Raw genomic sequence first — 46,008 nt, 5'->3', positions numbered from 1 at the left:
GTCCACCCGGGCGGTACCGACAGGCCGCCGACGGTGTTGGCCTCACCGAGCCCCGCTGACGCCAGAGTTCCGAATCCACCCGCCGGGTTCGTGATGACCGGGAATGGCGATGGCGGCACCGCGCCCGCCCCCGGCCAGGACTGCACACCGGCCCACCCGCTGACGATGTCATCGGTGTGGAAACCGGTCAGCGCGCCGGCAATGTTGAAGGGAAGAGTCGTCGCACCGAAGGGGGTTACCACGCCGAGTCCAGCGACGCTGGCGGGCCCGTTCAGAAAGACCGTGATCAGATCGCTCTCCACGCCCAGCACGTCCGTCACCGACGGGTCGACGGCAGTTGGCCCCACTGCGGTTCTGGTCAACATGTTGGGTACCGCCGAGAACGGTTGCTGGGCAACCGCGTTGCGTGTGCTCCCGGCGGCGGTGCCGGTGGCCTGCGCTACGGCTCCGGATTGGTCCGCCCCGGGGTTGGTGGTCTGATCCGGCTGGACGAACGGTGTCAGCGTGGTCGCCGACGCCGTGGAACCCGCGTAGCCGAACATCGCCGCGGTGTCACGCGCCCACATCTCCGCATACTCGGTCTCGGTGGTGGCGATCGCCGGCGTGTTCTGCCCGAGGAAGTTCGTCGCGACGAGGGACGCCAGCAGGGTGCGGTTCGCCGTGATCACCGGCGGCGGCACCGTCTGGGCGAAGGCCGTCTCGTAGGCGAACGCCGCGGCCCGGGCCTTGGTGGCGGTTTCTTCGGCCTGGGCGCCGGTGGTCCGCATCCACTCCAGATAGGGGGCGATCGCCGCGGTCATGGCCGCAGCCGACGGGCCGACCCACGGGCCGGAGGTCAGGGCGGTGATCTCGGCCTGGTAGGAGTCCGCCGTCGACTGCAGCGCGGCGGCCAATTCGTCCCAGGCCATGGCGGCGGCCAGCATTGGTCCCGACCCCGGACCGGCGTACATCCGCGCGGAGTTAACCTCCGGCGGTAGTACTGCGAAGTCCACGTTCTCCTCCGATCGCTCTCATGGCCGCGAGGGCATCGACGGCTCCGGTGCGCGTCGTATGGGGGTAGCCAGCCGAACAGCAAACAAATCGCAATCCTTCGGGCAGTGCCGGTACCGCGAAGAAAGGCGACCTAATGAGACCGTCCCGACTGCTGAGGGATCGGCCTCACACCGTCGCAAGCGCTCCCACCTCAACAAACAGGACGAAATTCTCGCTACAGGTTACTTGCACATGACACAAGGACTCACGAAGGGTTTGGCGCCTGGTCCGAGAAATCACGTCCAGCCGCCTTCAGGCGCCGCACAGCCATGATGGGTTGGGGGTTGTCGATGCCCCTGACTGCCATTGGCGGCACAGCCGGATTCATTCGCTGAACGAGAATGCCGTCCGCCGCCGCGATTCGGTATGCCGGTCCACTGGTTCCATCGGGATGTAGCAATACGACCGTTCCTCAGGAGCGTCGTCGGGATCGTGACCGGGTACGGTCTCTATCGAATTCCGTGGAAGCGTCTGGTTGAGCCGAAGCGGCTGCGGGCAGACTTGTAGCTGTCGTGCAGCGGTCGAGAAGTCAGAGCACCGCCAAGGGCCGCCAGGGGAACCGGCCCTCGAACCGAGGAAAGGGCTTGTTGTGATGAGAATCAGGACTCTGACGGCGGCTGTCGCGGCGTTGGCTGCGCTGGTCGGCGCCGGCGCATGTAGTAACTCCCACACTGACCAGGCAGGCGCCACAAAGGGCGCACCGACTTCAGCGTCGGCCCCCGACGGCCATAAGCAGGCTGATGTCGTGTTCGCGCAGCACATGATTCCGCATCATCAGCAGGCCATTGAGATGAGCGACATTGTGTTGGGCAAGCAAGGCATTGACGCCCGTGTCGTAGATCTAGCGAATCAGATCAAGGCAGCTCAAGGGCCAGAGATTGAACAAATGCAGACTTGGTTGGGTCAGTGGGGGACGCCGAGCCAGACCATGATGCCCACGCGGAGCGCGATGCCGGGTATGAGCGGGATGTCCGACGAGGACATGGCCGCGCTAAAGAACGCCCAGGGCGTGGAGGCCAGCAGGCTGTTCTTGACGCAGATGATCCAACATCATCGGGGCGCGATCGCCATGGCCCAGGACGAGGTCAATTCCGGCGGATATCCTGCGGCGACGGCGATGGCCCGCTCGATCATCGCCAGCCAGCAGCAGGAGATCGACACCATGCAGAAGCTGCTGGCCTCGCTGTAACTGTCAAGACGCCCGCGGGATCACCGGATGCCCGGCTGAAACCGGCGAAGCCGCAAGCTATTACTGACGACGAACCCCGAAGAGAGCGCCATCGCGGCGCCGGCCAGCATCGGATTGAGCAGCCCGGCGGCGGCAAGCGGCAGCGCGGCGACGTTATAGGCGAAGGCCCAGAACAGGTTTCCCTTGATCGTGGCCAACGTCTTGCGCGATAGCCGGATCGCATCCGGCACCGCGCGCAAGTCGCCGCGGACCAGAGTCAGGTCACTGGCCTCGATGGCGACATCGGTGCCGGTACCCATCGCCAGTCCGAGGTCGGCCTGGGCCAGCGCGGCAGCGTCGTTGACGCCGTCGCCGACCATGGCCACCACCTTGCCGTCGGCCTGCAGACGCTTGATGGTATCGACCTTGTCCTGGGGCAGCACCTCCGCGATCACGTGGTCGAGGCCGACCTGACGGGCGACCGTGTCAGCGGCGGCCTGGTTGTCGCCGGTGAGCATGATCGGTGTCAATCCAAGCGCGCGTAGTTGGCTGATGGCCTCGGCCGACGTCGGTTTGACCGCGTCGGCGACCACGAGCACGCCGCGTGGCCTGCCATCCCAGCCGACTGCGACGGCGGTTTTACCTTGCGACTCGGCCGCCCGCATGGACTCAGCGAGCTTCTCCGGCAGGTGCTGCGACCAGTCCGCCAGTAGCCGTTCGCGGCCTACCATCACCGCGTGGCCGTCGACCATACCTTGGACACCGAGCCCCTCGAGGTTGGTGAATTCTTCGACGGCCGGAAGGTCACCGAGCTTCTCGCGTGCGGCTTTGGCGATCGCGGTGGCGATGGGATGCTCGGAGGCAGCTTCCAGCGCGCCGGCCACCCGGAGCACCTGATCGGGTTGTCCGCCGTCGTCGGTGATCACATCGATCAGGGTCATCGCGCCAGCGGTTACCGTGCCGGTCTTGTCGAGGACGATGGTGTCGATGCGTCGCGTCGATTCCAGCACCTCGGGACCCTTGATAAGGATGCCGAGTTGGGCGCCGCGGCCGGTGCCGACCATCAGAGCGGTCGGCGTGGCCAGGCCCAGTGCGCAAGGGCAGGCGATGATCAACACCGCGACGGCGGCCGTGAACGCCGCGCCGATCGACCCGCCGACGACCATCCACAATCCCAGCGTCGCCACCGACAACACGATGACAATCGGCACGAAGATGGCCGAGATCTTGTCGGCGAGCCGCTGCGCGTTCGCCTTTCCGGTTTGCGCCTCCTCGACCAGCCTGGCCATCTGCGCTAGCTGGGTGTCGGAGCCGATCCGGTTGGCCCGCACCACGAGTCGGCCGCCGACATTGACGGTGGCCCCGACCACGTGGTCGTCGGGCCGAACCTCCACCGGCACCGATTCGCCGGTCAGCATCGATGCGTCCACCGCCGAAGCGCCCTCGACGACGACGCCGTCGGTGGCGATTTTCTCCCCTGGCCGCACCACAAACTCGTCGCCGACCGCGAGTTGTTCGATCGGAATGCGTTGCTCCACAACGCCTTTGCGCACCACGACATCCTTGGCGCCGAGGTCGAGCAGCGCGCGTAGCGCGGCGCCGGCCCTCCGCTTGGCTCGGGCCTCGAAGAACCGGCCTGCCAGGATAAAAGTTGTGACACCGGCGGCGGCCTCGAGATAGATGTTCCCGGTACCGTCGGTACGCGTGACGGTCAACTCGAACGCGTGCCTCATGCCAGGCATACCGGCGGTGCCCCAGAACAGCGCATAGACGGACCAGCCCAACGCGGCGAGCGTCCCCATCGAGATCAGCGTGTCCATGGTCGCGGTGCGGTGGCGCAGGTTGGCCCACGCGGCCCGATGGAACGGCCACGCCCCCCACACCACCACCGGAGCGGCAAGCGTCAGCGACAGCCATTGCCAGTTGGCGAACTGGAGCGGCGGGATCATGGCCATCACGATCACCGGCACCGTCAGCACCAGCGAAACCAGGAGCCGCTGCCGTAGCGATGCTGTGGGGTCGCCGTCGGGCTGCCCGTTCAGGTCACCATCGGCCGGCTTCGGCTGGGGAAGCGCCGCCGAGTAGCCGGCGTCCGCGACCGCGGCCACCAGCTGATCGGGCGAGACATCTCCGACGTAGGCCACGCTGGCCCTTTCCGTTGCGTAGTTGACCGTCGCGGTGACGCCGTCAAGCTTGTTGAGCTTCTTCTCAATGCGGGCCGCGCACGACGCGCAGGTCATGCCGTCGATCAGCAGCTCGACGTGGCCGTTGGGTGTTGTCTCGATGACGGGACGCACGATGCTCTCCTTTAGGGGCCCGGCCTGCTAGCGGGCCGGCGGACCGTTCGACGGGGGTCGCACACAGTTGAGGGTTTGCTTCAGCCGGCGAGCTGGTATCCGGCCTCTTCGACGGCGGCCTTGAGCGCGTCGTTGTCGACTGGGTTGTCGCTCTCCACGGTGACCATGCCAGTTGACAAATCGACGTCGACTGCGGTGACGCCGGCGATGCTGCCGACCTCATCGTGTACTGAGGATGCGCAATGGGCGCAGGTCATTCCCGCAACCCTGACTGTGACGGTGCTCATGTCGGCTCCTTTCACGTCGACAGGCGTTTCAATCCACACTATACCCCCATAGGGTATCTGTCCAGGTGTCAACACCCCGAACGAACGCGCTGCCGAGCTCACGGGGACGAAGGTTCATTTGGCATAACCACATTTCGCCGAAAATATTGCCCCGATCGAAAGATGGCACGGACCAACAACGGCTGGTTGACGGCCTCACTGCGAAGCGAAGTGCCCATTTCTCGAGTCGCATCGGGCCGGCATGCAGTCCGGCGGCCGAAGCGACGCGACGCACAGGATTTAGTTCCTGGTCAGGGTGCAGCTCGCGGTCCGCCCAACTGCGTCAGAACGTCTGCAAGGGATGCCCCTCCGAGAAGGTCCGAGACCTCTAGATCGTGATTGAATTCGGCCTTCACACGGCGGCGTAACTCCAGTGCCTGCAGGGAATCCAGGCCGATCGCGACCATGGGGGCGGTGGTGTCAATCGTCTCGGCGCGGTCGACACCGATGGCTTCGGCCAGCAGGTTTACTAACCGTCGGGGTAGACCTGTCTCCTCGACGGGCGCTGGAGCTTCGACGATAGAAGTTGCCGCGGCGGGCGAGGTCAGCTGGGACAACAGCGGGCCGTAGCCGTAGACCTCCAGGACTGATCGTGCGCGAGCGAAATCGAATGCCGCGACGATGGCATTTCCAGGAAGTCGGCGCATTCCCAAAGCGATTGCGCCGGCAGGAGACATCGGGACGACGCCGATGGCAGCCAGCTGCGCCATGCTGGCGTCATCGAGATCAAAATGGACGGTCCACTGTCCCCACTGCACGGACACGCAGTCCAAACCCTCGGCTCGGAGTCGGTGCGCCGTAGCGTCGAGCATCCGATTGGCCGCCGCGTAGACGACCTGTCCCCGGCCGCCGATCGTCGCCCTGGCCGAGGAGCATAGGACTACCCGACAGTTGTCCGTCCTGGGGAACGTCCCTAATATGCGGCAGATGCCAACAACTTTGGCGCGTAACGCCTGGTCGACTTTCTCGGCGGTGATGTCCTGGAATTCGACAGCCGAATACTCTACGGCGGCGTGGATGATCAGATCTGCAGGCACGCTTTGGTTTTCGGCAGCCAGTCGTGAGACCGCTGCTTGGTCGCCCACGTCGCACCTAGTGACATGGATCGGCGTCGCTGCGGCCGAACGAATGCGCTGCAGTCGGTCTGCGACGGCAGCCGTCTCGCCCGATCTGCTTACCAACGTGATTCGCTGCGCGCCGCAGTGCGCGAAGTGCTCGCAGAATTCGAGCCCGAGATTTCCTGTTCCCCCGATGATGAGCACATGCTCAGGGGGTGCTGTGTCGCAGTCGCCGGCGGACGTGTCGCTCTCGGCGATGCGCTTGGCGTAGAGGCCGCCGTTGCGGAATGCCACCTCGGATTCTTCAGCCGTGTGCAGCGCCATGAGGATTGCGTGTGCTGAGTCTGACGCCGTCAGTCCGCGCGGCAGATCGAGGTGCCGGAATCCGATGCCTGGATAGTCGGCGCCTATGCTGCGAAACCCTGCGCTGGCTGCTGCGTGAACCGGATCCGGTGGCGCGTCGTCTGCAACAACCGCCTCACCGCCGACTGTTACGAGCCAGCAGTCGGTGACCGCGTCGTGTATCCCCGGCCACCAGCTGCGGTCGGCAAAGAATGTCGCGACCTCGGCTGCGGCGGCGGCGTCGTCCAGTTCGGGCGATTGCGGAACCAGGATGACGAGCGTATTGAGATCGCCACTGGCGGCGCTGTTTTCGGTGTTGATCATGCGACCCGTGGCGCCGATCTCTTCGGCCACGACGCATAAGGTGGTGGCCAGGTCCCCGCAGGCTCCGGTGTGATCCACGAGTCCGAGGGCGCGCGGCGGCATCAGTGAGCGCTGCGACAGCCGGACCCATTCCTCGACGAGGAGGCGCGCGGGTGTGGTTTCGGCGATCCGATCGCGCGCCGAATCGGCCACTGCGGCAACGGGTGTGACAGCGGATGGTTGACGGGCACGCACGGGCAGAACCTCGTTATAGGGCAGCCACAGCCGGGTCTCGTTCATCCGGGTGTTGGGGAAATCGCGTAACGGCAGCCGGACGTGGCCGTCAGATTCGGTGCGCAGGCACTCCCACGAATAGTCGAGGTCGTGTACTGCCACCTGCGCGAGGCCGCGGGTGAACTCGCCCAAATCGGTGGCGGTTCGTTCCGACGTGCCGACCACCACCGCCTCGCGTTCGTCCGCCTGGACAGCGAGATTCTCGTGAATCGCCAACTGCAGCGTCGGATGTTCGGCCAGTTCGACGAAAGTGTCGATGCCGTGCCGCACCGCGGTCGCAATCGCTTTGTCGAAGCGAACGGTGTTGCGCAGGTTCCAGAACCAATATTCGTCGACCGGCAGCTCAGGCATGATGGGGCCGCCGAGAGTGCCTCCGAGGCAGTCGATGTCGGTGTCGAGGAACTGCGGATTTTGCAGTTGGCGCTGCATGGACGCACGTACCGAAGCGGCGAGCTCATTGATCAAGCTGCTGTGCGCGGGATACTGCACGCGAATGACGCGCGCGAACGTGCCGCGCTCGGTCAACGTGTCCACGATGCCCTGCACCGTCTCTTGATCACCTGAAATGCCCACCATGCTCGGGGAATTCACCACCGAGAGCTGGGCCCAGCCCGAGCAACGCGCGAGTAAGTCCTCGCAGGTGTCACGGTCGGTGGCGACAACGGCCATGGCGTAATCACCGGAGGCGAACTCGTCGGCGGCACGTGCGCGGAGCCCGACGACGAGCGCGGCATCTGCCAAAGTGGTCATCCCGGATACGTAGGCCGCGGCGATCTCGCCTTGGCTGTGCCCGATGGTGACGTGGGGCGCAACGCCGAATGATCGCCACATCGCGGCCAGGCCGGCCATCTGTGTGAACAACGCGGGCTGGACGACGCCCGAACTGTCTTCGGCAGGAAAGTTGTCGTCGAGAAGGTATTTCAGCGGTGACTCGCCGAACTGCGTCTGGAATGCCTCGGCACAGCGATCTGCCTCGATTCGGAATGCCGGTATCGCTTCGTAAAAGAGCCGCCCCATCCCCGGTCGTTGGCCTCCCTGCCCGGGAAAAACATAGGCGAGCCGGCGGGTGCTGGCGGGTGTATTGGTGCGCACCAACGAAGGATGTTCGTGTTCATCGATAACCGCGTGCAGGGCGCTGATCAACTCGTCGCGCTGGGTCACCATGGCTAGGGCTTGGTGCCGGCGCGCGATCCGCGTCCGAAACAGCATTTCGGCGATCCGGTCGGGTGTCACCTCGGGATGGTCTGCGGCATAAGAAAGGAGGGCGACAGCCTCATCCCGCAGTAGTTCGCGCGTTTCGGCCGATAACAGGACGGGAATGGTGTCGTTCGGAAGCCGGTAGGTAAGAGGTGCCACTATTCACTCCAGGGAACTTGCGGGCATCGCGATGATCGCATGCGCGTTGGCGCCACCGGCGCCGAACGATGAGACCGCGCCGTAGCGGACGCCGCCTATGGGCTCCCACTGGTGCAGTTTTGTCGCCAATCGCAGGCCCGTCAGGTCCCAGTCCACCGTCTCGGTGGGGTTGTCCGAGAAGAGCGTTGGTGGGATCTGACCGTGCTGGCCGGCGAGTAACAGTTTGATCAGTCCGAGGATTCCGGATGCCGCTTGTGCGTGCCCGGCGTTCGACTTCAACGAGCCCAGCCGCGCCTTGGATCCCGCCGCGCCGTAGGTCTTGAAAAGGGCCAGCAATTCCACCGGGTCGCCCGCGCGGGTCGCGGTGCCGTGCCCTTCAATCATTCCGACTTCGGCCGGATCGATCCCCGACGCGTCAATTGTCTTGCGGATGAGCTGCTCTTGCGCGCGCACCCGGGGTACGAGGATCGGCTTGCCTTTGCCGTTGTGGTTGGTGCGGACGGCCAGGATGCGTCCATAGATCCGGTGTCCCAGTCGGCGTGCGCGGGATTCAGGTTCGACAACGACCATCCCCGCGCCTTCCCCCCACACGGTGCCGCTGGCGTCCTCCGAGTAGGCGCGGCAATGCCCGTCAGTGGAAAGCGCATTGAGCCTTGCGAATTCGTAGAAAGCTCCCGGTGACCCCATGACGCACGCCGCGCCGGCAAGCGCCCATTCGCATTCGCCCGTCCGCACCGCCGTCGCGGCCAGGTGCAGTGCGGTCAACGACGACGCACACGCCGAATCGATACACATCGATGGCCCGGACAGTCCAAGGCAGTGCGAGATACGCCCGGCGGCCCCCAGCTGGCCTAGGCTGGCGATCCGATGCCCGCTGTGGGCATCGGCTAAGGCCGCACGCGGGCCGTACTCCATCGGGGACATCCCGACGAAACAGCCGACGTCGGCGCCGTCGAGCGCGCCGGGGTTTATCCCCGAATTCTCCAGTGCCTTCCACGCCACACGCATCGCCACCCGTTGCTGGGGCTGCATCACGAGGGCCTCGCGATGCGTGATACCGAAAAAAGGAGGGTCGAATGTTGTTGCGCCGTCCAGGAACCCGCCCGCGTCGAAAACCGGCCCCCAGCCGTCTAGCTCGGATACCGACAGGAGATCGTCGATCGGCCAGCCGCGGTCGCGTGGAAAGGGGGCAATCAGTTCCCTGGCTTCGGCAAGCGCGGACCACAAGGCTGCGGGACTGTCGATTCCCCCGGGCGCCTCGACGGCCATTCCGGAAATGACGATTGGGTCGTCGCTGCTCACGCCGTCTGCTCGCGGTGCGCACTAGACGCCAACAACTCCGCGACGGCGCCTATGTGCGATTCCAGGTAGAAGTGTCCGCCGTCGAACATCGTGACCTTGAGGGTGTCGGTATGTTTGCCCCACCCGTACAGATCGCCCAACGTTATATACGGGTCTTGATTACCGCCCATCGCATGTACCGGAGCCGCTACCTTGATGTCGTCGGCGCAGGAGTAGGCGTCAAAGGCATTGTAGTCGGCTTTAATTACCGGAAGCGCCCGTCTCATGATTTCGCGGTCGGTGAACACATCCGTGCTGGTTCCCTCCAGCGCCGCTAGATGGTTGAGGATCCCCTCGTCATCCTTGGGATGCGGTGGCTTGGCCGCGGCGCGGTAAGGGGCAACCGCCGCGGAGACGTTCAACTGGCGCACATCGATTCCGCTGGCTTCGGCGATACGGACAAACTCGAACGCGACCAACGCCCCCATGCTGTGCCCAAACGTGACGATTGGGATCCCGCGATTGTGCTCTGACGTCCAGAATTCGCCGAACGCTCCAGCGGCGATGTCGGGGAGTGATTGCAACGACGCTTCAGCCGCCCGGTCCTGTCGTCCCGGGTACTGGAAAATAATGACCTTGAATGTCGTGCGCAGTGCTTTCGAAAATTCGCGGTAGGCCGACGCGCCAGCCCCAGCATGCGGAAAAATCAGCAACGGAACGCTTTCGGGCAAATCCGGTTCGTGGAACTGTCTGATCCACCCCAGTGTGCGCGGCATGCAACGCTACCTTTCGCTTCGTGTCGCTGTATGCGCCTCGAGGAGCCCGCGCGGCGGCACAACCACCGCATGCGTCATTAACTTAGCGTAGGCTAACATAAGCTCCTCGCCTTCGGGGGATCGCACCGGCCCGCCGTCCGGGTTTGGGGCGGCGCTTGGTCGGCCCTATCGGTCACGGATCATGAGGGCGGCGCGCTTGTTTGGCAGATCGAGGTCCGTGATGCGCTGAAACCCGGCGTGGTCGAGCACCCGGAGCACCCGCACATTGTCAACGTCGGGCTCGGCGACCACCCGTGCGGCCAGCGGATCCGCCTCCAGTTGCCATGACGAGACCGTGCGTAGCAGGTCCACCGCCAGCCGCCGTCCGCGGCACTCGGGTGGACCCAGCAGCATGTGCACGCCTGCGTCGTGCTCGCGGGCGGGGTAGTAGTCGGACAGCGGATCAAGATCGGCGCGGTAAAGCTCCCAGTAACTCATCGGGACGCTATCCAACAGACCCAGGTACGGAACCGAGTGTGCGCTGGAGTGCTGTTGATGCAGATAGGACGCAATCCGGACGCGGGACCACGGCTTCCGCCAGAATCGCGCCACCTCGGGGTCGTTCATCCAGCAATGCATCAGGTCGAGGTCGCCGTCGGGGTCCAGCCGGCGCAGCGAGAATTCGCCCGCGAACACTTCATGATCAACCGCGGCGCGGCATTGCTGCAGATCTTGCATCTGCACCCGTGTACCTCCCGACCAAAGGGGCCCTGTAGTGCGCGACGAGCACATAAAGCGATGGGCGATCCGATCTCGTCGCCGCGGCAGGCGCACGAGCCCTGTAACTTAGTGAAGGCTAACATAAGCCCGCAGTCGCGGTAGGGTGCCGGCGACGAAGGGATCGTTACTGCGTGTCGTGTCGTTCGGGTTCCGGATCTGGGGTGTAGGACGCCCCATGCTCGGACCGATCCGGCGAACTGAATAACGGGAGTGAGGCGAGCCATGGCCGACGACGTCAAGACTTTGGAGCAACGTCGCCTGGAACTGCTACGTAGGCGCATCGCCGAACGCGGTCTGGCGGCGCGGGAGTCGGTCGAGCTGGTGCGGATCTGTGCGGGAGAACGTTACCGTCTGTCGCCCGGCCAGCGGCGGATGTGGTTCCTGCAGGCCATGGACACAAGCGACGTTACGCTGAACATTTGCGTCGCCTACCGGCTCACGGGCGCCCTGGACGAGGCACGCTTGCGCGCCGCCTTCAATCAGGTCGTTGCCCGGCACGCGATCCTGCGTACCACCTACGCGGTGGACACCGAGGGTGAGCCTTATCAAGTGTTTTCCGATGGCGTTGAGATCGGTTGGCGAACAGATGATTTGACCCATCTTTCAGAGGAGGACCGCGATCGCCGGGTCCAGGCGCTGGCACGAGACGAGTTCGGCCGGTCATTCGACCTCACCGAGGAGCTTACGCTGCGGACAACCCTGATCCGCTCCGGCCCAGACGAATTCGTGCTGTTCTTCGTCGTACACCACATTTGTTGGGATGACGATTCCTGGGCTGTCTTCTTCGGCGAGCTGAGCGCTGCCTATAACGGTCTTCAGTTGAATAGCCGTGCGCCACAGTTCGTTTCGGTCGCGGTGCTAGGTAATGAGGCGGAACCCGCGAGTGCCGACGTCGGTTACTGGGCGGACACTTTGCGGCCGTCACCGGATCCGCTGGAGCTTCCCGGTGCGGCTGCCGTGCATCCGTCCAGGCAGGCCGATCGTCGGGCTCGCGCCCTTCCCGCCGGCTTGTTCGGCAGGGTCGAGGATTTTGCCCGAGACCGCTCCGCTTCACCATTTATGGTGTTGTTGGCGGCCTTTGGCGTGCTGATACGCCGCTATACCGGCGCAGCAGATTTTGTGATCTCCGTGCCGGTCACCGGACGCAGCGCCCCGGCCGAGGGGGCGATCGGGTACTTCGGCAACACGCTGTTGCTGCGGATCGTCGTTCGACCGCACGACACGTTCACCTCGTTCGTCGACGCGGTACGCGAAACCTGTTTTGCCGGGTTCGCCCACCAGTCCGTTGGCATCGATCGAGTGGTGCGCGAAGCCAACCCGGAGCGGGCAATGGGGCACGATGGCATGGACCAGCTGGTCCGCTTGGGTTTCAGCATGCGCAACAGCGCAAGTGGATTGATACTGGACGGTGTCACGGTAGGACAACTCGAATTGGGCGCGGTAGCCGCCCAGCTTCCGTTGGCCTTGACGGTTGTGCTCGACCCAAAGGGAGTATCGGTCGAGCTCGAGCACCAGACCGACGTGTTGAGCTCGGCACTCGTTGATCAGATGCTGACCCATTATCTGCAGCTGTTGAACAACGCCCTGGCCGAACCCGAACGTCGCCTAACCAAATTGGACCTGCTCGGCGCCGGCGAGCGGGAAGCCGTCCTGGCGCAGTCGCACGGGGAAGTTGTCGCCACGCCGGCCACCACGATGGTCGCGATGCTTGAAACAGCCGCGGCCGTCGCTCCCGACGCGGTCGCGCTAGTTTCCGACGCGGGTGAAGTCACCTATGCCGACCTGCATGCTCGCGCGAATCGTTTGGCGCGCTGGCTTATCGGACGAGGCTTCGGTGCCGAGGACGTCATCGGGCTGCGCATGACCACGTCGATAGAGTTCATCGTCGCGCTGCTCGCCGTGCTGAAAGCCGGTGCGGCCTACCTGCCGATCGACCCCGCCTATCCCGACGACCGCATCCAATACCTTGTCACGGATGCCCGACCCCAGACGGTTATCGGGCGACAGGAACTCGACGCCGCCGAAGACGCCGCCGCACAGTTGTCGGACGCCGCGCTCACCGATGCCGACCGGCTACGTCCGTTGCGTCCCGACCACTTGGCTTACGTCATCTACACTTCCGGTTCCACCGGGCGGCCCAAGGGCGTGGCTGTCTCGCACCGCGCGATCGCCGAGCACGTGGATGGTTTCATTGCCGAGTGGAGCGTGACCGGAGAAGACCGGTGGCTGCAATCGTCGTCGGTGAGCTTCGATGCTTCACTGGCAGACATCTTCATCCCGTTGTCGCTTGGCGCACAGCTGATCGTGCCCAGGCCCGAGGCCTTCGGTGACATCGATTACGTTGCCGAGCTGATCAATCGCCGCGGCGTCACCGTGCTCCACATGGTGCCCTCCATGCTGAGCACCCTGCTAATGCTGCCGCAGGCCAGCCAATGGCGGCAGTTGCGTCATGTGCCGGTGGGCGGAGAAGCGCTTCCCACTGAGGTAGCCGACAAATTCGCCAGCTACTTCGACGCGGAGCTACGCAATCACTATGGCCCGACCGAGGCCGTCGTGTGCTCGACACACAAGCGGGTCGCGGGGTCGCAGGGCGCGCGCGTAGTGCCGATCGGCGTGCCGAACCGCAACGTCTACGCCTACGTGCTCGACGAGCAGTTGCAACCGGTGCCCGCGGAGGTCGTCGGTGAGCTGTACCTCGGTGGCATTCAGTTGGCGCGTGGGTATCTCGGTCGTCCCGGGCTGACCGCGCAGCGATTCATCGCCGACCCTTTCAATCCCGGCATGAGGCTGTATCGATCCGGAGACCTGGTCCGCCGCAACATCTCTGGCGACCTGGAATTCGTCGGCCGAGCCGACGAGCAGGTCAAGATTCGTGGCTTCCGCATCGAGCTCGGCGAGGTCGAGTCCGTCATCAAAACGCATCCAGCGGTGCGGCACTGCCTCGTCGCCGTGGAAGACACCGAGGCTGGGCCCATGCTGGCCGCGTACCTGGTGCCAGCGGCTGATGAACACCTCTCCGCCGACTTAGATCTCGATGAGATACGCGCACATGCCGCCTCGGCGCTGCCTGAATACATGGTGCCCAGCGCATTTGCAGTTATCCATGAGATCCCGCTGACTGTGAGCGGCAAACTGGACAAACGGGCACTGCCCGCACCTACGCCTATCGCTGTGCGCCGCTACCGTGAGCCGGCGACCGAGACCGAGCGCCGGATGTGCTCGATTTTCGCCGAACTGTTCGGCTGGGAGCGTGTGGGTGCTGAGGACTCATTCTTCGGGCTGGGTGGCCATTCCCTGCTGGCGGCTCGGCTGGTCGCGCAGATCCGTGCCGAATTCGGCATAGAGCTGACCGTTCGCGCCGTGTTCGATACGCCCACCCCGGCCGGATTGGCGGCTGCGCTGGTCGAGCAGTTCCGTGCCGAGTTCGACATCGACCTTGACGCGATGGACGCCGAGGACACTTTCGACGACGCAACGTCGGCTTGGCAATCGAGCCGCCCAGAACTCGTCGAATCGGTTCGCCCGGAGCGGCTCCCGTTGTCCTACTCGCAGCTCGCCGCGTGGTTCCAGTATCGGATGGAAGGGGCGGGGGACGGCTTTAACATGCCCTTTGCGCTTCGCTTCGACGGTCCCCTGGACATCGTCGCCCTCACCGAGGCGGTCAACGACGTCGTTAAGCGCCACGACGCCCTGCGCACGAACTTCGATGAGCACGAAGGCGTTCCGTATCAAATCGTGCACCCGATCTTGCAGTTGGAACTAAAAGTCCGGGAGGTCACCCCGGACGGCTTCGATGACGCGGTGGCGCAGCAGCGCCGGCACGTGTTTACGCCCGAGTCGGGGCCGTTGATTACGGTCACCCTGTTGGCGCTCGGCACGGATACGCATGTGCTGTTGGTGGTCGTTCACCACATCGTCAGCGATCACGCCTCTCTGGGGATCTTCTTTGACGACCTCGTCACCGCCTACCGCGCGCGGCACCAAGGGCAGGCGCCGCAGTGGACCACATCGCCGATCCAATTCGTGGACTACGCGCTGTGGCAACGAGACGCATTCGCTTCCCTATGGGGACAGGCTGAGCTGGCGTATTGGCGTGACGCCCTCGCTGGGTTGCCCGACGAGGTCTCGGTTGCCCACGATTATTCCCGCCCGCCGGCGCTCGGAAAGCGTGGGGAGGTGGTGACTTTCACCGTGCCCGCCACCCGCCGGGCGTCCTTAACACAGCTCGCCGAGCAAAATGGCGCCAGCGAGTTCATGGTTTACCAGGCCGCCCTGGCGGTAGTGCTGCACAAGCTCGGCGGAGGGACGGACATTCCGCTCGGCAGCCCGGTCGCGTCCCGTGTCGAACCGATCACGGCTAATCTGATCGGCTTGTTCGCCAACGTGGTGGTGCTGCGCAACGATCTGTCCGGTGATCCAAGCCTGCGCACCATGCTCACCCGTAGCCGCCACACGGTGCTCGACGCATTCGCACACCAAGAGCTGCCCATCGAACGTCTGGTTGAGGCTCTCAACCCACCGCGCTCACGGTCCCGAAACCCGCTGTTTCAGAACATGATCCACTTTCGCGGAGAGGATTGGGCGCTGATACCGCGCCCTCTCACCGAGACCGGCGGCACCACGGTCGTACCGCTTCCGATGGACTTCGAGGTCTCACTACTGGATCTGGACGTGGGCATGAGCGTGACGCCGGCCGGTGAACTCGACGTGCGCGTCGTCGCCAATGCCGATCTCTACGAACCTGCGTCGGTTGCCCTTATCGCCGCCGCTCTGAACGCAGCACTCGATGCGTTCGCGACGGCGCCGGACCGTCCCGTGTCCAGCCTGGAGTTGCTTCCCACGGATGATTTGGAGAAACTTTTCGCCCCGCCGGCCCCGCCCATCGCTGCGCCCTCGAAACCGGCCACCGCAGGCTCGGTGGAAACCGAGCGGATCCTCATCACCTTGCTAGAGGAATTGCTCGACGTCACCGGTCTCGATCGCGACGACAACTTCTTCGCGCTCGGCGGTGACAGCATCATCTCCATTAAATGGTCGGCGCAGGCCACCGCGCAGGGACTGGCCTTCACCCCGGGAATGGTGTTCGAGTACATGACCATCGGCGAGCTGGCCGCGGCGGTCGACGCGGCAGCGGGTCAGCCGGCGGCCGAGACGGATTCGCCGCCGAAGCAGGAATATACGCCGATGAGCGCGTCGGGCCTGACCCCCGATGCGTTGGCGCAACTCAACGCATCCTGGCTCAACCAGTCGTGACGGCACCCGTGAGGTATTTGTGACCACAGCTCCGCCGCAGATCGAGGACGTGCTCGCTCTCAGCCCTTTGCAGGAAGGGCTGTTTGCGTTATACCGATTGGCGCAGGACAGTATCGACCTTTACAGCATGCAGTTCGTCGTCGATGTCGACGGACCAGTCGATCTCGAGCTGCTCCGCCGCAGCGCTCAAGCCATGCTGGTCCGACACCCGAATCTGCGCGCCGCCTTCTGGGATCGTGATGTACCGAAGCCCGTGCAGATCGTGCCCATGCAGGCCGAGCTGCCCTGGTCCGAACGGTTCGCACCGCCAACGGAATTCGATGCCATTGCACGATCGGAGCGGCGCCGCCCGTTCGATCTGAGTCGTGGACCGGCATTGCGGGTTGTGGTGCTTGGCACTCCCGGCGAGACCAGGCGCCGGATGATTTTCACCGCCCACCATATTCTGGTTGACGGCTGGTCTCTCGCCGTGTTCTTCACCGAGATGCTCACCGTGTATCGGGCGGGAGGATCGACCGACGGGCTACCGAGCCCGCGCCCCTACCGTGACTACATCGTCTGGCTTGCCCAGCAGGACAGGGCGGCCGCGACCGCTCAGTGGATGACGTATCTGCAGGGTGTGTCCGGCCCGCTCATGGTGGCGGATGGGACCGTCGCCGCGGGCGAGGGCGTGCCGGAAAAGACCGAATTGCTGTTGCCTGCGGCCGATACGGTGCGGCTGCGACAGTGGGCGGGTCGCAACGGTCTTACCCTCAACACCGCGGTGCTATTCGCGTGGGCGGTTGTGCTCAGCAGGCTCACCGACCGTCGCGATGTCGTTTTCGGCACCATCGTGTCCGGCCGGCCGGAAAACCTGCCCGGCGTGGAAACCATGGTCGGACTGTTCATTAACGCCGTGCCGGTGGTGCACCAGGTGAGCACCGCCGACTCGGTGGTGGAGCAATGCGCCCGCTTGCAGCGCGAGTCGTCGGCGATGCGCGACATCGGTTATCTCAGCCTGTCGGAAATCCAGCGTGAGCATGGCCGGGGAACCCTATTTGATTCGCTATTCGTCTTCGAGAACGCACCGATCGAGGACGCCATCCGGACGGTGACCACACCAGACGGAGCCCGGTTCAGTCCGGTAGAGATGGAGAGTCTCACGCACTACCCGTTGACTGTGGTCTCGCACATGCGAGACGACGCGCTGTTGGTACTGGTCGAGGCGATTCCCGAGGCACTTCCGCATCTTCGGCCCTCCCAGATCGGCGAGCGCTTGCTCGCCGTGCTGCGCCAACTCCCCGATATTGGCGACGACACCCCCGACACGCTGGATATCCTCACCACGGCGGAGCGCGCCGAGTTCGAAGGACTTGCGACGCGGCCGCTACCCACTGCGGAGAGCACCTCGGTGTGGGAGACATTCGAGCGGCAGGTCCACGCCACACCGCATGCCGTCGCCCTAACTACCGGCGGTGGTGACTGCTATACCTATGCCGAACTACACGCGCACGCTTGCCGGCTCGCGGGGGAGTTGGCCGAACGGGGCATAGGACCGGAAAAAGTCGTTGCGCTGGTGCTGCCGCGCTCGACGAATTCCATCGTCGCCATCCTGGCCGTACTCGCCGCCGGTGGCGCCTATCTGCCGGTCGATATCACGTTGCCGAACGCTCGTATCGAATCTATTTTGCGGCAAGCAAATCCGGTACTCGCCATCGCCGAAGCCGGCTACACGGAGTTGGTAAGCGGCCGGGTCAACACAGTGGTGATCGACGAACCCGCTGCCGCCGGCCGCATCTCGCAACGCGCAGCCGCCAGCTTGGCGGTTCGCCGGCACCCCGAGCACAGCGCGTACGTCATCTTCACCTCGGGCTCGACCGGTGAACCCAAGGGCGTCATCGGCACCAATGCCGCTTTACTCAGCTATTTCGCTGACCACCGCGACCGTGTCTACCGGGCGGCTTCGGCACGCCTGGGCCGCCCGCTGCGGATCGCCCACGCCTGGTCCCTGAGCTTTGACGCCTCTTGGCAGCCCATGGTGGGCCTACTCGACGGGCATGCGATCCACCTGTTCGACGCCGAGGAGATGCGCGACGCAGACCGGCTGGTGCAAGGGATGGCCGCCAACCAGATCGACATGATCGACACCACCCCGTCGATGTTTCTGCAACTGCGTGCCGCGGGACTTTTGGACCACTCTCTTTCGGTGCTGGCCCTCGGCGGTGAAGCAATCGATACCGCGCTGTGGGAGCAATTGCGCGCTCCGTCGCCAACCGCGGTCTACAACTGCTATGGCCCCACCGAAACGACGGTCGAAGCGGTGGTGGCACCGGTCACGGAATACCAAAAGCCGACGATCGGCACCGCGAACGCTGGAACCGTCGGTTACGTCCTGGATTCGGCGTTGCGGATGGTGCCGGACGGTGTGGTAGGCGAGCTCTATCTGTCCGGGGCGCAGCTGGCCCGTGGCTATGTCGGCAGGTCTGCGATGACCGCGGCTCGCTTCGTGGCGGACCCGCTGCGTCCCGGCCAACGCATGTACCGCACCGGTGACCTGGTACGTCGCCTGCCGCACGGTGGATACTCCTATGTGGGACGCTGCGACTGCCAGGTCAAGATCCGTGGCTACCGCGTGGAGATCGGTGAGATCGAGGCGGCCCTGCGCGGTCAGCCGCAGGTGTGCGATGCCGCGGTTTCCGTTCTGCGTCGCGAGACCGGCGCAATTCTGGTGGGTTTTGTTGTGTGGCAGGAGGATGTGGCTGCCGACCTGATACAGCTGCGTACCGCGCTCACCGAACGGCTGCCGCCTTACATGGTTCCCGCCCGAATCGTGGCGATACCTCAGCTGCCGGTGAATGCGAACGGCAAGCTGGATGGCCGTGCATTGGACCGGCTTGCCGAGGATGCGCTCTTGCGTGTCACTGAAGGCGGGGCGGCATCGGCGTCCACCGACACCGAACGATCGCTGTGCAAAATATTCGAGGAACAGTTCAACGGCGTAGTGCCACACGTCGACGACGACGTCTTCTCGCTCGGGTTAGACAGCATCGTGGCGATTTCGTTGGTCCATAAGGCGCGGCGGCACGGCCTGTCATTGAGTCCCCGGATGCTATTCACCGCACCGACAATTCGCCAACTCGCGGACGCGTTGGACCTAGCAGCCGAATCGGGCACCGCCCTCGAGGCCGTCGAATACGGCGAGGTTCTGCCCCTGCCGATGGTGTCCTGGCTCTACGAGTACGGAAACTACCGCCGGTTCACCCATACCGTTTTGCTGCGATTGCCGTCTGAAATCGACCGCCCCTCAATCGAGTCGATGCTGCAGTTGTTGTTCGACGGGCACGACACTCTGCGATCGATTCTGGTTGAGACCGCCGGGGGACCGCGCCTTGTTACGCGCGAACCCGGCGTCGTCCGTGCCACTGATGTGCTTACCCGCGTTGAGCTACCCAATTCGTCCCGCGAGGAACTAAACACGGCCATAACAGATTCGGCGCGTAAGGTCACCGAGGAGATCGATCCCCATTCGGGTGCCATGGTGCGAGCGGTGTGGTTTTCCGGGGCCGTGCACGGCGAGCTGCTGCTGATCACCGCGCATCATCTTGCGGTAGACGTGGTGTCCTGGCACATCATTCTCGGCGACCTCGCTGGAGCTTGGCGCTCACTGACATCGGGCGAAACGCCAAAGACATTGCCAGAGTTTACTTCTTACCGACGGTGGTCGGAGCTGATGTGGCAGCGGGCCGCTACCGCCGAAGTGCAGGCCCAGCGCGATTACTGGAACGCCCAGGTTCAAGGGCCCGATCCTGCGCTGGGTAGGCGGCATCCTGATGCTACCCGTGACACGTGGTCGACTCTGCGGGTCACACGGGCGCTCATACCGATCGACGTCACTGAGCGCGTGCTCACTGCGCTCACCAGAGATAAGGGCATGGACGAATTCCTGCTGGCCGCGCTCACGATGGCCGTCGCGAGTTGGCGGCGTACTCGTGAACAAGATTCGGCGGCTGGCACGCTCGTCACGATGGAGGTCCATGGGCGCGCTGACGCCATTTTGGACACGGACACCACGAACACGGTCGGTTGGTTCACGACTGCATACCCGGTACGGCTCGGAGTGGGTGTGTCAGGCGTCGACGCCGAGCAGGCAGCAAGCGATCCGGCGGCGGCCCGAGCGCTATTCGATTCGGTGGCTGGCCATTTGAGTGCGATTCCGAATGAAGGCCTGGACTTTGGACTGCTTCGTTATGTGGACCATGTTCCAGAACTGCAGGATGCTGTCGAACCTCAGATCATGTTCAGCTACTTGGGTCGCCTCGACCTCGCCGGTGGAACGGATCAGCCCTGGTCCTTAGTTGCCGGCGACCAAGTCGACGTTTTGCCCGTCGACCCTGAGCCAGATCTGCCACTGCGTTTTGCGCTGTACCTAGCCGCGGCAGTACGGGGAACATCCGAAGGTCCGCAACTGACGGCTAACTGGCTCTGGAGCGATGCCCTGTTCGCGTCCTCCGACATCGACCGGCTAACGCAACTCTGGCAATGGGGCATAGCCGCGCTCGCGGCTGGATTGAATGAAAGCCCGGCGTAGAAAGTGGAAAAGAAATGACCCGCCGGTGAAGCTCAGCGTGGCAGGCCGGAATGCCTGCCCGTCATCGCGCCCCACTGCCTCGACGTCGCAGCATTGACCGACGAGGAGGTTCTCGCCGAGGGCTAGTTCGGGGCGGGTGACCCGACGATGATACTGCCGACGCTGCACTCCTGTAGTTCATCGACACCGGTGGCCGCGACGAAAGCGGCGGTATCACCGAAGCCTTGCGCGCACGCGCCGAGGCCCATCGCGGTCGCGGCCAGGTAGATCGTCTGCATGAGGACGCCGACATCTTTGAGGATGGCGGCATAGGCGATCTGCTCGTAGGTCCACATGATGCGACCGCAACGCGCAGCCATGACGACGAGCACTTGCGGCTCGGCACCTCCGGTGAGAGTTGCTGCGGCCGGTTTCAACAGCTGGGACACGGCCTTCGAATCTGGTCCAGCGACAGGGCGTAGGACATGGTCGAACGAGTCGTAGTGGTACATTGCCGGCTCGAGTCCGGCGACATTGCGCACCACAGGGTAGAGCTCCAGCTCATACAGACTGCCACCAGAAGGGTACGGGCGTGACACGAGTTCCTCCCCGTCAGCGACGAGTTCGGTTCTCCGCGTTCGCGCTGTGCGGTAGAGCAGTTCGGCCAACTGCCCAACAGTAATCGGGCGGGCGTCATCGAATGTCCTTGTGGAAACTCGGTCTTCGAGGACGGCCGTCAAAGTCGGGTCCTGCATTCGTTTGGCCGCCAGATCGGGAACCAGAAGGGCAATAGGCTCACCCGGATAATTCGTCCTGCGCGCGGGCGGCTGTGGGAATCGACCCTTCGCCCACTTGGTCGGGCCGAAACGCTCCCAGGTGACGGTGCGTTGCCCCAGAGTGCTGCGGCGGTGAAACCACAGATCCGGTGCGCTCCAGCTGAGAGCATCGAATCTGCTGTCTTCGGCGCCGAGGTTGGTGAGGATGCCACACCAGTGCAGATCCTCGATGAACCGCGAGGTGACGGCGCTCGGCACGCCTGAGACGTCTGCTGCAGGCCCGTCGAGCAGGACAAGCAGGCGTGAGTCGTGAATGCGCACATCACACCACGCCAGCGGATGCTCAAGGACGAAACCCTCTGAGTCTCGGTGCAGTACAGCAAATTTCGATAGCGCGAAGGACCGTGGCGACATCGGCGCCGGCCGTTTTGCGGGCCGCTCGAACGGCAGGATGGAGTAAAAATCGTTCTTTTCGTCGCGCACAGTGACCGTCAGCCAACCGCTCGTGGCGAGCTGATCTATCAGCGTGCCGACACCGCTTTCGTCTGTCGCCGTGAGTATCTCCGACAGCGTTGCCGGCCCGAGATTCAGCGTTTTGAGTGCCTGTAGCTGGCCAGGGGTCAATCGGGTCAGCTTCTCGCTGCGCGGAGGATTCAGCAGCACCGCTCCAGCGGGCGTGACCAAGCAGGTGACACCGGAACGGAACGCGAATCTCGTTTGGCCGGGGTATCTGACGTCGGGCAATCCGCGAACCCTTCCGCTTCCGAATTAATCCACCATCTCGACGCCCTCAGCGTAAGCGAGGCACAGTTCGTGCGGGTTAGCAGCTCCGGCGCGGGCTCACCAGTAAGCCAGCGGATAGCGTGCACGTGACGGGACCCGTCGCAAAACGAGGAACGCGAATCGCGAAGTGCACAATTGCCACGCGTAACACGGCGCTGCTGTTCGGTCTTCCGTGAGAACGGAAGGGGAGTATGACCATCAAATGGGTCGCTCCGGGCACGGCGGGGCGGCGGGTCGGTTGGGATGGGGCAATACAGTGGCCGCCGAGCCCCGCGCCGAGGTTTCCGCGCCCGCCTGGGGTCTTGATAACATTGCTGTGTTTGCGTATGTGGCCGACCGAGCACCGACAGGGTAGAGACGATGCCAACCTGGCCAATTCCCGAGACCTGGATCCCGCGGGTGGTTCTGCTCGGCTACAGCGGGTTGCTCGCCGCGGTCGCCGGATTCGTCAATTCGGTGGCCCTTTTGGTGTGGGCATTTCCGGTGGGCAACCTCACCGCCTTAACCACCAAGGCGGGTATGCATAGCACGAATCCTCTTATCTACCAGGGCCGGATGATCGCGGCGATCGTGTTCGGATTTCTATTCGGAGCCATTGCGGCGGGTGCGGTGCTGGCGGCCGTACGGACTATTGCTGGCCCTCGTCACGCTGCCGTCCTGCTGGCCGAAGCCGCGCTGCTGCTCGCCGCAGCTGGCGTTGAGCACCCGATCGGCAGAGCGCTCCTCGCCGCGTGCGCATGCGGGCTGCAGAACGGAATGACGTCCAATCTTCCGGGGATGCCGATTCGCACCACGCACTTCACCGGCACGATTACCGACCTCGGTCTGCTCTTGGGCCGCAGCCACCGCCACCGGGTGGACAAGTGGAAGGCCACCGTGCTGACGACGACCGTGGTGCTGTTCGTGGGTGGCGCAGCCGCCGGCGTGCTGCTTGGCAACCGGATTGGTGACCACGCGCTGATTCCCCCCGCCGTCGCCTGCCTAGCTCTGGCCGCGGTCATCATGCTGCAATACCGCCGTCGCGGCGCCCGCGGGGCTCCAGTGGCAGCGGTCGTCGAGCCCGCGTAGCGAGTCATCTCAGCTCGCCGGATCGCTCAGCAGCGACACGTGCACTACTGATGCCGAAAATCCTGTCGCAAGCGGTCATGCGCTGCCTCGCAATGTGCGCCCTGAGTGCCGGACATAGCAAGGGTAAGAACCCTGGTGCGGCTACGGGGGCCGGGCTTTATCCCAGCCACCACGACGAACATGCACGCTGAGGGGCAAAAACCTCCATCATGTTCGACGCCGACCACAGTCGTCCTGGCTGGTAGGCGGGCGACCACCACGCGACCGAGCGCCCCTAAACTGAGGTGGCACTCATTTCCCACGGGTAACGACCGACACCGGGTCGTTTCGCTCGCCCTGCCCCGCGCACATCGGCTGGCCACACCGCTGGACAACCCCGCGTTCGCCTGCCTGACGATACTGTCGTGGGTGTTGGGCTCGGCCGCCACGGTTGCCCGAAGCCGGCGGTGGTCGAGCTGGTCTATGCGGCGGTCGGAAACCGGCGGTGGTCGGCGCGCGCCCAGGGGAAGTGGAGAGCATCATCGGTATCGTGTGCACCACGCGACAGCCCGAGGTGGCGACGGTGGTTATAGAGACCGAGCCGCAACAGGGGTCGGTGCCGATGCGGGCCAAAGCCGCGGTGGATGCGGCCGCGATCATGTCGACGCTCGGCGGCGGGGACATGCTGGCCGCCAGCGATACATCCGCCGGTCCTGCCGCCGAAATGGTCACTGCCCTGGTCACGGCAGTTGCCTGACGAGCGCCCGGCGGCTGTGCCGCCGACAGGTCCGCGAAGCCGCCGCGTCGGCGACCTGGAGCGGAGCATCACCGGCCTGGCCCTGCCGGCGCTCGCGGTGCTCGCCGCCGAACCGCTTTACCTGTTATTCGATACTGCGGTGGTGGGCCACCTGGGTGCGGTGAGCCTGGCCGGGTTGGCCATCGGCGCCGTGGTGCTCGGCCTGGTCGGAGTCCAGTTCCTGTTCTTGTCGTATGGCACGACGTCACGCTCCGCCCGCCACTTCGGCGCCGGCGACCGGGCATCGGCAGTCACGGAGGGAGTGCAGGCCACCTGGTTGGCGCTCGGCCTGGGCGCGCTGATCGTCGTCATGGTGCAGGCCGCCGCGGCGCCGCTGGTGTCGGCGATCGCCGCACGCGGGCAGATCGCCGGCGCGGCGTTGCCGTGGTTGCGGATCGCGATCGTGGCCGCCCCGGCGATCCTGGTGTCGCTGGCAGGTAACGGGTGGATGCGCGGGGTGCAAGACACCGCGCGACCGCTGCGCTATGTGGTCGCCGGTTTCGGGCTGTCGGCACTGCTGTGTCCGTCGCTGGTGTACGGCTGGCTGGGCTTGCCCCGCATGGGCCTGGCGGGCTCGGCGGTGGCCAACCTGGTGGGCCAGTTGCTGACAGCATTGCTGTTCGGGCGCGCGCTGTTGGCCGAGCGGGTGCCGCTGCGGCTCGACCGCACTGTGCTGCGCGCCCAAGTGCTGATGGGCCGCGATCTGATCGTTCGGACCCTGTCGTTCCAGGTTTGTTTCATCTCCGCCGCGGCGGTGGCCGCCCGGTTCGGCACAGCGGCGGTGGCCGCTCACCAGGTGCTGCTGCAGCTGTGGGATTTAGCTGTGCTGGTGCTTGACGCGCTGGCGATCGCGGCGCAGTCGCTGGTGGGCGCGGCATTGGGGGCAGGCCAGACCGTGCGCGCCAAGTCGGTGGCCCGGCATGTGGCGGCGTATTCGCTGGTCGCCGCGACGTTGCTTGCTCTCGTGTTCGGCCTGGGCGCTCCGGTACTGCCCACGTTGTTCACTCACGACCGGTCAGTTCTGGACGCGATCGCTGTGCCGTTGTGGTTCTTGATCGCCCAGCTGCCGATCCAAGGGATCGTATTCAGCCTGGACGGAGTCTTGGTCGGCGCCGGCGACGCCAAGTTCATCCGCAACGCCACGCTGATCAGCGCATCGGCCGGGTTCTTGCCGTTGATCTGGCTGTCGTTGATCTTTGGCTGGGGACTCGCCGGGATCTGGTCGGGTTTGGGCACCTTCATGGTGGTGCGATTGGGTTTCGTGGGGTGGCGCGTCTTGTCCGGTCGTTGGACGGTGCCGGGCACCGGCTAATGCCCTTGTGGGCAATGCGCCGAAGTTTCGTGCACGGTTAGCCCAACGCCTCGTCGGCCAGTCGGCCTGCACGCGCACCGAACGACGGATTCCACCACCGCGAGCAGCCGCCACTCATCCCACGTCAGCTCATCACCCATTGTCGGCACTCACTGTGACTCGGTGACCGCGATGAATCGATACCGCTTCGCTGAAAAGCCGCTACAGGCCGCGCGGGTCAGACCGTGGGCCGCTGGTCGGCCCGTGCCGTCCGGGCTGTGCCATTCTGCCGCAAGGCGGGAAGTCGGGTGATGAATGTTGCGCCGTGGCCAGGAGTGCTGTGGGCGGTGATGGTGCCGCCATGGGCCTTGACCAGCTGGGCGACGACCGCCAGTCCGATGCCGGAGCCGTCGGCGCGCGCGGTGCGACTGCGATAGAAACGGTCAAAGATGTGCGGCAGGTCGTCGGCCGAAATGCCGGACCCGGTATCTGTGATGGTGAGTTCGGCCCATCCATCGATCTCGTGCAAGGTGAGGGTGACTGCCCCACCGGCGGGCACGAACTTCAGCGTGTTGGTCAGCTGATTGGCGACGATTTGGGCAACTCGCACCGGGTCCGCGTCAACCCATACCATGTCGAGGTCGGTGCGCACGGCTATTGCAGCTTCGTCGAATCTGCCGGCCAGCGAGTCCGCGGTGTCGGCCACGGTGCTGGTCAGTGAAATCGGATGCCGCTCCAGGGTGAACGCGGCAGCGTCGGCGGACGCGAGCGCTTCCAGGTCGGCGACCAAGTGGGTCAAGCGCAGGGTTTCGTTATGCAGGGAGCGGATGACGCCGTCGGTGGGTTGGCGAATTCCGTCTTGCACGGCCTCGAGTTCACTGCGAAGGATTGCCAGCGGCGTGCGCAACTCGTGGGCGACATCCGCGGTGAAAGCGCGGCGCAGTTGATCCTCTTTTACGAGGTGTTCGACCATGGTGTTGAAAGCCTTTGCCAACTGCCCTATTTCGTTGTTAGGAACAGTGCTGGCGCGTCGGTCCCGATGTCCGGCGGCGAGAGCGCCGGCGGCGCTGGTTAATTCGGTGATGGGTTTGGTGGCGCGCCGGGCGGTGTACACGCCGACGAGCAGCGCTACCAACGCCGCGATCAGCGCGCCGGCCACCAGTAGCCGGTTGACCGATGAATGGAATTCCTTGTCTACGGTAGATACTGAGCCCTGCGGTACGCGGACGACCAGGGTGCCGACCGGCCTGCCCGCGACAACAACGGGCAAGCTGCGGGGTGGTCCGAGACTACCGGCGGCCATCATTTTGCGATGCATCTCGGGTGTGCCGGCATCAGTGTTGGCGTCGGCCACTGACCACACTCGACGACCAGACGCATCGTGAAGTTCGGCCTCAGAGCCGGTCATGATCACGGTAGGCGCGATGCGGTTCAGCGAGACGGGATTCCAGGCATCGTTGCGGCGATAGTCGGCGGCAAACAGCGCCACCAGCTGCTCCTGCTGAGCGTGTTGCTGCTTATCGAGGTAGTCCTGGAACCGTCCGGCGAAGGCCGTGTTGACCAGGACCGCGGTCAGCAGGGCGGAGCCGACGCCGAGCGCGGCGAAGGCGAGGGCGAGCCGGCGGGCGAACCGGCCGGGTAGCAAGCTAGGCATCGCGGTCGAGTGCGAATTTATAGCCGATACCCGGCACGGTAGCCACCACCTGGAACGGTGCGGTGTCGCTGAGTTTGCGGCGCAGGTTCTTCACGTGCACATCGATGGTGCGTTCGTAGGCATCAAATGCGTGGCCCTGGATGCGGCCGACGAGTTCCAGCCGTGTCCAGGCCCGTCCCGGCCGGGACGCGAGCGCGGCGAGCAGATCGAACTCGCTCCGGGTGAGCTCGACAAGCGCATCGCCGGCACGCACTTCGCGGCGATCGGTGTCGATGCGTAGCCGTCCATCCCCGTAGGAGATATCGGTGGACGATTCGGTGGCCGAAGGCCGACTGCGGCGCAGTACCGCCTCGACGCGGGCCACCAGCTCGCGCGGACTGAATGGTTTGACCACGTAGTCGTCGGCTCCCAGCCGCAAACCGGCGACTCGGTCGTTCTCGCTGGCCTTCGCAGTGAGCATGACGATTGGAAGGTCGCTGTCCTTTCGCAGCAGGCGGGCCACTTCGTCACCGGGCAAGCGGGGCAGGCCGAGGTCGAGCAGCACCAGATCAGGGCCCGCGGTCCGGGCCAGATCGAGGGCCGTTTGGCCGTCGGCGGCTTCGAGCACCGCGTAACCCTCGCGTTCGAGGTATTCGCGCACCAGGGTCCGCAGTTTCTTCTCGTCGTCGACGACCAGTACCGTGGGGCTCACGAGTTCACGGTAGGGCACGCCGATCACGGTTTGCTGGCAAGGCGGTTGTTCGAGCGGGGCCGAAAGCTCGTGCCTTTGCCGTTGAATTTGCACATCATCCTGCTGCTGTTCGTCGCGCCTCCGTCTTGCTCGTCGCCGTCGTTCCCGACCCGACGCCGTCGGCGTCGACGTGGTTGTCGCGCGACGACCACCTGCCAGGTGTCTGAGGCGATTCCTCCGACAACCGGGGTGAAGGACATCGGCTCGACAAGAAACCACACCGGCCGCATATCGCACGCTCATCGGTTCTTCACATCCCCGGCATACGTTTGAAGTCGATCCGAACCCCGGATCGCACGCCGAACGGAATCTGTGGAAAAGGAATTCAACCATGACCATCTCAATGCGTCGCGCCGCGCCGTTGTTTGCTGCTGCCACCGCCACGGCAATCTTAGGAATCGGCGTCGCCACCGCCTCCTCCGCGTCCGCCGAACCCAGTGGCTCCGGCTCGGGCAGCGTCTTCGGCGGGTCGGCTGGCGGGGTGCAAACCCCGTTTGGCGGGGGAAACTTCGGGTCCAACACTTCTGGTGGAGTGCAAATCCCGGGCCTGCAACACCCGTTCGGCGGGGGGAGCGTTGCCGGCGGGTCGAGCACCTCTGGCGGCGTGCAAACCCCGATTGGCGGGGGAAACATCGGATCGGGCACCTCGGGCAGCATTGGAGTGGGGCATCCCCGCCATCGTTGAAACCGTTGAACGCATACTTTGCAGCCCAGGCGACCGATACCTCGGGAAGCCGGACAGAACCGTACGAATTGATGACCGCCCGCGGGTTGTAGAACCCGCGGGCGGTCATCGATGCGGCCGGCTACAACCGACTCACCGCCGCCGATCAAATATTGCAATGCAATTCTAATATTGCTATGTTGTTACAACTATGCAGACAGGGACGGCTGCCGAGACCCGGCAAACCCGGCGCAAGGCCCGCACCGCAAGTGCGATCCTCGAGGCCGCCGAACGCCTCTTTTTAACCCGCGGCTACCACGCGACCACCGTCGAGCAGCTCGCCGAGGAGGCCGATGTCGCGATCGGGTCGCTGTACGGGCACTTCGGCGGCAAGGAGGGGATCTACGCCGCCTTGATCGAGCGCGCGCTGGAGCTTGACCAGCGCTACTGCGACCAGGGGTGGGCCAGCGGCGGGGAGGACCCGATAGGCCGCCTGGTCGGGCTCGCCGACGGGTACTTGCGATTCGCGAGCGAGAACCCCGGCTACTTCCGCATCTTTCGTTTTCCGCCCCCGGATGCGCCGACCGACGGGCCGGTCGTCGCCGCCACCGAGCGGGTGACCGAGCGCATCCGGTCCGAGACCGAGCGGATGGCCGGGGCGATCGCCGAGGCCATCGAGGCGCGGGTGATGCGTGACGTCGATCCGCGGCGCGCGGCGGTGTTCCTGTGGGCGGCCTGGGATGGGGTGATCGCGGCCCACCTGCTTCCCGGCAACATGGGGCTCACCGAATCGGAGTTCGAACAGGTGCTCTCGCTCGGTCGCCAGGTGCTCACCCTCGGCCTGCTGGCGCCCCAAGGGAGTGTCGAATGATCGAGCGCATCCCGGTGGAAGGCGACTACGGCCGCCCGGCCGAGCCGGCCTGGCGGAACACGGACTGGTCGGCGCGTGAACGCGACGCCCTTATCCGCGGCCGCCGGCTTCGTTACCTCGACACGGGCCACGGCGACCGCACGTTCGTCCTCGTGCACGGGATGGGCGGTCGCTGGCAGCATTGGCTCGAGGCGATCCCGACGCTCGCCAAGCAGGGTCGGGTGCTCGCCCTGGATCTACCGGGGTTCGGCCAAAGCGAATCGCCCGCCGCCGGCGCATCCCTCGACGGTTTTGCGGACGCCGCGGCTGAGGTCGTCACCAGCCTCGGCATCGAGCGCGCGGTTTTCGTCGGCCACTCGATGGGCGGCCCGATTGCGCTGCGCTTCGCCGCACGCCATCCGGAGCTGGCCGAGGGAATCGTGCTCGTCGCCGGGGCGGTGTTCCAATTCAGTGAAGTGCTCGGCCTCCGCGGGGTTGCCCGGTTCGCTCGGGAGCGCCCGCGGGAGACTGCGGCAATCGCGATGGAGATCGCGACGGCGGGACTGCCGGCACCGGCATCGCTGCGCCGCCTCGTCGTGCGATCGCCCGCGTTGCGTCGCGTCTTCCTGTCGCCATACGTCCTCGATCCACCGGCCCTGCCCGCCGACACCGCCGCTCTGATCGTCGACGGAGCCGGCGCCCGCGGTGTCTTTCCGACCGTGCGGGCGATCGGGCGCTCGGACCCCCGCCAGGGGTTGGCCGACGTGCGCTGCCCTCTCCTTTCGCTGGCCGCCGAGCACGACCGCATCGCCCCGCTGGCAGATACCGAGGCGCTCGACGCCGAGCTATCCGGGGCTCGGACGGTCGTCCTCGAGGGTTCCGGCCATATGCCGATGCTCGAACGCCCGACGGCGTTCAACGCCCAGCTTGTGCGGTTCGCGGAGGAGCTGGGATGACCGAGGATCTGCGCGTCGCGGCCGTCCAGCTCGAGCCCGTCGTGGGCGACGTCGAGGCGAACCTCGACCGGGCCGAGCGGCTCGCTCGGCGCGCCGCCGACGCGGGAGCTGAGGTGATCGTGCTGCCCGAGTTCTTCACCACCGGCATGGCCTTCCTGGCGCAGGTGGGCGGCGGCGCGCTGCCCGCGGACGGCGCGGCCACCGAGATGCTCGCCCGGGTCGCGTCCGCCAAGCGGGTCATGGTCGGCGGATCCTTCCTGTGTCGCGGGCCCGACGGCGACGTCCGCAACGCCTTTCTGCTCGCCGGGCCCGACGGGCTGATCGGCCGTCACGACAAGGACCTGCCGACCATGTGGGAGAACTACTTCTACGCCGGCGGCGACGACCCGGGCGTCATCGAGGCGCCGGGGGGCCTCAGGATCGGCGTCGCCCTCTGCTGGGAGTTGATGCGCGCCCAGACCGTGCACCGGCTCCGCGGTCGCGTCGACCTTGTCCTCGCCGGGTCCGGGTGGTGGAGCGTCCCACAGTGGCGGCCTCGGGCGGTGTTCCGGCGGTGGGAAGCGGCCAACCGGGAGCGGGCGCGGCGCAGCGTGCTCGACTTCGCCCCGCTCGTCGGCGCCCCCGTGGCACATGCCTCGCTGTGCGGGCCGATCGTTTGCCCGCTACCGGGAATGCCGGGACGCTACCGCGGCGAATACGAAGGCCCCAGCGTGATCTGCGACCGCGACGGCGTGGTGCTCGCCGAGAGGCCGGCCCAGTCCGGCCCCGGGGTGACGGCCGCCACGGTGCCCACCGGCGCCGCCAACCCCTCGCGGGATCCAGCCCCGGGCTTCTGGCTTCGCCCGCGAGGCCCGCTGCCCGCGTTCGCCTGGGCCTATCAGGGCTGGCTCGGTCGCCGCGCCTACGCCAGTGGCTTGGGAGTCCCCCAGCGGGCAACGGGCCCGCAGACGATTCGGAGGTGGAGCGCATGACCCGCGTGAGAACGAACGAGACGCTCGTGCTGTCCGGCCTGGTCGAGCTCGCAGCCGGGGCGGTGACGGGATGGCCCTACGCGCTCGCGATCGCCGATGCCGAGCGTGCGCGTCGGATCGGGATTCGCTCGACGCCGCGCCTGCGCCAGTGGCATCTCGACCTGATTGCGCTCGGTGCACTCTCCGTGCTGGTCGGCGCCGCGGTGCCCGAGCTGCCGCGCCGCGTCGCCTGGCCGCTGGCCGCCGGATGCTGGACTAATGCGAACGCTTTCGGCTTGCTCGCCTTCCGCCCCGAGGCCGCCGAAACCCCCGCCTACCGCACAGCGGCGGCGGCGTCGTTCACCACCGTCAGCTGGGGCTTCGTGTCCCTCGCCGCGCTCGCCCTTCGACGCCGCTGGCGGATGGATCGCTAGAGCGGCTCGCTCACCAAGTCCTGCACTGCCATCAACCGGTCGAGCAGGCCGGGCGCCCGCCGGATTCGGACAGACAGCGCGGCCGACCGGTTCTCGACCCAGAGCGACTCCAGGGTCAGACCCAGGGCGGCCAGGCAGTCCTCGATCATCTCGGGGTCGTGCGGGAAGTAGCGCAGCGTGGTGGTCAAAGCGGCACTGATCTCGGCAAGCAAAGCCTCCTTGTCCCGACCACGCAGCGTCGAAAGACGGACCAGTTCGATCGAGTCGGGTGGCGCGACGCGCACCGGATCGACCCGGGATGCCCGGAAGCGGCAGGCGCGCCACTGGCCGACGGTCGGCACGCCGTGGGCGAGATAGGCGGGCAGCGCACGGCGGGCGCTGATATGCACGGCCCGGCGCCACAGGTCGATCAGGACGTTCTCGCACGCGGGATCGAAGTCCCAGGTGGCGGTGATCGCATCCGTGCCGCCGAGGCCGTGCACATCGCGCACCAGATTGGTGATCTCGTTGAGCGGCGCGAACCCGCCGGCCTCGCGCACCGTCGCGGCTCGCACGGCCAAGTTGCAGCTCAGCGCGATCGCTTCGGCGTGGTCACCGAACTCCGCGTGGGCGGCCCGGGACGAAGTGCCCGGTTGGCGCAGCCGGCGCAGAGATCTGGCCGCCAGCAATGCGCGGAAGGCATCGGCGGCAAAGAAGGCCGGCAGCATGGCGGCTGGGGTGGATTGCGGGCTGTCGAACAACACCGGGCCGAGCGCCAGCCGGGCCTGACCGGTCACCACCCGCAGCAGCCCGGCCAGCGTTCCGGCCGGTAGCCGCACGATGTCGTCGTCGGCCACCACGCAGCCAGTGGCTTCCGGATCACATTGCTGCGCGTCCAAAACCGCGTCCAGCATCAGCTGCCGCAGCACGCCGAGACGGGTGCGCTGCGCTAACGCCACCTCGGCGACGGCGAACCGCACTGCGTCACAGCCCAGCGCCGCGCCCAGACGACGTGCCCGGGTGGCGGTGTCATCCGCGGGCCGGGTCTGCGGCCGGTTCACCAGCAGCACCACCGAGATCGGCACCGACGCCCGCTGCCTGGACAGCTCGCGCATGGTGTGGCTGAGCACCCGGACGCTCTGCCCCCCGAAACCGACGGTCGGAATCAGCACCGGCAGCGCGGGGCCGACCGGCAGCTGAGCGGCCAGCTGGTCACGCACGGTGTTCAGCAGTGTCCGATAGGTCGCGTCGCGCTGCACTGCGGCTGACCGCCAGCTGGCCGCCGGGCCGGGTATCGGCGCAGTGTCAATGTCCCAGAGCGCGCTCATTGGTCCTCCCCCTGCCCAACCGGTGCATCCGCCTCGGCAATTGCTGTGGCCCGCTCGGCGATGGTGCTCGCCAGTCTAGCCACCTCCGCAAAGCCCTGCATGGACAGCGGTTTGCGCAGACCGTCCCGAACGGGGTCCCACTCCGGATCGCCGACGGGACGGTTGCCAGGGCCGATCTCGGCGACCGGATCCAGCGCGGGCACCGCCTGGATCACCAGGTCGCGAAGCCGACAGAGGAGATCGATCTGGGCGAACTCGCCGTGCGACAGAATGGGTGCGGTGGTCCACCCGAAGCACTCCTGATCATCGCCGTCGGTGACGGAGACCGTCACGGTGAGCAGGTCCGGCGTCTCGGGAACCCGGATCTCGCAGGTGTGCCGTCCGGGCACCGACTCGGCCGCGCCGTCGCCCACCGCGACCGTCCAACTGAACCGCGCGGTCCCCGCGACCGGGCGGTCGACATCGACCAGGAAGGTCGCCACCTCACCGGCGACCAGCAGCCAGCGGCGGTGACGGACCGGGAACGGCCCCAGCACGCGGACACCGTGCCGGGCGAGGCACCCGATGACGTTGCGGGTGACCCCGGCCACCACCGGGTCGTCGCCGCGGGCCAGCACCCGGGGCCAGTCGGTGGTGCCGCACGTGAAGACCGTTCCGGTGTCGGTGTAGGCACCGAGCACGGCGTGCGCGGCCGGTCCCGCCGGCCGGTCCTGCCATCCCTTTCCCAGGCGCGCCACCCCCAGCACCGCGAAGTCCGCCGGTGTCCCGTCGGTTCCGGCGGCCCGCAGCCGCGCGGCGGGGCCGGGCTCGACTACCGCACCGTCACACTCATAGCCCACCAGGTGCTCGCCGGCGCCGAAGACGTCACCCGAGTGCAGGCCTAGTCCCTGGTAGACCCAGTGGCCGGCGTGCTGGACGGTGTAGCCCAGCGGCTCCCGTTCGCCGTCCCACCAGCCACCGCCCTGCCGGTAGCTGACTCCGGTGAGCCCGTTCTCTGGCCGGCTGCGCCACCAGTTGCCGCCCAGCGGGTGGCTGACCGGCGGATGTACGCAGGTCAGATCGCCGGCCGCGTCCAGGTCGATCCGCCACCAGGCGGTGTTGCCGCTGAAGAACGCGACATTCCCGCCGGCACGGACGAAAGCGTGCACCCCGTCGCGCATCCGGGCACTCCAGTACTCGTCGTGCCCGACGCTGAGCAGCAGGCGGTACCCGTTGAGGACGGTGGGATGGTGGTGCAGGTCGAAGTCGGTGCAGTAGTCGAGCTCGATGCCCTCACGTTCCAGCCACGAGATCATCGGAGCGTCCCAGTGCGCGAAGCCCTCCCGCGGGGTGGTGGTGTCGTAGACGTCGACGTCCTCGGGGAATGAGAGGGCCCCTCCGGTTCCGCCGCCGGGCCGGCGTGTGGTCAGCCGAGTGGTGGCGATCGAGGGTACGAACGAGGCCGTGTGGTACATGCTGCCGCCGCCGGAGAAGTTGTAGGCGTGGTAGGTGGCCAGCGAGAGCTTGTACAGCACAGCGGCGCGTTTGCTGGTGGCCGCGGGCCGCACCACGAACAACGCCTGACCCGACCGGGCGTCGACGTCGGGCAGCCGGCCCGGCCCGTCCGCGTCCGATTCGTCGTCCAGGATGACCGCCAGATAGGCGCCGGACGGCCAGTCAGCGGGGATGTCGAATGTTTCCGGCGGCCATCCCCAGTCCCGGTCGGGCAGACCGGTCGGCAGCAGTTGGCCCCGCCGCCAGGAACTGCTCCCCATCGGCGCGATGTCGCGACCCGCCCGGTAGAAGCCGACGCGGTAGCGCTCGGCGGCCGTGGACACGTGCAGCACCAGCCGCCCACCGGCCGGAACACTCGGATTCGACGGATACGCCAGGGCGGTCACCGGCGCACGGCCTTGGTGTCCGCCGCGCGGTTCGCCTGAACAGGGCCTGATCCCGTTCGTGTCGACATGATCCTCCCGTCCCGGTTCAGCTAGCGACATGGTAGGCAGGTGCCGGGTGAAATGCCGGGGCGGCGTGATCTGGCATCAGCCGGCCAGGGCGGGAAGCGGAGGCGCGGAATGGGTGTCACGGCCGATGCCGTGGTCGTCGGCGCGGGCCTGAGCGGCCTCGAAGTCGCCCGCCTGCTAGCCGCCGGCGGTCTCCGGGACGTCCTGGTGCTGGACTCGGGCGGGATGGGCACCGGATTCGGGCCGGGCACCGCGGCAGTGCGGTGGCGCAGTTCACTGCCGCCGCACTACCAGGTCGTGCGGCGTTCCGACCAGGTCGGCGGGCGGTCGCTGCGCTGGCACGGCGTGGTCATCCGGATGGACGACTGGGCGCTGGCCGATCCGTGCTGGCCAGAGCGCGTTCGTAAGGCGCTGCTCGAGTCGTTGTATGACGACGTCGAGCGCGATCTCAGGGCTTGGGCCGGCGGGCCGCTGGCGCCGACGTCGCCCGTGCCGCCCGACCCGGTGTCGGCGGCGCTGGACTCGGCGCTTCGCCCGGTTCCGCAGGCGGTCCGATCCGAGGGCGAAGGCCGGCGCGCATACACCCCGCTCGACCACTGCGCTGGCGGGCGGGATCCGCGGATCCGCGCCCGCTGCGAGGCGGTGGAGCTGGTCTCGGGTCGGGGGCGGATCACCGGGGTTCGGGTCCGGGGTGCCGACGGCGCGGACGAGGTGATCTCCGCGGGCGTGGTCGTGTTGGCTGCTGGGACGCTGGAGAACACCAGGCTGGTGGCCCAGCTTCCGGAGCTGGCCGGTCACGGCCCGGCGACCGGGCTCAATGACCACCTCGTGCGCGGTTTCGTGGTCCGGTTGCCGGCTGCGGCGCTCGGGGTATCCGGCTCGGTCGACGCCCTGTGGTACGCACCCGGTGATGCGATCGCCCGCTGCAACGTCTTCGTCCGCCTGAGGGACGCGCCCGACAGCCACCCGGAAGAGGTCCTGCTGGACGTGTGGGCAATGGGGGAGCAGGTGCGATCGGAGCACACCCGGGTCTCGTTCACGCCGATGGCCCGATCGCCGTGGCCGGGCCTGATCGAGCCGGGCTTCGCGCCGGACGACCTTGAAATGCTGGCCGGTCAGCGTGAGCTGCTCGGCCGTGTGTGGGCGAACGTCGCGGCTGGCGTCGGCCTCCGCGCTCTGGACCTGTGGTTCGGCGATTTCCGCACCGCCCCCGAACCGTTCGACACGGCGATGATGCAGGTGACCGGGCTGCCGCTCGGGTCACCGGCAACCTACGGGTGGCCACTGGGGTCCGTCGATCACGAGGCCGGGACGCTGCCGCTCGGCGGTGATCTCGTCGACGAGCACGGAGGGCTGCGCACAGTGGACGGCGCTTACGTGGTCGGCCCGGCGTCCTTCCCCCGTTCCGGGGCGGCCAATCCCTCGCTGACCACACTCGCGCTCGCCCACTGGACCGCGACCGGGCTGACGTCGACGTCCTGACCATGCGCCGGCACGCTGCAGGCCAGCCGGCGGTCAGTCAGCGGCTCGCAGCTCGTCCGCGTGTGTGGCGACTTTGTGGAAGGCCGCCACAATCGCCTCTAGGCCGGCGGGCTCGGACAGTAGGGCGCGGTGGGGCAACAGGATCAGGTTCTCGTAGAGCGCCTCGGCCGCAGGGAAGCGTTGCTGCGCCGCCGCGCGCAGTCGGTCATGCAGCCACCGGTAGCGTTCCTTGGTCTGCGGGCAGTACAGGATGTTGTCGTGCAGTGGCCGATCGGACCGGTACACGCGCAGGCCGAGTTCGGCCGCCAGCGCGGCGCACACCCGCTCGGTGGGCGCGCCAGCGAAGGCGTCCGGGTCGCGGCGCACGGTGTAGGCGAAGATGCTCGGCAGCTCCAGCCGAGCCGGCCAGGCCGTGGGCCGTACGCCGGCCACCCCGGCGAGTTCGGTGTCGAGCAGCTCGGCCGCCCGTGCCCGCTGTAGCAGCTGCTGGGGCAACCGTTCGAGTTGATCGAGCAGCAGCGCCGCGGGCAGCTCTGCCAGGCAATGGTTGGTGCCCATCACCTCTCCGGCCTCGACCAGGTAGGGGTAGCCGATGTCGGGCTCGGCGGCCGGATAGCGCCGGGCATCCGCCCTCAGCTGTTGGAGCCGGTCGTAGAGCGCCGCATCCTTGGTGACGACGGCGCCGCCCTCACCGCAGGTGAGCACCTTTCCCTGCTGCATGCTGAAAGCGCCCACATCACCCAGCGAGCCGGCCGGCCGGCCAGCCCAGCGGGCGCCGTGCGCCTGCGCGCAGTCCTCGATCACCGGTAGCCCATGTTGGGTTGCCAGAGCGCCGATCTCGTCCATGTCGGCCATTCGGCAGTGCAGGTGCACGACAATGACCGCGCGGGTCCGCGCGGTCACCGCGGCCGACAGGGCCCGGGGATCCAGGCATCCGGTTTCCGGGTCGACGTCGACAAACACCGGGACCGCGTTGACATTGAGCACCGCCGTCGCCGTGGCGACCCAGGTCAGCACCGGGACAATCACCTCGTCCCCGGCGCCCACCCCGAGCGCCTCCAACGCGATCATCAGGCTGCTCGAGCCGTGATCGGTGCTCACGCAGTAGGGCACCTCGACGAATTCGGCGAACCTACGGGCGAACACCTGCTCGTAGGGCTGTGTTCCGGTCCAGCCGCCGCTGACCGTCCACCGGCCGCTGCCCAGCGCGGCGATGACCCGTTCGGATGTGCGCGCGTCGTGCTGGGGCCACAACGGCCATGCCTCCCGCCACACAGGCGAGCCGCCCCCGATCGCGAGCCGGGCCATTCGCATTCTCCTCGTCGTGCCATGCAGCACTCGGTATCGATGCGCCGAGCCAGTCCACGTCGTACTTAACGTGAGAGTGTGTGCCAGCGCGACGTCTTCGAATGCCGTCTCTAACGATCGGCGATTATGTGTTACCTAGGGGCAAGGAATTTTCGCGCGGCGATTCCTCGCGTTGCGGTTTCACCGCCCAGGGGTGGGCATCGGCATGTTCGGCATCGGGGACATGCTCGGCATCGATGGCATTGGCGACATCGACGGCATGCCAGGCGTATTCGGCATGTTTCCCATCGGCATCTTCATGCCGTCCATCATTTTCTTCATGTCCTCTCTCATGGCGGCACAACACGGCATGTCGCCATTCATGGCGCCACAACAGTTTGGGTGCGCAAACAGAAGGTATAGACCGGCGACGATGACGAATATGCCGACCGCGATGCCGGTAATGGCACCGGCTGGGTAAAGCCAGCGAGTCCACCGCCGGGTGGTGCTGGCCGGAGGGGTGGGGGTGGTGTCGGTCATTGGTTCTTACCTTTCTGTGGGTCTTCCAGGCCGAACCATACACACTTAGCCCGAATCCACCGATGGGCTTGCGTTTGAACTGAGGCTGCCTGGTCTGATCTTGGTTTCGGTGTATGGGCAGGCTGTACCTAGTTCGGCGGACCGGCGTACTCGAATCAGCCGACTTTCTCCATCGTCTGCCCGCAGCAGCAGGTCGGATTCTGCTGGCACCGGCGATCCGGGGGTGCGCTCTCGGTTACCGTCACCTCGCATCCGCAATCTGGAAGCGGGCAGCGGCAGACGTCGCCTTCGCGGAATGGCATTTGTCACCTCCTTGTGGTGTTGATCCTGCCCGGATACGCGACGGTAGAAGCTGGCCCCTGGGGCCAGGTCAAATCCATCGGAGTCATGTGTGGCGCAACGAGGTGTCCGAAGCCTTCGTGCAGACGGTGGCGGCCCCCTGGTTCGCGCGAGCACGTGCCGTCGTCGACCCGCTGGCAGGGAAATCCCATCGCGCCGTGGGTGTTCCGCAAGACACGCCGGGGCCGGGCGATCGGCGGCCAAACCGAGAACATCGCCGCGTGAGGAATCCTGCCGAGGCGGCCGGAAAAGTGCGCGCGCTGGCGCCGCCGTGATCGAGCCGGAGCTGAGTCGCGCTACGAACTTCCACTTGGAATACAACGTCGCAAGGAACCAGCTGTCGGGTGGGGCCACGATCACCGCGGTCACGCAGGCCTGCAGCGTCACCGGCACATGCCTTTCGGCAGCGCACCTTCGAGAGCTGTCAGGGTGGGTTCAAGCACCGGTAGATCCGGCAAATGGCTCGCGGACGAGCCGGGATCCTTCAACCCGGTCGACGTCGACAACACCACCACGCTCTCATCAGGATCGATCCACCTCCGCTCGGCAAGTTGTTGAGCTGCGAGCACCGCCAACACGGACGCCCCTTCTGCGTAAATGCCTTCGGTCGAGGCCAATTCGAGTTGCATGCGCGCGATCGCGTCATTGCTTGGTTCGGCGATCGCCGTCCCGTTGGTGGCTCTTATGGCGTCCAATCCCTGATAGGTGGCCCTCCGCGTCGCCACGGAAAACGCCATTGACGGCTGAGTGGCAACAGTTGGCTGCTCTCCTTCTTCGCGATGGAGCCCGCCGACGTAGGCGCCGAACGGGTCGACCGCGACCAACCTAGGCATGCGGCTGATAAGACCCAAACCGACGAGGTCGGAAAATCCCCGGCGAAGACCGGCCAACCCGTCACCGTGGGCGGTTGGCACCACGACAACGTCGGGCGTTTCGCCGAGTTGGCGCCACAGCTCGAAGGCGATCGTCTTGTACCCCTGAATGCCAAACGGATTGGAGCCGATCTGGGGAGTCACAAGCCCGGATACCGGCATCCAGCCGAACGCCTCGACGGCCGCCCGCATCACCGCCCACCGGTCCGGGCCGTTGTCGTAAGCGACGACGCAGGCGCCGTAGGCCTGCATCAGAATCCTGATCTCGCGCGGCACTGACGACACGGTGAGCACCACGCAGCCAAGCCCCGCGGCGGCGGCGTAGGCGGCGACCGCTGCGCCGTGGTTGCCGGTCGAGGAGACGACGACGGTTGAAGCTCCAAAGGCCGCCGCCTTCGTGACGGCGACCGCTGCGAGCCTGTCCTTGTATGACCATGTCGGATTGCGCGCTTCGTCTTTGAGCATGAGTCTGCGCAAGCCCAGTCGTGTCCCCAGCCGACGCAACGAAACCAGAGGCGTCCCACCTTCGCCCAGGCTCACCGGGACGTCGTCTGGCGCCAACGGCAACAATCCGCGAAAGCCGAAAATGCCCGGCTGCGACGCCTGCCACGGCAACGGACCCGGCGCCAACGCGTATGCAGGGGCCAGATTGACTCCGATGCCGTGGCGGGCGCAGGCCGGGCATCCCAACGATGCTTGGTCTTCTGGTGCTTGCACTCCGCACCGGGGACAACGGAGAAACCCAAGATAGCGTGCGTTCATAGTGTTACGCCGGCGAATTCCCGATCGAGCATGGTTAGAGGTCTGACCCATCTTCGGTGACCACCCAGGCATTTTCCGGTCGACCACCGCGGTGGTTTCGGATGAAAGTGCGGTGATGCGGGCTGACGTGGCATGTTCTTCCCCAGTCGAGGCAACCATGACGCGCAACTGTATGACAGCGTGGGAGCTGAATTACGCCACTGAAATTATGCGGGCAGCGCACAATCAGTTGTCATACCCCCTGTTCCTACCGCCGGGCACCTGGCGTCGTGGGCGCGCCTGTCACCGGGGTCCAACGAATCACGACGGCGCCGGTGGTGTCGGTCAGCACCGTCTTGGAGCGCGTTCCATTGCCAATATTGCCGCTACCCGCACCCGCCGGGTCATGCTTCTCATAGCCCAGGTGCTCGGTCATCTCCTCGTTCAAAGCCGACTCGATTACCGTTTTGGTCAGCTGTTTGAGCAGCCCGTCAGGGCCGGTCAGCGACAGCCCCTGTTCTTGCGCCAGCCGCACCAACTCGACCGCGGCCTGCTGCTCAGCCGGGAGTTCGGCCGACTTATTCTTCGTCACATCATCCAGTGTCGTCATCACGGCACCTTCCTCGCCAAGCAACGCCTAGCGTGTCAGGCCGGAAACACCGTTAGTCGCACAGTCCCAGGCGGCCTCGTATTCCTCGGCCGAAACGTAGTCGAGCTTGTGCTGTGCCGCCGGTGTTGAACCAATCGACCCACTCCATCGTCGCGTTGATGCCGAACTGGTTACATCCGGGCTCGGCGGACCAAGCTGCGGGGCTGGCGATGAAGCCCGTCAACGCTTTCCGGCGGCCGGGTCGATGACGACGGGGCAGCGGGTCCAGGACTGCACGACGCGTTCGGTGGGGTGCCTGATGACCGCCGGTTCGCGCGGCGCTTCGACGTCGAGCAGAGCGTGCTCGCGGCAGTAATCGTCGTTATAAATGGTGTCGAAGTAGCGTTGCGGCCCGTCCGGGAATACCGCGGCGATGGTGGTGCCGCGCGGGTGTGTTCGGACGGCCCAGCCCGCGACAAGTGCGACCGCGCCCACACTCCAGCCGCCGCTGACGTATTGGGTCGAAGCCAGGGTACGACATGCCCATACCGCCTCTGCAGGGGCAACCCAGTGTGCTTCGTTGAAGGCTGGATAGTCCACGTTGCCGGGATAAATGCTTGACCCGAGGCCGCGGATCAGTCGGGGGGCGGCTGGTTGCCCGAAGATGGTGGAGCCGATGGTATCCACGCCGATCAGCTTCAGGTCAGGGTTGTATTCGCGCAGCACCCGCGCCACCCCCGCCGAATGTCCACCGGTTCCCACCGAGCACACCAGTACGTCAATATTTCCTAGTTGGGAAATAAGTTCCAAGGCCAGCGGTCTGTAGGCGTCCACGTTGTCGGGGTTGTTGTACTGGTCGGGATACCAGGTATGCGGATCTTCGGCCAACAGCTCGGCGACCCGGTTCTTGCGCGCCTGCTGCCACCCACCGACCGGATCAGGCTCGGCGACCAGATCGAGGTGGGCGCCGTAGGCAGTGAGCATGCGCTCGATGATCGGCTCCATGCCGGGATCGGTGACCACGGTGACCGGATGCCCGTACACGGTCCCGGCCAACGCCAAACCCAAGCCCATGGTGCCGCTGGTGGATTCGACGATTCGCGCACCGGGCAGCAGGTCTCCGCGCGCCCGAGCTTGTTCCACCATGTGCACCGCAGGGCGGTCCTTCATACCACCGGGATTAAGTCCCTCGAGCTTGGCCCAGAAGCCGCGGTCCGGTTCACTGAACGGCGCGGACACCCGCAACACCGGCGTGGTGCCGACAATCGTGTTCGCCCGTCCCTGCATGCCCAGCGCAACAGGCTGAGATGCTATGGGTCGGTTGTTCTCAGGAGGTAAGGCAGAATTCATGTGATCGTCGCTTCTGCGTGAAAGCCGCGGCACAGCGCGGCAGCTGACAATGACAGCAGTCACCAACCGTGATGGCAGCAGAGCCACCGGTCTGACGATGACCGGTCAGCGACGAGTGATGCATAACCGGGACAAAATTTGGTTGCCGGTCACGAAGCCGCGAGCCGACCGGCCGGCGGCCGCATCATTGGCGACAGCATGGCCGCCAGCCACCCGGCAATGGCGATGCCCGCCATGGCGATGAAATCAGAACCGGCCCGCGGCGCGATTCGCGGTAAGACCGCAGCAGCAGATATGTCGGACGAACAGATGGATTCATCCTGAACATGGTCGTGACTGGCAAGCGCGAGAACACGATCCGCAGATGCCGATACCGAGCGATGTGGATGGACCGGGGAGGCTTCACAGCAGGGCAGGACGACTCTGGCGCCCAAGACGAGTAGCACCGCCGCGCCGAACACGAGAACGGTGGACCTCAGGCGAAAACTCGTCGGGGTGCCGCTGAAACTTACAATGACCCGACTGTAACAGCACCGCGACCCAAAAATCGGAACCGCGCACCTGACCTGTGCATTGCGAACCAGCAACTTACAAGGTCCTACTTGTTGCGAAAGAACGCACGGCTTGACGGAGCAGTTTGAACTGACTTCGCCGAGCATCCTTGCTCAAGAGGCGCAGTCGTTAAGGGCGACAAGGATGTTGGATCCTTCATGGCCGAGGCCCGGCGGCAACGGCACGTGCCCGTCCGGTCACTAACGATCAGCGCGGCGATGATCCTTAAAGCCATCAGCAAAGTCAGCGTAGAATCACGCGGGCGCGGCGCGCCAGTCTGATGATGTGGTGACAAGGGTGGTGAGACCACCGCGCCTCACTGATCCCAACTTGCTCCCCCAGAGTATTGCGCGAGTCATTCTCGCCGGTGAGGAGAAACCGGAGCCGCAGCGGTCGGGGCGGTGAGAGCCCGCGCGGCAGAAGCAGGCTCGGTAAGAATTCGGTCATGACAATCCGAGGACACCGACAGGTTCCCGGTCGAAGGGGACGATCGCCGCGACACCAGCGCAGAACGCGCGAAGATTCCCTCGACATCGCTCAAGCGCCGGAAAACTGATACAGCATGATCGCGGCAGGCATTATGGACGGATGGAAACAGTGCCGCAGACTTCAGTGACCGGCGCAGGCCATCGGGCATTGGTGGTCGACAACGAAGTTTCGCTGGCGGGAGTGGTCGCCAGTTATCTCGAGCATGAGCAGTTCGAAGTATGTATCGCTCACGACGGGTCCGATGCGCTCACTTTGGCCCGTGCGTTTCACCCTGATGTTGTTGTTCTTGATCTGGGCTTGCCGGGGATGGACGGCATTGAAACCTGCCGCCAGCTGCGCACCTTCTCCGATGCCTATGTTGTGATGTTGACTGCCCGCGGCACCGAGGCGGACACGCTGATCGGATTGTCGGTCGGCGCCGACGACTATGTGACCAAGCCCTTTAGGCCCCGCGAACTCGTCGCCCGCATCCTCGCGATGCTGCGCCGACCGCGCACTATGCAGCCAGGGAGCGGGGACGTCGGCACCAAGGCCACGGCCGACTAGCAGGCGGAATTTCGGTGCGTCGCCTTCGTGCACTTCTTGCCTGGCACGCAACTTGACTCCTGCGGAATGGCGAAAGGCCTAGACTGCGACCCAGAAGGGCAGTCGACCGAGTCACCTCTCACATCACGACAAAGGGCTTGACCCGCGTAGACCTTGGGGAGGAAAGATCACCTCGTCCAGACCGGCTCGGCAAGGCCCTTCGCATACAGTCGAGCGAACACGGCGACGACAGTCGAACGAACACGGCGACGAGCAATTGGGCCGCGATCGATTATCGCCCGTGACCGGCGTCGAATATCGGATGGGAATTGGCCAATGAGTGACAACACCACACCGGGTGCGAAGCCGCGCCGGTTCTTGCGCCGGCCCGGCATCGGGTTGCGCCTAGTGCTGGCCCAGACACTAGTGCTCGCCGCCGGTGCAGCGGCCACCTGGGCAATTGCCGCCGTCGTCGGACCGCCGCTTTTCCATAAGCACATGCATGGGAAGGTGCCCGTCAACTCTTTCCTGGAAATACATGCCGACCATGCCTACAGATCGGCCACCGCCGTGGCCGTCGGCGGCGCCCTTGCCATTTCCGCGTTGATGGCGCTGGCGGTCAGCTGGTATGTCAGCCGCCGGCTGCAACGGTCGGTCACCGAGGTCGCCGCAGCTGCGACCGAGGTCGCCCGCGGCCGATACGACATCCGGATTTCGCCTACCCGCCTCGACGAGGATTTCGACACCCTCGTTGACTCGTTCAACCAGATGGCGGCGCGGCTACAGACCGTCGACGCTACTCGGCGCCAGTTGTTCGGCGACCTGGCCCACGAGATCCGCACCCCCGCTTCGGTGCTGGATGCCTATATGGACGCGCTCGAAGACGGGGTGCGGTCGCTGACCCCGCAGACCACCGCGATGCTGCGCGACCAGACCCGCCGGCTAGTGCGGTTCTCCGAGGACACTGCTGCACTCGCCCAAGCCGAAGAGAGTGCCTTCTCGATGGCCTTTAGCTGGATCGACGTGCGCGAGCTGATCGATGCTGCCGTGACGGCCGCGCAGGAACGCTATCGAAGCAAACATGTCGATCTGGTCGTCACGTTACCTGCCAACCTGCCCCCGCTGCGGGGGGACTCGCAACGGCTATCTCAGGTTCTAGGCAACCTGCTTGACAACGCGCTGCGCCACACGCCGCCGGGAGGACGCGTCGAAGTCCGCGCGGCTGTGGAGGGCGATGAGTTTACGCTCTCGGTCGTCGACAGCGGTGAGGGCATCCTCGCCGAACACCTACCCCATGTGTTCGAACGGTTCTATCGAGCCGATCTCACCCACGACCGGGGCTACGGCGGAGGCGGAATCGGACTAGCCATCGTCAAGGCGCTGGTCGAGGCCCACAACGGACGCGTCGCTGCGGCCAGCGACGGCGTCGGTAAAGGCGCCGCGTTCACCGTCACTCTGCCGCTGGCTGCATCGGGTGCCGAGCGCACCCTTGAAACCGTGATATCCGCGGGCGAAAGAGCCAGCTCTACTTAGTGTCGACGCCGATCCCGACTGGGGCGGCCCCCGGGCGAGCAGTGCTGCCACCGAGTTCGCCTCTAGTAACGACATCCCGCGATTGGTAAGGCTGAGTTGGACGCCATTTGAAGGGCGCTGATGCGGTCTGGTGTTCGCTGCGGCACGACGCCATGGCGGCGCGTCCCGACACGGCTATGGTGCTCGCCGCATACGTCCGGACGGCCGCGCACATATGTGTGCTCCCGCGCCGGGAGCCTTGCCCGGCTGTGTGCGACGATGATGGCCACTCGATGCCATCACCGCGATGCGCCGGCCCGCCAAAACCTGCCGCAGAATCGTCCGAGGCCTAAGCCAAGCATCGATTTTGCCACAAAGTCGCTGGATACCCATTACATATGATTCCATTGGTGAAGCCACAGCGCTTTGCTTTGGCGACCGCCGTCATGACCGCTGGTTTGGGACTTGCCAGCGCCACCTCCGCAGCCGGTGCCCAAGCCCAGCTCGGACCCTTGCCGACACCCCTGCTACGGGTATTGGAATCCTGGCTGCGAGGACCCCGGACCCGGCCACGGTTACTATGGCCACGGAGGCTATGACCACGGAGGTCCAGGGGGACATGGTGGTAGTGGCGGCCACGGCGGCGGCGGACATGGTGGCGGCGGACACTAACGCCGCAGTTGACGGCGCTCATCGAAAGTCCCCAGGTGTGCTCGCCGAAATTCCTCACCTGTGAGCAGCGGTCAGTGTAGTGG

General features: G+C 65.8%; 30 protein-coding genes and 2 pseudogenes. 16 read left to right on the top strand and 16 right to left on the bottom strand.

Annotated features, from left to right (window positions below; all coding sequences use genetic code 11):
- Window positions 1-992 (bottom strand): PPE family protein (locus tag DQP57_RS18660; RefSeq protein WP_133259264.1); only part of this gene is annotated, 992 nt, incomplete at its 3' end.
- Window positions 993-1,624: 632 nt separating this feature from the next.
- Between DQP57_RS18660 and DQP57_RS18655 the strand changes: the two genes are divergently transcribed.
- The gene (locus DQP57_RS18655; protein WP_033717556.1) at window positions 1,625-2,221 is read left to right on the top strand and encodes a DUF305 domain-containing protein; all 597 of its coding nucleotides are present in this window, start codon (window positions 1,625-1,627) and stop codon (window positions 2,219-2,221) included.
- A 20-nt stretch (window positions 2,222-2,241) separates the two neighbouring features.
- On the opposite strand, the gene DQP57_RS18650 is transcribed toward DQP57_RS18655, so the two are convergent.
- The 6 genes from DQP57_RS18650 to DQP57_RS18625 all read right to left on the bottom strand — a co-directional run bounded on the left by DQP57_RS18650 (window position 2,242) and on the right by DQP57_RS18625 (window position 10,950).
- On the bottom strand, window positions 2,242-4,440 hold the full coding sequence (locus DQP57_RS18650) for a heavy metal translocating P-type ATPase (RefSeq protein ID WP_263644939.1): 2,199 nt from the start codon (window positions 4,438-4,440) through the stop codon (window positions 2,242-2,244).
- A 137-nt stretch (window positions 4,441-4,577) separates the two neighbouring features.
- Window positions 4,578-4,784 (bottom strand): heavy-metal-associated domain-containing protein, encoded by a 207-nt coding sequence (locus DQP57_RS18645; protein ID WP_033717539.1) that lies wholly within the window; start codon window positions 4,782-4,784, stop codon window positions 4,578-4,580.
- A gap of 290 nt (window positions 4,785-5,074) precedes the next feature.
- A complete protein-coding gene (gene nbtC / locus DQP57_RS18640) occupies window positions 5,075-8,176 on the bottom strand; it encodes a nocobactin polyketide synthase NbtC (RefSeq protein WP_014942255.1) in 3,102 nt (1,033 codons plus the stop codon).
- 3 nt (window positions 8,177-8,179) lie between these two features.
- On the bottom strand, window positions 8,180-9,478 hold the full coding sequence (locus tag DQP57_RS18635; RefSeq protein WP_008257493.1) for a polyketide synthase: 1,299 nt from the start codon (window positions 9,476-9,478) through the stop codon (window positions 8,180-8,182).
- Window positions 9,475-10,233, bottom strand: a complete 759-nt coding sequence (locus DQP57_RS18630; RefSeq protein ID WP_008257491.1) for a thioesterase II family protein — start codon at window positions 10,231-10,233, stop codon at window positions 9,475-9,477. Before DQP57_RS18630 ends, DQP57_RS18635 begins: the two co-directional genes overlap by 4 nt.
- Window positions 10,234-10,398: 165 nt before the next feature.
- On the bottom strand, window positions 10,399-10,950 hold the full coding sequence (locus DQP57_RS18625) for a GNAT family N-acetyltransferase (RefSeq protein WP_008257489.1): 552 nt from the start codon (window positions 10,948-10,950) through the stop codon (window positions 10,399-10,401).
- A gap of 264 nt (window positions 10,951-11,214) precedes the next feature.
- Here DQP57_RS18625 and DQP57_RS18620 point away from each other — a divergent pair, with 264 nt between their 5' ends.
- Window positions 11,215-16,245, top strand: a complete 5,031-nt coding sequence (locus tag DQP57_RS18620) for a non-ribosomal peptide synthetase (protein ID WP_008257486.1) — start codon at window positions 11,215-11,217, stop codon at window positions 16,243-16,245.
- Window positions 16,246-16,264: 19 nt separating this feature from the next.
- Window positions 16,265-20,812: a non-ribosomal peptide synthetase gene (locus DQP57_RS18615; protein WP_008257484.1), complete on the top strand. Its 4,548-nt coding sequence runs from the start codon at window positions 16,265-16,267 to the stop codon at window positions 20,810-20,812.
- 122 nt (window positions 20,813-20,934) lie between these two features.
- Here the strand turns inward: DQP57_RS18615 and DQP57_RS18610 are convergent, their stop codons facing one another.
- Complete coding sequence (locus tag DQP57_RS18610) at window positions 20,935-22,311, bottom strand: SagB family peptide dehydrogenase (RefSeq protein WP_170320569.1); 1,377 nt, start codon at window positions 22,309-22,311, stop codon at window positions 20,935-20,937.
- Window positions 22,312-22,710: 399 nt separating this feature from the next.
- Here DQP57_RS18610 and DQP57_RS18605 point away from each other — a divergent pair, with 399 nt between their 5' ends.
- The 3 genes from DQP57_RS18605 (at window position 22,711) to DQP57_RS18595 (ending at window position 25,505) form a co-directional block, all read left to right on the top strand.
- The gene (locus DQP57_RS18605; RefSeq protein ID WP_008257479.1) at window positions 22,711-23,418 is read left to right on the top strand and encodes a YoaK family protein; all 708 of its coding nucleotides are present in this window, start codon (window positions 22,711-22,713) and stop codon (window positions 23,416-23,418) included.
- Window positions 23,419-23,926: 508 nt separating this feature from the next.
- A complete protein-coding gene (locus DQP57_RS18600; protein WP_008257477.1) occupies window positions 23,927-24,154 on the top strand; it encodes a hypothetical protein in 228 nt (75 codons plus the stop codon).
- A 16-nt stretch (window positions 24,155-24,170) separates the two neighbouring features.
- Window positions 24,171-25,505 carry an MATE family efflux transporter gene (locus DQP57_RS18595; RefSeq protein WP_008257475.1) on the top strand — a complete coding sequence of 445 codons (1,335 nt, stop codon included), beginning with the start codon at window positions 24,171-24,173 and terminating at the stop codon, window positions 25,503-25,505.
- Between the two features lie 217 nt (window positions 25,506-25,722).
- On the opposite strand, the gene DQP57_RS18590 is transcribed toward DQP57_RS18595, so the two are convergent.
- A complete protein-coding gene (locus DQP57_RS18590; protein WP_198345418.1) occupies window positions 25,723-26,973 on the bottom strand; it encodes a sensor histidine kinase in 1,251 nt (416 codons plus the stop codon).
- Between the two features lie 18 nt (window positions 26,974-26,991).
- Here DQP57_RS18590 and DQP57_RS27470 point away from each other — a divergent pair, with 18 nt between their 5' ends.
- Window positions 26,992-27,126 carry a hypothetical protein gene (locus tag DQP57_RS27470; protein ID WP_276310845.1) on the top strand — a complete coding sequence of 45 codons (135 nt, stop codon included), beginning with the start codon at window positions 26,992-26,994 and terminating at the stop codon, window positions 27,124-27,126.
- Between the two features lie 4 nt (window positions 27,127-27,130).
- Here the strand turns inward: DQP57_RS27470 and DQP57_RS18585 are convergent, their stop codons facing one another.
- On the bottom strand, window positions 27,131-27,856 hold the full coding sequence (locus DQP57_RS18585; protein WP_008257471.1) for a response regulator transcription factor: 726 nt from the start codon (window positions 27,854-27,856) through the stop codon (window positions 27,131-27,133).
- An 887-nt stretch (window positions 27,857-28,743) separates the two neighbouring features.
- Here DQP57_RS18585 and DQP57_RS18575 point away from each other — a divergent pair.
- From DQP57_RS18575 to DQP57_RS18560, 4 genes are read left to right on the top strand one after another with little or no spacing between them, the layout of a single operon-like run.
- Complete coding sequence (locus DQP57_RS18575; RefSeq protein ID WP_008257468.1) at window positions 28,744-29,403, top strand: TetR/AcrR family transcriptional regulator; 660 nt, start codon at window positions 28,744-28,746, stop codon at window positions 29,401-29,403.
- Entirely contained in the window at window positions 29,400-30,338 is a 939-nt protein-coding gene (locus tag DQP57_RS18570; RefSeq protein WP_008257465.1) for an alpha/beta fold hydrolase, read from the top strand. The genes DQP57_RS18575 and DQP57_RS18570 overlap by 4 nt, the downstream gene beginning before the upstream one ends.
- Window positions 30,335-31,309, top strand: coding sequence for a carbon-nitrogen hydrolase family protein (locus DQP57_RS18565; protein WP_008257463.1), 975 nt, complete (start codon window positions 30,335-30,337; stop codon window positions 31,307-31,309). The genes DQP57_RS18570 and DQP57_RS18565 overlap by 4 nt, the downstream gene beginning before the upstream one ends.
- Window positions 31,306-31,722, top strand: a complete 417-nt coding sequence (locus DQP57_RS18560) for a hypothetical protein (protein WP_033717552.1) — start codon at window positions 31,306-31,308, stop codon at window positions 31,720-31,722. Before DQP57_RS18565 ends, DQP57_RS18560 begins: the two co-directional genes overlap by 4 nt.
- On the opposite strand, the gene DQP57_RS18555 is transcribed toward DQP57_RS18560, so the two are convergent.
- Window positions 31,719-33,029: a hypothetical protein gene (locus tag DQP57_RS18555; RefSeq protein ID WP_008257454.1), complete on the bottom strand. Its 1,311-nt coding sequence runs from the start codon at window positions 33,027-33,029 to the stop codon at window positions 31,719-31,721. The two genes, DQP57_RS18560 and DQP57_RS18555, sit on opposite strands and share 4 nt — an antisense overlap.
- Entirely contained in the window at window positions 33,026-34,909 is a 1,884-nt protein-coding gene (locus tag DQP57_RS18550) for a N,N-dimethylformamidase beta subunit family domain-containing protein (protein ID WP_008257453.1), read from the bottom strand. Before DQP57_RS18550 ends, DQP57_RS18555 begins: the two co-directional genes overlap by 4 nt.
- A 177-nt stretch (window positions 34,910-35,086) precedes the next feature.
- Here DQP57_RS18550 and DQP57_RS18545 point away from each other — a divergent pair, with 177 nt between their 5' ends.
- Entirely contained in the window at window positions 35,087-36,457 is a 1,371-nt protein-coding gene (locus DQP57_RS18545; RefSeq protein WP_008257450.1) for a GMC oxidoreductase, read from the top strand.
- A 33-nt stretch (window positions 36,458-36,490) separates the two neighbouring features.
- Here DQP57_RS18545 and DQP57_RS18540 read toward each other — a convergent pair whose 3' ends face one another.
- The gene (locus tag DQP57_RS18540; RefSeq protein WP_008257447.1) at window positions 36,491-37,765 is read right to left on the bottom strand and encodes a DegT/DnrJ/EryC1/StrS family aminotransferase; all 1,275 of its coding nucleotides are present in this window, start codon (window positions 37,763-37,765) and stop codon (window positions 36,491-36,493) included.
- 193 nt (window positions 37,766-37,958) lie between these two features.
- Between DQP57_RS18540 and DQP57_RS18535 the strand changes: the two genes are divergently transcribed.
- Window positions 37,959-38,225: a hypothetical protein gene (locus tag DQP57_RS18535; protein WP_008257445.1), complete on the top strand. Its 267-nt coding sequence runs from the start codon at window positions 37,959-37,961 to the stop codon at window positions 38,223-38,225.
- Between the two features lie 781 nt (window positions 38,226-39,006).
- Here DQP57_RS18535 and DQP57_RS18530 read toward each other — a convergent pair.
- The 3 genes and pseudogenes from DQP57_RS18530 to DQP57_RS18520 all read right to left on the bottom strand — a co-directional run bounded on the left by DQP57_RS18530 (window position 39,007) and on the right by DQP57_RS18520 (window position 42,112).
- Window positions 39,007-40,257: a threonine synthase gene (locus DQP57_RS18530; protein ID WP_225325413.1), complete on the bottom strand. Its 1,251-nt coding sequence runs from the start codon at window positions 40,255-40,257 to the stop codon at window positions 39,007-39,009.
- 298 nt (window positions 40,258-40,555) lie between these two features.
- A pseudogene (locus tag DQP57_RS18525) lies at window positions 40,556-40,849 on the bottom strand (transposase); the annotation flags it as partial.
- Window positions 40,850-41,065: 216 nt separating this feature from the next.
- Window positions 41,066-42,112, bottom strand: coding sequence for a PLP-dependent cysteine synthase family protein (locus DQP57_RS18520; protein ID WP_008257440.1), 1,047 nt, complete (start codon window positions 42,110-42,112; stop codon window positions 41,066-41,068).
- A gap of 261 nt (window positions 42,113-42,373) precedes the next feature.
- Between DQP57_RS18520 and DQP57_RS27465 the strand changes: the two genes are divergently transcribed.
- The 3 genes and pseudogenes from DQP57_RS27465 (at window position 42,374) to DQP57_RS18510 (ending at window position 45,274) form a co-directional block, all read left to right on the top strand.
- On the top strand, window positions 42,374-42,499 hold the full coding sequence (locus tag DQP57_RS27465; protein ID WP_014942244.1) for a hypothetical protein: 126 nt from the start codon (window positions 42,374-42,376) through the stop codon (window positions 42,497-42,499).
- An 816-nt stretch (window positions 42,500-43,315) separates the two neighbouring features.
- Window positions 43,316-43,711, top strand: a pseudogene (locus DQP57_RS18515) (response regulator transcription factor); the annotation flags it as partial.
- A gap of 366 nt (window positions 43,712-44,077) precedes the next feature.
- The gene (locus DQP57_RS18510; protein WP_008257437.1) at window positions 44,078-45,274 is read left to right on the top strand and encodes a sensor histidine kinase; all 1,197 of its coding nucleotides are present in this window, start codon (window positions 44,078-44,080) and stop codon (window positions 45,272-45,274) included.
- The last annotated feature ends 734 nt before the right edge of the window (window positions 45,275-46,008 follow it).

Origin of the sequence: Mycobacterium colombiense, assembly GCF_003284935.1 — a bacterium.
Classification (GTDB): domain Bacteria; phylum Actinomycetota; class Actinomycetes; order Mycobacteriales; family Mycobacteriaceae; genus Mycobacterium; species Mycobacterium arosiense_A.
This window is presented reverse-complemented; position numbering and strand designations above follow the sequence as displayed.

Bases quoted from the DNA above. Each gene is read 5' to 3' on its own strand.
- DQP57_RS18645 (WP_033717539.1), bottom strand. From the start codon at position 4,784: ATGAGCACCGTCACAGTCAGGGTTGCGGGAATGACCTGCGCCCATTGC.
- DQP57_RS18650 (WP_263644939.1), bottom strand. From the start codon at position 4,440: ATGACCTGCGCGTCGTGCGCGGCCCGCATTGAGAAGAAGCTCAACAAG.
- DQP57_RS18620 (WP_008257486.1), top strand. From the start codon at position 11,215: ATGGCCGACGACGTCAAGACTTTGGAGCAACGTCGCCTGGAACTGCTA.
- DQP57_RS18570 (WP_008257465.1), top strand. From the start codon at position 29,400: ATGATCGAGCGCATCCCGGTGGAAGGCGACTACGGCCGCCCGGCCGAG.
- DQP57_RS27465 (WP_014942244.1), top strand. From the start codon at position 42,374: ATGGCCGCCAGCCACCCGGCAATGGCGATGCCCGCCATGGCGATGAAA.
- DQP57_RS18630 (WP_008257491.1), bottom strand. From the start codon at position 10,233: ATGCCGCGCACACTGGGGTGGATCAGACAGTTCCACGAACCGGATTTG.
- DQP57_RS18605 (WP_008257479.1), top strand. From the start codon at position 22,711: ATGCCAACCTGGCCAATTCCCGAGACCTGGATCCCGCGGGTGGTTCTG.
- DQP57_RS18575 (WP_008257468.1), top strand. From the start codon at position 28,744: ATGCAGACAGGGACGGCTGCCGAGACCCGGCAAACCCGGCGCAAGGCC.
- DQP57_RS18510 (WP_008257437.1), top strand. From the start codon at position 44,078: ATGAGTGACAACACCACACCGGGTGCGAAGCCGCGCCGGTTCTTGCGC.
- DQP57_RS18545 (WP_008257450.1), top strand. From the start codon at position 35,087: ATGGGTGTCACGGCCGATGCCGTGGTCGTCGGCGCGGGCCTGAGCGGC.
- DQP57_RS18520 (WP_008257440.1), bottom strand. From the start codon at position 42,112: ATGCAGGGACGGGCGAACACGATTGTCGGCACCACGCCGGTGTTGCGG.
- DQP57_RS18555 (WP_008257454.1), bottom strand. From the start codon at position 33,029: ATGAGCGCGCTCTGGGACATTGACACTGCGCCGATACCCGGCCCGGCG.
- DQP57_RS18560 (WP_033717552.1), top strand. From the start codon at position 31,306: ATGACCCGCGTGAGAACGAACGAGACGCTCGTGCTGTCCGGCCTGGTC.
- DQP57_RS18655 (WP_033717556.1), top strand. From the start codon at position 1,625: ATGAGAATCAGGACTCTGACGGCGGCTGTCGCGGCGTTGGCTGCGCTG.
- DQP57_RS18530 (WP_225325413.1), bottom strand. From the start codon at position 40,257: ATGAACGCACGCTATCTTGGGTTTCTCCGTTGTCCCCGGTGCGGAGTG.
- DQP57_RS18540 (WP_008257447.1), bottom strand. From the start codon at position 37,765: ATGGCCCGGCTCGCGATCGGGGGCGGCTCGCCTGTGTGGCGGGAGGCA.
- DQP57_RS18625 (WP_008257489.1), bottom strand. From the start codon at position 10,950: ATGCAAGATCTGCAGCAATGCCGCGCCGCGGTTGATCATGAAGTGTTC.
- DQP57_RS18565 (WP_008257463.1), top strand. From the start codon at position 30,335: ATGACCGAGGATCTGCGCGTCGCGGCCGTCCAGCTCGAGCCCGTCGTG.